Annotated in this window: 39 protein-coding genes; 22 read left to right on the top strand and 17 right to left on the bottom strand. The window is 40.3% G+C overall.

The features are described from left to right. Together K245_RS24180 and K245_RS24175 are read left to right on the top strand one after the other, a co-directional pair. On the top strand, positions 1–567 hold a 567-nt coding region (locus K245_RS24180), incomplete at its 5' end, for an IS5 family transposase (protein ID WP_156906783.1). Between the two features lie 313 nt (positions 568–880). Further along, positions 881–2,107, top strand: a complete 1,227-nt coding sequence (locus K245_RS24175; RefSeq protein ID WP_156906782.1) for a lipopolysaccharide biosynthesis protein — start codon at positions 881–883, stop codon at positions 2,105–2,107. A gap of 2 nt (positions 2,108–2,109) precedes the next feature. On the opposite strand, the gene K245_RS0111935 is transcribed toward K245_RS24175, so the two are convergent. The 17 genes from K245_RS0111935 to K245_RS0111840 all read right to left on the bottom strand — a co-directional run bounded on the left by K245_RS0111935 (position 2,110) and on the right by K245_RS0111840 (position 20,237). Next, complete coding sequence (locus K245_RS0111935) at positions 2,110–3,186, bottom strand: hypothetical protein (protein WP_027359465.1); 1,077 nt, start codon at positions 3,184–3,186, stop codon at positions 2,110–2,112. Positions 3,187–3,261: 75 nt separating this feature from the next. Further along, positions 3,262–4,047: a methyltransferase domain-containing protein gene (locus tag K245_RS0111930; protein WP_027359464.1), complete on the bottom strand. Its 786-nt coding sequence runs from the start codon at positions 4,045–4,047 to the stop codon at positions 3,262–3,264. A gap of 27 nt (positions 4,048–4,074) precedes the next feature. Further along, the gene (locus K245_RS0111925; protein WP_027359463.1) at positions 4,075–5,064 is read right to left on the bottom strand and encodes an NAD-dependent epimerase/dehydratase family protein; all 990 of its coding nucleotides are present in this window, start codon (positions 5,062–5,064) and stop codon (positions 4,075–4,077) included. A gap of 4 nt (positions 5,065–5,068) precedes the next feature. After that, on the bottom strand, positions 5,069–6,202 hold the full coding sequence (locus K245_RS0111920; protein WP_156906781.1) for a radical SAM protein: 1,134 nt from the start codon (positions 6,200–6,202) through the stop codon (positions 5,069–5,071). A 7-nt stretch (positions 6,203–6,209) separates the two neighbouring features. Next, positions 6,210–7,241, bottom strand: coding sequence for a glycosyltransferase family 4 protein (locus K245_RS0111915; RefSeq protein WP_198013884.1), 1,032 nt, complete (start codon positions 7,239–7,241; stop codon positions 6,210–6,212). Positions 7,242–7,420: 179 nt separating this feature from the next. Next, on the bottom strand, positions 7,421–7,894 hold the full coding sequence (locus K245_RS24170; protein ID WP_051284070.1) for a universal stress protein: 474 nt from the start codon (positions 7,892–7,894) through the stop codon (positions 7,421–7,423). 286 nt (positions 7,895–8,180) lie between these two features. Continuing rightward, entirely contained in the window at positions 8,181–9,089 is a 909-nt protein-coding gene (locus K245_RS0111900; protein WP_027359459.1) for a protein kinase family protein, read from the bottom strand. Next, entirely contained in the window at positions 9,082–9,660 is a 579-nt protein-coding gene (locus tag K245_RS0111895; RefSeq protein ID WP_027359458.1) for a GAF domain-containing protein, read from the bottom strand. The genes K245_RS0111900 and K245_RS0111895 overlap by 8 nt, the downstream gene beginning before the upstream one ends. 301 nt (positions 9,661–9,961) lie before the next feature. Then, complete coding sequence (locus K245_RS24165) at positions 9,962–10,630, bottom strand: LOG family protein (RefSeq protein ID WP_035277079.1); 669 nt, start codon at positions 10,628–10,630, stop codon at positions 9,962–9,964. An 83-nt stretch (positions 10,631–10,713) separates the two neighbouring features. Beyond that, a complete protein-coding gene (locus K245_RS0111880) occupies positions 10,714–11,472 on the bottom strand; it encodes a PilZ domain-containing protein (protein WP_027359456.1) in 759 nt (252 codons plus the stop codon). A gap of 331 nt (positions 11,473–11,803) precedes the next feature. Beyond that, positions 11,804–13,465, bottom strand: coding sequence for a methyl-accepting chemotaxis protein (locus K245_RS26605; protein ID WP_051284069.1), 1,662 nt, complete (start codon positions 13,463–13,465; stop codon positions 11,804–11,806). 123 nt (positions 13,466–13,588) lie between these two features. Then, complete coding sequence (locus tag K245_RS0111865) at positions 13,589–14,572, bottom strand: serine/threonine protein kinase (protein ID WP_027359454.1); 984 nt, start codon at positions 14,570–14,572, stop codon at positions 13,589–13,591. Next, entirely contained in the window at positions 14,532–15,140 is a 609-nt protein-coding gene (gene scpB / locus K245_RS24155) for an SMC-Scp complex subunit ScpB (RefSeq protein ID WP_198013883.1), read from the bottom strand. Before scpB ends, K245_RS0111865 begins: the two co-directional genes overlap by 41 nt. Positions 15,141–15,144: 4 nt before the next feature. Then, positions 15,145–15,873: a segregation and condensation protein A gene (locus K245_RS24150; protein ID WP_051284067.1), complete on the bottom strand. Its 729-nt coding sequence runs from the start codon at positions 15,871–15,873 to the stop codon at positions 15,145–15,147. An 8-nt stretch (positions 15,874–15,881) separates the two neighbouring features. Further along, entirely contained in the window at positions 15,882–16,898 is a 1,017-nt protein-coding gene (gene trpS, locus K245_RS24145; protein ID WP_035277075.1) for a tryptophan--tRNA ligase, read from the bottom strand. A gap of 91 nt (positions 16,899–16,989) precedes the next feature. Next, complete coding sequence (locus K245_RS24140; RefSeq protein WP_035277088.1) at positions 16,990–19,671, bottom strand: CBS domain-containing protein; 2,682 nt, start codon at positions 19,669–19,671, stop codon at positions 16,990–16,992. Positions 19,672–19,850: 179 nt separating this feature from the next. Next, on the bottom strand, positions 19,851–20,237 hold the full coding sequence (locus tag K245_RS0111840; RefSeq protein ID WP_027359453.1) for a hypothetical protein: 387 nt from the start codon (positions 20,235–20,237) through the stop codon (positions 19,851–19,853). Positions 20,238–20,595: 358 nt separating this feature from the next. Here K245_RS0111840 and K245_RS0111830 point away from each other — a divergent pair, with 358 nt between their 5' ends. From K245_RS0111830 to K245_RS0111735, 20 genes are all read left to right on the top strand, one after another. Next, on the top strand, positions 20,596–21,534 hold the full coding sequence (locus K245_RS0111830) for a radical SAM protein (protein WP_035277073.1): 939 nt from the start codon (positions 20,596–20,598) through the stop codon (positions 21,532–21,534). A 41-nt stretch (positions 21,535–21,575) separates the two neighbouring features. Further along, positions 21,576–22,781 (top strand): type II secretion system F family protein, encoded by a 1,206-nt coding sequence (locus tag K245_RS0111825; RefSeq protein WP_027359451.1) that lies wholly within the window; start codon positions 21,576–21,578, stop codon positions 22,779–22,781. 17 nt (positions 22,782–22,798) lie between these two features. Then, positions 22,799–24,085 (top strand): two-component system sensor histidine kinase NtrB, encoded by a 1,287-nt coding sequence (locus K245_RS0111820; RefSeq protein WP_027359450.1) that lies wholly within the window; start codon positions 22,799–22,801, stop codon positions 24,083–24,085. Positions 24,086–24,235: 150 nt separating this feature from the next. Beyond that, a complete protein-coding gene (gene lysS, locus K245_RS0111815; RefSeq protein WP_027359449.1) occupies positions 24,236–25,729 on the top strand; it encodes a lysine--tRNA ligase in 1,494 nt (497 codons plus the stop codon). 16 nt (positions 25,730–25,745) lie between these two features. Next, entirely contained in the window at positions 25,746–26,975 is a 1,230-nt protein-coding gene (locus K245_RS0111810) for a lipoprotein-releasing ABC transporter permease subunit (RefSeq protein WP_027359448.1), read from the top strand. Next, positions 26,968–27,660 carry an ABC transporter ATP-binding protein gene (locus K245_RS0111805; protein WP_027359447.1) on the top strand — a complete coding sequence of 231 codons (693 nt, stop codon included), beginning with the start codon at positions 26,968–26,970 and terminating at the stop codon, positions 27,658–27,660. The genes K245_RS0111810 and K245_RS0111805 overlap by 8 nt, the downstream gene beginning before the upstream one ends. Position 27,661: 1 nt before the next feature. Continuing rightward, a complete protein-coding gene (gene bamA, locus K245_RS0111800; protein WP_035277071.1) occupies positions 27,662–30,310 on the top strand; it encodes an outer membrane protein assembly factor BamA in 2,649 nt (882 codons plus the stop codon). 26 nt (positions 30,311–30,336) lie between these two features. Further along, entirely contained in the window at positions 30,337–30,870 is a 534-nt protein-coding gene (locus K245_RS0111795; protein WP_027359445.1) for an OmpH family outer membrane protein, read from the top strand. Between the two features lie 319 nt (positions 30,871–31,189). Further along, positions 31,190–32,215, top strand: a complete 1,026-nt coding sequence (gene lpxD, locus K245_RS0111790; protein WP_027359444.1) for a UDP-3-O-(3-hydroxymyristoyl)glucosamine N-acyltransferase — start codon at positions 31,190–31,192, stop codon at positions 32,213–32,215. Positions 32,216–32,241: 26 nt separating this feature from the next. Next, positions 32,242–32,688, top strand: a complete 447-nt coding sequence (fabZ, locus tag K245_RS0111785) for a 3-hydroxyacyl-ACP dehydratase FabZ (protein WP_027359443.1) — start codon at positions 32,242–32,244, stop codon at positions 32,686–32,688. Further along, entirely contained in the window at positions 32,688–33,458 is a 771-nt protein-coding gene (gene lpxA, locus K245_RS0111780) for an acyl-ACP--UDP-N-acetylglucosamine O-acyltransferase (RefSeq protein WP_027359442.1), read from the top strand. The genes fabZ and lpxA overlap by 1 nt, the downstream gene beginning before the upstream one ends. Before the next feature lie 6 nt (positions 33,459–33,464). Continuing rightward, on the top strand, positions 33,465–34,379 hold the full coding sequence (locus K245_RS24135; protein WP_051284066.1) for an LpxI family protein: 915 nt from the start codon (positions 33,465–33,467) through the stop codon (positions 34,377–34,379). Continuing rightward, positions 34,376–35,536: a lipid-A-disaccharide synthase gene (gene lpxB, locus K245_RS0111770; RefSeq protein ID WP_051284065.1), complete on the top strand. Its 1,161-nt coding sequence runs from the start codon at positions 34,376–34,378 to the stop codon at positions 35,534–35,536. The genes K245_RS24135 and lpxB overlap by 4 nt, the downstream gene beginning before the upstream one ends. Positions 35,537–35,551: 15 nt before the next feature. Further along, positions 35,552–37,354: an ABC transporter ATP-binding protein gene (locus K245_RS24130; protein WP_051284064.1), complete on the top strand. Its 1,803-nt coding sequence runs from the start codon at positions 35,552–35,554 to the stop codon at positions 37,352–37,354. A 1-nt stretch (position 37,355) separates the two neighbouring features. Next, positions 37,356–38,048 (top strand): phosphatase PAP2 family protein, encoded by a 693-nt coding sequence (locus K245_RS24125; protein ID WP_051284063.1) that lies wholly within the window; start codon positions 37,356–37,358, stop codon positions 38,046–38,048. Between the two features lie 46 nt (positions 38,049–38,094). Next, positions 38,095–38,694 (top strand): D-sedoheptulose-7-phosphate isomerase, encoded by a 600-nt coding sequence (locus tag K245_RS0111755; protein ID WP_027359440.1) that lies wholly within the window; start codon positions 38,095–38,097, stop codon positions 38,692–38,694. Positions 38,695–38,842: 148 nt separating this feature from the next. After that, positions 38,843–39,553 carry a dolichyl-phosphate beta-glucosyltransferase gene (locus K245_RS0111750; protein ID WP_027359439.1) on the top strand — a complete coding sequence of 237 codons (711 nt, stop codon included), beginning with the start codon at positions 38,843–38,845 and terminating at the stop codon, positions 39,551–39,553. A gap of 127 nt (positions 39,554–39,680) precedes the next feature. Then, entirely contained in the window at positions 39,681–39,926 is a 246-nt protein-coding gene (locus K245_RS0111745; RefSeq protein ID WP_027359438.1) for a hypothetical protein, read from the top strand. 25 nt (positions 39,927–39,951) lie between these two features. After that, entirely contained in the window at positions 39,952–42,249 is a 2,298-nt protein-coding gene (locus K245_RS0111740; protein WP_027359437.1) for a GspE/PulE family protein, read from the top strand. 285 nt (positions 42,250–42,534) lie between these two features. Beyond that, the coding region (locus tag K245_RS0111735) for a transposase (RefSeq protein WP_027358177.1) at positions 42,535–42,737 on the top strand (203 nt) is incomplete at its 3' end.

Below are 42,737 nucleotides of genomic sequence, written 5' to 3'. Positions count from 1 at the left end.
TATCAGATTTTAGACCGATTGTCCTTTATGCGTTTTCTTTCAATTGATGCAGGCGATAAAGTTCCCGATTCCAAGACGATCTGGCTTTTTAGAGAAAAGCTCAAAGATGCAGGCATAATAGAGGAACTGTTTTCAAGATTTGACAATTATCTGAATAAAAAAGGATTTACCGCCAGAAAAGGCCAGATAATTGACGCAAGTATAGTACCTGTTCCAAAACAGCGCAATAGCCGAGAAGAGAACAAAAGAATCAAGAACGATGAAAAGCCTGAAAACTGGAGCAAGGCTAAGGCCCGGCAAAAAGATACAGACGCCAGATGGGTAAAGAAGAACGGAGTCAGCTATTTTGGCTACAAAAATCATGTGAGCGTAGATGTACAGCACAAGCTGATTCGTACCTGGAATGTAACAGTTGCAAGCGTTCATGATAGCCAGGTATTTGAAGAGCTGATTGATGAAGATAACAGCAGGCGAGATGTCTATGCGGATTCGGCTTACAGATCGGGAGCGAGCCTTGAAATACTCAGCAAAAAAAGTCTGAGATCACAAATTCAGCGTAAAGGCTGAAAGAACAAAAAACTCACAAAATGGGAAAAAAAGGCAAAAAAACAAGATCAAAAGTCAGGTCGCGAATTGAACATTTATTTGGGATTCAGCTTATGATTGCAGGATCCAAACTTCTCAGAGTAATAGGATCTGCAAGAGTAGCGTTCAAGACGGGATTATTATCCTTAAAATTTGATCCTTATAATTGCCTAATGTTTATTTTTTTTCAGGATAAAAACTTACGCATATGCTGAATATAGAAAAGTTAGTAATAAAAATCTGAAAAAGGCGATTTTTAGAGGTACCCTATAGATTTAAAAGATTTTGGATGTTAATGAATCTAAAAACCAGTTTATTAAATTCTTTATTACGAGCTATCACTTTAGCAAGCAAGCTTTTTCTTTTGGTGTATTTAGCTAAAAGACTTTTACCAGAGGAAATTGGACTTTGGGGTATATTCTCTGCTTCGGTTAACTATGCATTATATTTTATTGGCTTGGATTTTTATACTTATGCAAATAGAGAGATAATTGGCCAATCAAAAGTTTGTTGGCCAGCTATTATACGTGATCAATCTTTATTTTATTTATTTTCATACATAATAGCTATTCCTATTCTCTCTTCTATATTTATATACAAAATCATTGATTGGCAGTATTTTAAATGGTTTTTTTTAATATTGACTCTTGAACATCTATCTCAAGAAACGACCAGACTATTAATAGCTCTTCAGTATCCTCTCCACGCCACTATGGTTCTATTTATGAGGTCTGGGGCATGGGTATATGCGGTAATAATAATCATGGTAACGATTCCTGAATCCAGAACTCTTATAACTGTGTTTGCTGGTTGGAGTATTGGGGTTGGAAGTGGATTGATTATTGCTATAATCATTCTAAGTAATCTTGACTGGAGACAAGCTTTTAGTAGCCCTCCTAATTGGAAATGGATTATTCGAGGTATAGAAACCTCAATCCCTTTCTTTATTGGTACACTAGCACTAAGAGGAACTTATACTTTAGATAAATTTTTTTTGAAGTTTAACTGGGGCGAGATGTATGTCGGTATTTATTCTTTTTATTTGAGCATAACAACTTCTCTTCAATATTTAATTGACGCTGCAGTTCTATTTATATATTTTCCTAAAGTGATTTCTTTTTATAAAAATGACCAATTAGACAGCTATCGGTCTTATCTGAGAAAGATGTCATATCAAATATGTATTCTTGTTTCTCTTTTCATATTTGCACTGGGCTTGTTAATCTGGCCAATGTTATCATATATAAACAAAGCATCGTATAATGAGCACATTGGAGTTTTTTGGCTGCTTTTACTATCTAATGGGCTTATTGCATTAGCTTCTTCCGCTCATCTATCATTATATTCTATAGGGCAGGATCGCATCATATTAACTGCAAATTTATTGTCTTTTTTTATAAGCTTAATAGCATTTTCGATATTTATACCTATATTCGGAGCAGAAGGGGCAGCTTTTTCAATATTAATTTCCTCATCATATTTGTTTTTTTATAAAAAATACAAATGCAATAAGCTGTTTTAATCTCAATGCACGAATGAGTTTATAGATTTGCATATTCGTCTTATTGAATCAAATCCAGAGTAAGCGATTAATAATTGGTTTTTTCTATTGTTTTTTTGACTGCGTAGGTTTTCAAAATCATCTGATTTGAAATTATTAAGTTCTTTAATAAAGTTGGAACTATTTTTGCAAACTGTGCAACCAGCATATGAAGGGATTCTGGCTTTTGATTTGTGCCAATCCAATATAAAAACAGGTTTATTAGCCCAAATCGCGTCGTGAATTACAGTGGAGCTTACGGAAGCTATCACGCTTGATTCATTGATAGATTGCTCAATATCCTTTTCTCTCCATGTGACATCTACTCCATCTTTTTTCAAAAAAGAAAAAAATGTGGGATCGCCCTGCGGGTGAATTCTTAATTCAACATTACCAAACTCACTACATGATTTTGCAATATGAGAATAAAAATCTATCTCATATTTTTTCTCGCATAAATTAAACCTATAGAAGCATTGATGCACTATAAGGATTTTTATGATAGACTTGTTGCAGTTTTTGTGCGTTCTCCTTATTGGGGATCCAACAATTTCTGTTTTGCTTTTGTTGCGGATGTATTTTTTGTAGATAAGTCCTCTTAATAAGTATAAGTCAGCGCCGGATTTCCCAAATGCGATATTTAAAAAAGTATTTGGTCTTTTTATATTTTGTTGGTCACTTTTAATTCCATCTTGCAATACTAATACTTTACAGCCAGTTTTCATAAGCATTTTAATCGTAAAAAACTCTATTGCGCCGCTGTCCTCAAGAAAAATAAAGTATTTGATTTTTTGAGACAAAAAAATAAAATTGGCTAATGCTATTGTTAAATGCATCAATTTTATAATTTTATTGCAGTCATGCCACGGTTTTTTTAAATAATTATGTAGGAGCAAAATTTTTTGTTTATTACAGAATTCTATGCCGAATTTGTAATAATTTTCTAAGGATATTATGAATAGTTTTTCAATAGAATGTAGATTTGCGATCGGTTTATATATTTCATCAGCGATTTTTTTTTGATAATATGTACCTATAACAATTCCGACTTTTTTTTTCATATTTAACTCTGTGACTTATTTTATAATATAAAGATCCTTGACAAATAGCTGAAATGGCTGTTATCTATTGTCACCCTATTTTTTGCCTATTACATAAAACAGATGACTCATCGGCAGCTTAAAAACACCCTTTCTGAATCTAATATCCCATCTTCCAAGAAGTTGCATCCAGCCAGGAAATGAATCCTTTTTTACATAATCAAGAAGAGTTACATGCCAGTTTGGATTTTTTAAGGTTTCGCCAGAATATCTCCTATGAAGTCTCACGTCTCTTGGCCCGCTTGGATCTGGCCACCCAGGAGTGTCTATTGCACCATATTCAACAACATTCAGTCCGCATTCCTTAAACAGTTTTCTTACCGTTGTTATATGATTATATTTTACTTCTCCATGATTCCATTTGAATCCGTACCATTTGTGAAGAAATCTGTGCCAGGGATATCCCGGCTGAAAATTATTACATGTCACAAACACGACATATTTGTTTGAAATTCTTTTCATCTCATGGATGTATCTTTTGGGGTCTTCAAGCCCCGTCCAGGTGACGAAATTCCAGGCAAGATCATATTCACCCGATGGAAGGCCTGTTTTATATACATTCTTACCATAAAGAGGGATTGCTTTCTCTCCAATGCCAAGATCCTCCCATTCATGCATCATTTCTTGTTCAGGATTTATAAGTGTAACATCGCAGCCAGCTTTGGCAAATCCTATTGAATAAAGGGACCCGGCAGCTTTGGCACCGTGGCTCGGCATTTCAAGCACTTTTTTTAAGCCAAGCTCCTTTGTCATGATTGCATGTAGTTTCATGAGAATATATCGGTCATATGTAACACCGAATACTTCGACTTCTTTTTTCATTTTAATCATCTGCCCTGATTTATCTAATTATATCCAGTTATTCTTTTTATACCATTGAACAGTTTCCCTGATTCCGTCAATGGGTTTTACAATTGGACTGAAACCAAGTTCAATGGATGCTTTTTCTATTGAGAAAACTCTGTCCGCAAGAGTTGATTCAATATTTTTTTTTGCTACCGGAGGGTTTTTACCAATCTTAGTGAATAATTTTTCTGATCCTTCTGCAATCAAAAGTGCAAGAGACTCTGGAACATAAAGTGGAAATCTTTTTACACCAAGACCATCAATAATCATCTGTCTTATATCGTCAAATTTTTCAGATGTTTTGTTTGTTATCAGATACGTCTCTCCAAATATGCCTTTTTCAGCAGCAAGAAGAAGTCCATTAACTGCATCTGATACATGAATTAGTGGTGTGAGTTTGGGTTTTGTTCCAATTTTAGGAAAAAGGCCCTTTTTTGCTAATTTTGTCAGCTTGAGCATATCACGCCAGTCGCCAGGACCATATACCATAGAAAATCTGATAATAGATGCTGGAAGGCCAGATGAAACTACCATATCCCTCACTTTTTCTTCGGCTTTCAGCTTACTTCTTCCATAAGGGTGATGAGGTTTGCAAAGGGTTTTTTCGTCAGAAGGTATTTCATCACATATACCCATTGCAGCCACTGAGCTACAGTGAACTATTCTTGGTACACCTGTCTTAAGAGCTTCATTCATGATATTTACAGTGCCATTGACATTAACTGATTCGAACATGTCTTCTTGGACTACAAAATTATTCATATGCCCTAGAGTAGCCATGTGGAGAAGTCTGTCGACGCCATCAGCAATACCAATAAGAGTTTTAGGATCGGTTATATCTCCTTCGATGATTTCTATATTCATGTACTCAATTAGTCTTTCTGCTTTCTTTCTGGATCTTACCAGGCATCTGCAATAATGACCTTCTTCAGTCAATCTTTTAACCAAGTGAGGCCCCATAAATCCTGTTGCGCCTGTTATGAGATATTTCATATTTTTACCTGCTCAGTATAATAATCTTAAGAACTTTAATCAGACTTCTTGGTTCCAGAAGAATATTTGAGTATGTCTGATTTGCTAGTGGACAATGGCATTCTTTATTGTAAATACTCATTCTTATCATTAATGCCTGCCGGCTGTTCCATAATTTTTTAAAATCATAGTCAAAATCTCTTAAATTGCCCATGGATTTATCATAGCCCAGAGTACAGCAAGGCCAGATGTCTCCGTAAGCGGTCATGTGGACGTTTGATATGCCTGCATAGCATGGGATAACCTGTTTTTTTTCTTCCATTATCTTGATTGCAAGATCATAATAAACCAGTCTGAATGCGTTTGTAATGCGCTGAAAGAGACTTTTATTTTTCATTTGGGATTTTATTTCCTTAACAAAAAAGTCTATTGCCTTTCTGTAAGCATTTGGTCCTGGGGTTATTGGTTCACCAGTATTAAACATTTCAGATCTTTTTTCAGCTATTTCGTTTCTGTAACTATCTGGATTAAGTGTTTTGACATATTTTGAAATTTTACCTATGTCTCTGACATTCCATGATGAAACCACAGTCCCAAGCTCTGCATGAAGAAAAGGATAGTCTGTTTTCAAAGATTTAAGCCATTTGAAAACTGAAATTACTTTTTCAAAATTACCGTTTATGCCTCTTATTTCATCATGCTTTTTACCGATATGGTCAAGGCTGGGTTTTATTGTCAGTTTTACGTTTGGGTAGTTGTTCTTTAGATAATCAAGAATAACAATAAGATTTTTTCTGATTTTTTTTTCGGCAATTGCATTTGTCGGTATATGAATAACTGATGGTTTAAGATAAGTACATGCAAGCTTGATGATTTCCGGGAAATCATCCCTTAGAAAAGGTTCCCCGCCGCTGACATTGAAAACATATATTCTCCCCATTGGTTCAAATATCTTTCTAATTTCCTGAATTGTAAGCTCTTCCTGCCTTTTTTCGGGATTATCTTTATATAGTTTCCATATTGAGCATGTCTTGCATCTTGACTGGCATATATTTGTTACAGAAAAAGTCAGGTTGATTGGAACGCACGGTTTTAAAAAACCTGTCCGGATTGCTAAAAAACGTAGGGATGATGTGATCAGTGTTATTGAATCTTTCATGAAAAGCCTAAAGAACATCATTAAAAATTTTTTGGTATAGTTCAGATGTTTTTTTGGCAATGGAGTCCCATGAATGAAGCTTTGCCATTTTTTCTGAATCAATTGTCATTTTATTAAGAATATTTTGGTCTTCGAGACATTCTGTCATTGCATTTGCCAAAGCATCTACATTATCTGGAGGCAAGGCCCATTTTTTATCTGCAACCCAGTCTGAAAGACCACCTGTATCAGATACTATCATAGGCTTTCCAAAGGCTCCGGCTACGCTTGCTACCCCGCTTTGAGCGTCAAAATGTTTGTAAGGCAGAATAACAAGATCTGCAGAAGCAAAAAAAATTTTTACCTGGTCTGCAGGGATGTAATCAGTGAAGCAAGTGACGTTTTTTTCAAGTTTTAGTTGCTTGACAAGCTTATCATATGGCTCCCATGGAACCCAAGCTTTTCCTGCAATGATAAGGTGACAGTTTATTCCTTTGGCGCATATTTTCTCAAGCGCGTAGAGAGCTGTGTCAATTCCTTTATATTTTCTTATGGCTCCAAAAATAAGAATTACTTTGCAGCTGTCTCTAAGTCCAAGTTTATTTTTTAATGCTTTTTTGCCTGCGGAAAAGCAAGTATCTGAATCAATATACGCTCCGATCGGGCCGTGAGGAATTACTGAAATATCTTTTTCATGTATCTTGAAATATGAGCTTAGCTGAATTTTATTGATTTTTGTATGTACTATAAAATGGTTTGCTTTTTTTAAAAGAAATGACACTAAAATCTTGTATATGATGCTGGTTTCATGGGGAATAACATTATGTACGGTTATAATAACAGGCTTTTTTCTGAGATTTGCTATGCATAAAATGACAAAATAAATTGGCCATAAAGGCAGACTCCACCACTGGGCATGAAGTATGTCACAGTTTGTCGAATAAGCTTCTGATACCCATGAAAATGGATTGTACCATGAAAGCCTTCTACTAACTTTTACATTGGATGGCGTATCTATATGCGTAGTTTCGTCTGTCTGATTTGCTCCGTCGGGATACAATAGAGAAGGATATATTTTATTAAAAGATATAAATATAAATTTATTTATATATAAAGCCAAGTAGTTGGTCAACTCTGCGCAATATGGACTGATACCCCTGATTGGAGGGTATGAGCCTAACATTGCGACGGTTGCACAGTTTTTTTTTTTGTTAGCCATTAAATAATAATTTTAAAGAATTAAAGTGGACACCTGTCATGCCAAACAGGATCTATCTTTACTACAACAACGGCAGTTGAATCAAGTGCCCTGACAAGTTTAACGCTTACATCCCCTAACACGAATTCCTCTGCTTTAGACATTTTTTTTCTGCCAATAAGAACCATATTAAAGTGATTCTTGTTGAAATACTCGATTATGCCTTCTGCTATGGTTGGAAAGGGTTCATTGATGACATCTATTTTGATGGATTCTTCAAAAAAACCTTTTTCCATGAGGCGCTCTTTGGCCTTTTCAAGGGTTTTAAGGAATCTTTCAGGTTGTTCTTCAATAAATTTTTTCCCCATCAGCTCTTCGCCTGAAGATGGCTTTCTAAGGACATTCAGGAGGGTTATTTCTACTTGTTCAGGGCACAGGGATAAACTTCCCAAAAATTCTATTACAGCCCATGAGCTTGGAGAATCACTTACGGCGGCTAATATTTTATTTTTCAAAACAACCTCCTTTGGAAAGAATATCAATGAAATCTCTCATCCAAGATTTTTTTAAAGAGAATTTTACAACTGGCTTAGCATGTCTTGCTTGTTCATTTTTATTAAGAGTGACAAGGTTGCAACAAGTTTGATTCCCGTCATTCCAGCAGTGCCTGCCCCGGTCAAAACCGGAAGCCGGAATCCGGAATCCAGAAGTATTTGAAAATACACAGATGCCAAATCAAGTCCGGCATGACGCTGAGGGTATTTTCTGGCTTTTTGCGAGATCATCGATCGTTGAGAAAAACTAAAAAGAGTCTTTTATTGCCTCTTTTAGCTCGTCAATTATTTCCTGAACTGACTCATAATAAACCTCTGATCCTTTTGAAAAATGGAGCAAGATATTGTTCAGACTGTCTGATATTATAGGGTGAATGTTTTTTAGATTCACATAGCGCCATTTATCGAGCAGTGAAAAATCCTCGGCGTAAAGATTCTCCACCAGTTCACCGTATTTTTCTCTGTCTCCGTCTATCATGTAAAGAGTGTGGAAACCCTTGCCGATCGTATATAATAAAATGTTTCCGACTCCAAAAATATCAAGTGCGAAAGGATTCTCCGTGGATTCATAGTCGTAGTCAAAGTCAATCCAGACATAATTTCCTGTACTGTTTTCAATTATTACATGGTCATTCCTGACGTCGCCATGCCTGAATCCGCTATTATTAAGAAATTGAAGGGCGGTAAAAGTATCTGTTAATTTTGTCAGAATTCCAGGAAGCAGCTCTCTATAATATCTGTTATAATCAAGATCCACGCCCTCAAGATATGTATATAAGTTTTGTCCTCTTACAACATCAAGAACTCTGATATTGAATCCTTTGGGGTCAATACATGATGTCCCGTGCATGAAAAGAGGATGATTGTTGACCAGTTCAAGAATGTCAGCTTCTTTTTTTGGATCCCGGAAGCACCTGATTTTCACTCCCGCCAACGTTGTTACAAATGATTCGAAATACTCCAGCTTGATTATTTTTTTTTCCTGGGTCTGGATATCTATTGCATTCTTGACCCAAAATTTAGGATCTTCGACACCAAATCTACGTTCTTTCGAATTCCCAATTATTGAAAATATTCTTCCGTTAGGCAGATGAAGCTCAGAGCCATAATCTATTGAGTAAAAATCTGATGTTTCTGTGAATATTTTTTTAGTCATATTCACCATTTAATCCGTCAAGCATTCTTAGTGGCAGACTCTCAAGAGCCATTTTTATTCTGTCCAGAAAATTTCTAAGGCCGTTGTTTTCGATCACTACGCCAACCTGCTTTGCAAGAACCCTGAAAGAATCAAGATCCTCATCATGAAGATTAAGCGCAGTGTCATTGTATATTTTAAGGAGTCCAACAACTATGCTTTTTGATTTTATAGGTACGGAAAGCATGGAATGAATACCTTCTTCTTTTGCTTCCTTGGCGTATTTAATTCTTGGATCATTCTGGGTGTCTTCTATGTATACTGGCTCCCCCATGGAGAATTCTATGGATGCTTCATCGATCTGCATAGGCCCTTTAGTCAGATAATGCTCACTCAGCCCATATGTGCTTACCCTGAAAAGCTGTTTTTCTCTGTCGTCCACCAGGAAAATGCTGCATCCTTTAACTCTGAATGCTCTGCATATACCTTCAACAAGATGCCTGCCCAATAGGTTTATATCTTCATATGAAGATATAGCGCTGCTTATTGCCTTGAACTCTCTTAAGGTTATACGCTGAGCTCTTTCAGTCATTTTGATTCTCCTGAATTGTCATTAAAACGCAGAAAAATGATCCGTGGAATCTGAATAATTTGAAATGTTTCTGGGAAGATTATTATTTAATTTATAGAACAAATTTTTTGAAAACACAATTTATTGGATTTGAATGAATGATTTTTTTATTCATAATTAAGTGTTGATGGGCTCGCAAAAAGTCAAAAAATGGCTTTAGCGTCATGCCGGACTTGATCAGGCATCCTGTAATTTCAGCCACTTCTGGATTCCGGCCTGCGCCGGAATGACGGTAATTTGACTTTTTGTTATACATTGATTATCAGTCCTGTTCGATTGGCCTTGCGTGTGCAGCCTTGTTAACTGCCTCAAGGATCTTTATAGGATCATCCATGACCTGAAGTATATTGATGTCCTTGGGAGAGACCATTTTTTCTGTTATGAGTCTGTCTTTTATCCAGTCAATCAGGCCTCCCCAGTAGTCTGAGCCGACAAGGATCACCGGAAGGGGCATTATTCTTTTGGTTTGGATTAGAGTTATTGCTTCGAACATTTCGTCCAGGGTTCCAAAGCCCCCGGGCATTATTATGTAGGCTTTGGCATATTTTACAAACATAACTTTTCGTATGAAGAAATATTTGAATTCGATTTTAATATCAGCGTATGGGTTTGGCTCCTGTTCAAATGGCAATGAAATATTGAGTCCGGCCGATATCCCGCCTGCCAGTTTAGCCCCTTTATTTGCTGCTTCCATGACGCCGCCACCACCACCGGTTATTATTGCATAACCGTTTTTTGCAAGCAGAGTTGCAACTTCCATGGATTTTTTATAGTAAGGATTATCAGGAGTGATTCTTGCCGAACCGAATATGCTTACCGCTGGCCCTATGTTATGGAGAGCTTCGACACCATCCACAAACTCGCCAATAATTTTAAAAAGTCTCCATGACTCTTCTAACTTTAGATCATCAATAGCAAAGTGTTTTTCCATATTCAAAATGAACCGCCTTGGTATAGTGTTTTTATCGTGGGTAATAAATATCAGGATGGGAACTGGCTGTCAATCGGGGTGAATTATCCATGCATTTTATGTATTTCAAATAATTGAGCTTCATGTATGAATTTGCTTATCATGTCCTCATGGTCAGCGCTGATTCTGTGGAATCTGATTCCGCACAAAGCAGATTTTTCAGTGTAATTGAGTACCATCCTAGCCACTTCAAAATGTGTGGGGACTGATAATGGCGGGCTTGAATCGTTATCAGGTTTTTTCAGAATAAAACCTATTTTGCCTTTATAGCCTGGTTCCATCATAAGGAGCGGGTTCTTTTCACTATTTACCCTTTTGTAAATAATGATTCCCGCGCCGCTGGTTGAAATATCATATATTTTTAAATGTTTACCTGAAAAAAACTCAGAGCCATCATAAACGATTTTGCATGCAGCATCATAGAAGCTGCTTAATGTCAGTCTGTAGCCACTTCTTATGTTCGTTTGAATAATATTTCCAGAATATGCAAGAATTACCGCAGGAGTTGTTTCTCCACTTATTAGCTTATATCCTGGCTGGATTTCTTTTATGGCACAGCTTATGCCAAATCTTGCCTTTTCTCCATTTTCTTTTTTTGCCAGGGTTGTAGCATGCAGCTGATCAAATTTAATATCTTTATGAAGCCTTATGTTTGACGGCTGGGCAATGGTTATGGTTTTAGAAGTATGATTGACATCAAAAATTATAGATGGGAATGACCGAGGAAGAAGCGAGTCTATATTGAATACAAGTTCAATATTAGCCCCAGGATAAAATATTCTTTCAATTAGAGTGAGTGACATATCAAGAGCCGTTTAGTTTTTTTCGATAATTCTTTTTATAGATGACAACGTCGCAAAAAGTTCGATTACCGTCATTCCGGCGGGGCCTGTCCCGGTGAAAACCGGGAGCCGGAAAGGAAGTATCTGAAAATACAATGATGCCGGAACAAGTCCGGCATTACGCTGATGCCTTTTTCTGGCTTTTTGCGAGACCATCATAGAAGTAAATACAATATATGCATGTTTTCATGCTCAACCCTGCCTTCTCCCCCAAATTTTAGTAGAAAGGCATGTTTTTGATCAAGTCCGGCATAACGCCACCGACTTTTATGACTTTTTGTGAGGCCACCTGTTAAATCCTGAACTGTCCGACAAGCTCTTTAAGTTTCATGGCCAGTGCGGACAACTTTTCAGCGCTTCCCTTCATTTGCGCCGTGTTTCCTGACATTTCAGATGCCGATGAGCTGACGCCTGATATGTCTGTGGCAATTTCGGATGAAACATGTGAAGAAATAGTCACTCTTTCAGATGCATTGTTAATTTCTTTTGAGACCTGGATGATATTGCCAGCAATCTCCTTGGTTGTGGCTGACTGTTCTTCCACAGCAGTCGCTATGGTGGCCACAATGTCATTAACATCATGAATTACCTTGGAAATCGACTCTATGCTTGAGACGGTTTCTTTGGTTGTATTCTGTATTCCGGTAATTTTTTTCTTTATGTCCTGGGTCGCATCTGCCGTCTGTCTTGCGAGTTCCTTGATTTCATTGGCAACAACAGCAAAACCTTTGCCGGCTTCTCCAGCTCTTGCCGCTTCTATGGTGGCGTTAAGCGCAAGAAGGTTTGTCTGTTCTGATATTTCGGTAATCGTTTCTGTTACTTTGCCTATTTCTCTTGCTGCTACCCCAAGTTCGCTTACCTGTGTGGATGCTTCCTGGGCCTTTTCAACGGCCTTGGACGTTATTACTGCCGCTTTTTCAGAATTGTTCGCTATCTCATTGATTGTCGCGGTCATCTGCTCTGCTGATGACGCAGCCATGCTTGTATTTGCCGTGGCTTTTTCCATTGCATTTGCCGCTGTATCCATATTGGCATGCATTGAAGATGTGGATTTTGCTACATTGTTTGATTTGGATGACATCTGGTTTGATCTGTCCGACATGGTTGTGGCCAGACCGGATAGATCCGCTGAAGACGCGGTTAGTATTTCTGAATTATCCGCAATATTTCTGATCATTCCCTGGAGGTTGGTGATGAAGGCATTAAACCACTTGGCTAGTTCGCCTACTTCATCAGCACTTGACACTTCGAGTCTTTTTGTAAGATCTCCTTCTCCTTCTGCAATATCCTGGATCATGTTTACAGTTTTTGAAAGAGGGCCTGTAATGGAGTTTGATATTATTATGCTGACGAGGAATCCTGTGCCAATAACCACGCAAAGAAATATGACAAGATTGATATAATTTTGTCTTTTTGTTTTGGAACTGATTGTTGTCAGCTCGTCTTTGAGGCCCTTTTCAAAAGTCTCTGTATATCCTATCAGGGAATCCTTTATTACCTGGGTCTTATCGGCAAGTTCTTTCGCTTTTTCACCCATGCCTTCAGATGCTGAAGTGCTCATATCTGTGTATAGCTTTTGTGCTATGGTCGTGAAATCTTCCTGATTCTTTTTAGTCTTTTCTATTTGATTCAGAAGATCTGCAGGAATGTCAGGGAGTTTTATTATGAAATCAAGGGCAGCTATGCATTCAGTCGATTTTTCTCCTGCCTGTTTGACTATCGCGGCATCACCAAGCATTACAGCGTCATTATATAGCTTTATCTGCTCGTTGAAAGCATTAAGCGAGTTCTGGCTTTTTATGGTTGCAGGATAAAAAGATTCCTTGATAACGATCAGCTGGTTCTGTATTTTCCCGCCGCTGATAAATCCATAGACAGTTGAGACCATGTATCCGAAAATAAGAATGCTGATACTGAGCCATATCTTTTTACCAATAGATAGTGATTTCCACATATAGTTCTGTCCTCCGGATTTATTTGGGGAATGCTTTAAAGAATTAAGAAAAAGGTGTACGGAATATATTATTATTCTTTGTATACCAAAAAATAAACCGCTAGCATAGCAAAAATCTGCATTCTAATAAGCTTCGAATTTTTTAAGAGCCGTTGCGATTTGTTGTGTTAAGTCTCTTATTTCCGAACGCCAGAATTCCGGCTTGCCCCATTCAGGAAAAGTCTTTCTGAACTGATTATCGTGTTTCTGCCTGCAGCACCATGCCAGGAAATAAATCATCCTCATGGCTCTCAGGCTTTCTACAATTCTCAAGCTGGCATAATCAAAATCAGTGAATAATTCATATCCGTCAAGGATAAGGCCCAATTCATAAGAACATTCCTCTGTCGTTCCTGGAAGAAAAAGCCAGAGATCCTGAACTTGCGGGCCTGTCATCATATCGTCAAAATCAATCAGCATCATTCCCTCTCCAGGCCTGGAAAGAATATTCTTATTGTGGCAGTCTCCATGGATTCTTGACATGGGGATTTTATCAAAAAAAGGGGATGCTACATCAATGAAATTGAACGCAACGGATTTTATGGTTTCTAACAGGTGGCCAGGAATGTCTCCATTTTCAATTAGATATTTAATATCCGAGGCCGTCGATTTAGATGGGTGAAGTGTTATCCTTTTCTCTGCCTTGCTTTTACCTGCGGCCTGGTGCATTCGTCCGATGAGCATGCCAGCCCTTTTCCAGTCGTCTTCTGTGTTGAATTCCATTTCTCTTCCCCCTTTTTTAGGAAAAAGGCAGAAATGCATCCCTTCAGTTTCCGCAAGCGTTGAGTTGTCTGTCAATAGTAGAGGTGGTATGACTGGAATCTCATCGTTATAGCAATCGGATATGAATCTGTGTTCTTCAAGTATTGCTTCCTTTTCCCATCTTCCAGGTCTGTAAAACTTGGCTATCAGTCTTGTCCCTGAAAAAGTCTGAACCTCATAAACCCTGTTTATATAGCTTGGAAGCGGCGCAAGAAGACCGGTAAGTCTTTCGCCTGTGTATTTTTCAATTAGATTTAGAATTCTGTCAGGAGTCAGATTTTGAAATGACGGAGTCAAAGAGTTCATTTATGCTTTCCTTTCTGCCGTGTGATTCTGGCAGTGTTTCTTCTTGCGGTGATGTTGAGCCCAATTCATGGGTAAGGGGAAGATCTTTTAAACTCTTGAGTCCGAAGAGCTCCAGGAAATAACCGCTTGTTCCATACATCATCGGCTTGCCTGGAATATCCTTGCGACCCGTTATTCTGGCCAGTTTTCTTTCTATTAGAAATCTTACTATTCCTCCGCTGTCTACACCCCTGATATGATCAATTTCGGATTTGGTAATCGGTTGCTTATAGGCAATAATTGCAAGTGTTTCCATGGCTGCCCTGGTTAATCTGCTTTTTGGCGGTTTAAGAAGCTTTCTTATCCATTCGGAGTAGATCGGCTTTGTCCTGAGTTGAAACCCGCCAGCCACTTCGTAAAGCCCGAAGGCTCCATTTCTTTTTTCATATTCTTCAGAAAGCTCTTTTAAAGAATTTTTTATGTCCTTGGTGTCATAATCAGGAAGGATATCAGCAAACTGATCCATTCCAAGGGGTTTTTCGGAAACAAAAAGAAGGCTCTCTATGATAAACTTTAGACTTGTTTCCATTTTTCTATACTTCTGCTTTTCTGATATGGATGAACCCATCCTGGAGATGCTGAAAAATACTTGCAAAACTTCGTTTGACCATTTCAAGGACTGCAAGGAAAGTAATGATTATTTCCACTTTAGTAGATAGTCCTGAAAAAAGATCGTGAAAGAAGAGTTCATTTTTTTCTGCAAGCAAATCCATGATTTCTTCCACTTTTTCGTTTATGGACAATGATTCATCAGACATGTCGACCACATGGGCAGAGACGGAATTTTCAAGTATTTTTGAAAAAGCGTCATAAAGCTCAAGGAGACCTATCTCGACAAATTCTTCTGAGCAGTCTGATTTTTTTGGTATTTCATCAGGAGATGGTTTTCTTGAAAAAGTATCTTCGCCAAGGATGTCTCTTTCAGAAAGCATGGACGCCGATGCCTTAAGCGCTATGTATTCCATTAGCGGCCTGATGATTTCCATTCTCGGATCTTCTGCGTCTTCTCCTTCCCTATGAGGTAGCGGCAGCATCATTCTTGATTTCACAAGAGCAAGGGTTGCCGCCATTACGAGAAATTCTCCGGCAATATCTATATTGAGATATTTCATCATTTCAAGATAGGCAATGAACTGGTCAGTGATTGAAGCGATGGGGATATCCTTGATCTCGACCTCGTTTTTCTGGATAAGATAGACAAGAAGATCCATGGGGCCTTCAAAAATGTTTTCAATGCTTATTTTGTATGGTTTTTCTGTCATGCCAACAATTATCTATGTGTTCCAAGTTTGCAATATCCGGTTTTTGTTCTTATGGAGTCCATGAAAGGGATACATTTTTCCCTGGTCTTTTCAGCACCTTTTTTCAAAATATGTTCTACATGATCAGGCGAGTCCATAAGTCTTAAATATTCTTCTCTTGGCTTTTTGAGGACTTCGTTAAGATATTCGAAAAGAGTCTGTTTGGCTTCACCCCATGAAATACCGGACTTGTATTTTTCTTTCATTGTTTCTATTTCGTTTTTATTTGCAAATGCGCTGTAAATTTCAAAAAGTGTGCAGTCTGTATAATCCTTTGGTTCTCCGGGCTCCAGCGAATTTGTTTTTATTTTCATTATGAGTTTGCGCAGGTTTTTTTCAGGAACAAAAAGAGGGATTATGTTGCCATAACTTTTGCTCATTTTTCTGCCGTCAAGACCCCTTAGCACTGCGGTGTCCTCATCAACAACTGCTTCCGGGAGGCAGAAGCTCTCTCCAAAAAAATGGTTGAATCTTGCTGCGATATCCCTGGCCATTTCAATGTGCTGTATCTGATCCTTTCCGACAGGTACATGGGTTGATCCAAAAAGAAGAATATCGGCAGCCATGAGGATCGGATAGCTGAAAAGACCCATTGTGACTCCCTTGTCAGGGTCTTTGGCCTTTTGTTCTACGTTTTCATCAACTGCTGCTTTATAGGCATGGGCTCTGTTCATAAGACCTTTTGCCGTAACACAGGTCAGTATCCAGGTAAGCTCCGTGATTTCAGGTATATCCGATTGTCTGTAAAAATAGACAAGGTCAGGATCAAGCCCCATTGCAAGCCATGTTGAGGCAACTTCCATACTTGAGATATTGATTGTTTTGGGGTCATGGCATTTGATAAGCGCATGGAAATCCGCAAGAAAAAAATAATATGAGGCATCTCTGGCTTCAGAAGATTTTATGGCTGGTCTTATTGCGCCAACATAGTTTCCGAGATGAGGAGTCCCTGTTGTTGTTATTCCTGTTAATACTGTTTTATGCATTTTAAAACCTTAGTTCTGTTTGAGTTGTTAATTTAGAAAGATGAAATTAATTTGCAAATTCAAAATATGCAAGGAAGATATGAGGAATTTATTACTGACTGATTTTGTTGATAAGCTCAAGTGCTGCTTCAGCTTCTTCTTCTTTGGATTTTATTTCTCCGTCAAGTCTTCTGTTGAGAATATCCAGAAGTATTTTCCCTATTGTTGGGCCTGGTTCAAGTCCCATTTCCACAAGGTTTTTTCCAGACAGTATGCATGCTTCATTTTTCAGCGTGGTATAAAATCTTGATATAGTTTTTTGAGCTGCCTCATCGTTTGTTGCCGCCATCATGAATAGTATGGATTCTGTCTTCAGGGTCGTGAGTTTATGAAAAATTTCATGGTTTTTTGCCGCCTGATTCATCTCAATCCAGTGAAGGTATGAAAGAGCTTTCATTCTTTCATGGCAGAAGAGTTTTATGTATTTTGGCGGCAGTTCGAGTCTCCTGCATATTGCTTCGGATATTTCAACGTTTGTGTATCTTATAAGAACCATGAAATAGACCGTCCATCTCTTTACAGGCTCCTCAAGATAAAGAAGCTCATACCAGTCAAAAACTTTTTTGACAGCGGAAAATCTTTCCGCAATATATTTGTCCCTGATCAGGGCAGGGTGGATGACGTTCATCAGGCCAAGGTCATATATCCTCTGAATAGCCTGGGCAGGATTGTCTTCCTCTAAAATCAGTTTCAGCTCGCTGAATATTCTTATGCCGCTTAATTTATGAAGGAAATCGAATTTAAGGGCATTTTGAATCAGGCTTGCCGAAAGCTTGCCAATTGTAAATCCGAACCTTTGTTCAAATCTTATTGCACGGAATATCCTTGTTGGATCCTCGACAAAGCTGAGATTGTGGATAACCCTTATAACCTTGTCTTTGATGTCTTTCTGGGCAGCAAAAAAATCTATGAGTACGCCGAATTTTTCCGGGTTAAGCTGAATTGCAAGTGTATTCATTGTGAAGTCGCGTCTGTACATGTCCAGTTTGATAGAACTTCTTTCAACAGTCGGAAGAGCACCCGGATGCTGATAGTATTCGAGTCTGGCTGACGCCACATCAATCTTGAATCCGTCGGGCATTGTTATTACCGCGGTGCCGAATTTTGTGTAAGTATGGACATTGGCATTGTGAAGTTCACCGAATTTCTGGGCAAAAGATATTCCGTCACCCTCTATCACAATATCTATATCAAAGTTTTTTTCATAAAGAAGCAGATCCCTTACAAAGCCGCCAACCACATATGCATTGTAGCCTATATCAGACGCAATTTCCCCAACTTTTGCAAGCAGTTCAAGTATTGGCTCCGGCAGACGTTCTTTCATGAAGCTGGACATGTGTTTTGTTTTTGGAGTAGTTCTGCCTTCATGATCAGACGATGAAAAAGAGTTTGAGTCATTTAATTCATCAATTGTCTTGATCAGGTCTGTTCTTGTAACAACTCCAATGACCACGCTGTTTTCAACAACCGGAAGAATTCTCTGGTTGCTTGCGATTATTTTTGAGTGAATTTCGCTAAGATCGGCTTCAGGGTCCACAGAAACTATTTCAGGGTTCATGTATTCCCTGACAGGAAGGTGGCCAAGCCCATGGGAAATTGCTTTGTCAATAACCTGACGCGTTATGAATCCGATGAGCTTTTCTTTACTGTCGTCAGAACTATCTGTGACTTGATCAATGATCAATAATGCGTTGACATTGTATCTTGTAAGAATCTTGGCCGCATTTTCACATGTAACTTCCTGGGTCGTTTTTATTGCAGGAGAGGACATCAGGGCTTTTGCCGTTTTGGAGGATCTGACATTTTTAAGAAGTATGTCTATCAGACTTAATTCCATATCAGTCTGGGTTGTATTTTTCACCGTAGCCGAAGCTGCGTAAGGATGCCCTCCTCCCCCGAAAAAAGACAGGATGAATGCCACATTTACCTCAGGAATTCTGCTTCTCGCGACAATCTGGATTTTACTGTCTATCTGGGCGAGCGTAAATATGACATCTATGGCCTCCATCTTGACCATCTTGTGGGTGAGATATGCCAGATCATTTATATATTTTTCGCTGGATACTTTTGTTATTACTATTTCAATGCCATTTATACGGCGTCTTTCAGCCGCCTGGATCATGTCATTAAGGACAGAAAGCTGGAAAGGATTTATTTCCCTTGCGATTATGTCCGAGATTGTGTTTAGGCTTGCTCCCTTTGATAGAAGGAAGGCCGCAGCCAGAAAGTCTCTTTCTGTTGTAGACGGGAAAGAAAATGAACCTGTGTCCTCATATATGCCAAGGCAGAGTATCGTGGCTTCTTCGGGGCTAAGTGGTATGCCTTTTTGTTTTATTATTTCTGTTAAGAGGGTTACTGTTGCCCCTGTTCTGTCTCTTATTTCAAAACTGGATTCTAAGTCACCTTCCACTTTGGGGTGATGGTCAAAAATATGAAGCTCTACATCATCTTTAACGCATATTTCAGCAAAAGTGCCGATCCTTGATGAGTTTGCCGTATCGACAAGAACTATTCTTGCAACAGTATCCATATCAATAGCGTTTATATCTGCCATTTTGAACAGATAGGCCATTGAGCTTATGAAAAAATCCCTGAGTTTTTTTTCCTGGGAGCCGGGGAATACAACAATAGAATCAGGATAAAGCTTCTGGGCAGCGAGAAGAGATGCAACTGCATCAAAGTCTGCGTTTATGTGCGTGGTTATTATTGTAATATTTTTTAGAGAATATTCCATGGCCCTATTGTTGACAAGGTCGCAAAAAGTCTGACTTCCGTCATTCCGGCGATGGCCGGAATCCAGAAATAACTTAAAATACAAAGATACCTGATCAAGTCCGGCATTAAGCCAGTTCCTTTTTGACTTTTTGCCAGTCCATCATCAGTTAATTTTGTAATCGAAAAAAGGCGCTTAATTTATATTGCAGGTTTGACAGGTAATGCCTCAATATTTAGAGTGATTTTACCGGAATCAATACTGCATTTATAATTTTTTATGCCTTTTAAAAAATCAGGGTATCTGCTTTGTTTTTCTTTTATCATAAATTTTATAAAAGACTTGAAGAGAACGGCTTTGGTCTCATCCAGTTTTTTGGGGAGAATGCCTTCAATTTCTGTGTCATAATCATTGCCTGCTGGTTTGAAAATAGATATATTCCATGCGTTTACAGCAATCTCAATCAAAGCTTGGACAATTTCGGTGTCTCCACCAGAGGCTGTTATCATTGGCGTTGCAAGTTCAATGATTGCTTCTGCAATTTCTTCGTTTTTTATCGCTTTGTATTTTATAGTGTTGTTTTTCATGTCTTAATTATTAAACTGATTTACGTGTTGTTGTGGCGCAATTCCCTATTATGAATATCTTTAAAATATTATGGTCTCGCAAAAAGTCAAAAAAAGGCATCTGTGTCATGCCTGGCTTGGTCAGACATCCAGTTATTTCAGATATTTCTGGATTCAGGCCTGCGCGGAATGACTAAAATCAGACTTTTTACGACCTTGGCAAGATATATTCCGGACATTGATAAACTCCAGAATTTTGGGTTATTAGCATATTTATTCTATTAAGACAGCGCTTATTTTTGAGTGTGAAAATAATAGATTTATTTTGAATATGAGGGTAATGTGTTTTCATAAAAACTGCCGGAGCTTGTCAAATAAAATGGAAGGTGATTTTAAATATTTATTCGGGCCTGTTCTTTCACGGAGACTTGGCGTTTCTCTCGGAGTGGATCTGCTGCCATATAAAACATGCACCCTTGATTGTGTATATTGCGAATGTGGTTCAACCATTGATCTTGTCACGTCTGTAGCTGAATATGTGCCAACAGAAGAAGTTAAATCTGAACTGAATCTTTATTTATCGTCTTATCCAGAGATAGATGCAATTACTTTTTCCGGGGCAGGCGAGCCGACTCTTCATTCAGGCCTGGGCGAGATTGTCAGGTATATCAAAGAGAATTTTTTTCGGTACCCTGTTGCGGTCATTACCAACGGGACATTGCTGAATATACCTTCTGTCAGGGATGGACTTCAGGAGGCTGATATTGTAATGACATCTTTTGACGCCATGGATGAGAAAATCTTTTTTTCGGTAAACAGGCCTCATAAAGATATAAGAATTCAGGATATGAAAAATGGGCTAATTGAATTTAAAAAAAGCTTTAAAGGGAAATTATGGCTTGAAATTTTTGTTATTCCAGATATTAATGATAAAAAAGATCATCTTGATAAATTACGCGATTTTATAAATCTGGTAAAACCTGACAGGATCCAACTGAATTCCCTTGACCGCCCTGGTGCGGAAAGCTGGGTTAAACCAGTGGATGCCGATAGCCTTGCTGCCATATCTTCATATCTGGAAAAATCGGAAATTATAAATCCTTATGAAAATAGAAACAATGCGGTTGCCGTTTTTTCAGAAAATAGCCATGAAAAAGTCATGAATGTTATTTCAAGGCGGCCATGCACCCTTGAGGAAATTTTTATAATTACAGGTCAAAGCAGATCTGTGGTGGAAGATATACTCTCTGAACTCATTTCTGAAGGTCTTGTTAAAGCAGATTCTATGGCAAGGGGAGTTTTTTATTCAGCTGTTTAAAATAGTCTAACACATCTATTCATTTCATATGGAGTCTGATTATGCCTATATATCTTTGGGAAGGAAAGAACAGAAAGGGAGAAACAAAAAAGGGTGAGATGGAAGCGGCAACAGAAGATGTTGTGCGCGCGAGTCTTGTAAGGCAGAAAATTACACCTGATAAAATCAAGAAGAAGCCCAAAGATCTTTTTGAGGACGTGGCCCTTTTTCAACCCAAGGTCACAGAAATGGACATCATCATATTCAGCAGGCAGTTTTCCACCATGATAGATGCCGGGCTTCCCCTTGTTCAATGTCTTGAAATTTTGCATAACCAGCAGGAAAACTCAACTTTTAAAAAGGTGATCAAGAATATTAAGGACTCCGTAGAAAGCGGAGAAACCCTTGCTGAAGCAATGAAAAAACACCCCAAGGCCTTTGACTCTTTGTATGTTAACATGGTCGCTGCTGGTGAGGCTGGCGGTATACTTGATGTTATCCTGAGGCGACTTGCCGCATATATGGAAAAAACAGCCAAGCTGAAGAGGCAGGTCAAGGGAGCAATGATCTATCCGTCTGTAACGCTTGCTATTGCAGTAATCGTTGTTGTCGTAATTCTGGTTTTTGTTATTCCTGTATTTGAGGAAATGTTTTCCCAAATGGAGAAGGCTCTTCCAACTCCAACTCTCATAGTCGTAAATATGAGCAGGTTCACAAAAAATAATTTTCCATATATGATAGGCGCCATTATTATTTTTGTTTTTGCATATAAGCGCTTTTATGCAACTGAAAAAGGGCGATCAGTGATGGATCGTTTTTTTTTAAGATTGCCTGTGATCGGGATTCTTATAAGAAAAGTGGCTGTTTCCAAATTTACCAGAACAATGAGTACTCTGCTTGCAAGTGGTGTCTCGATTCTTGAAGGGCTCGACATAGTTGCAAGAACGGCTGGTAATAAGGTGATTGAAGAATCTATATATGATGTAAGATCAGGTATTTCAGAAGGCCGAACAATGGCAGAACCTCTTTTTGAGAGCGGTGTCTTCCCGCCCATGGTATGCTCAATGATAGCAGTTGGAGAATCCACCGGAGCGCTTGATACCATGCTTGAGAAAATTGCAGATTTTTATGAAGAAGAGGTTGACCAGGCAGTAGAAAATCTTACCGCACTTATTGAGCCTTTTATGCTGGTTTTCCTGGGTACAACCATAGGCGGTCTTGTTATTTCGATGTATTTGCCAATATTCCAGATGGCTGGCGGGGTATAGCCCGCGAAAGCTCTGAAATGACGCTGGATACATTAAAATGGAAAAAAACGGATTTTTATAAAGGACTCAAATGGCTCATAACACTCAGGGCTATTTTTGGCATAGTTCTTTTATCCTCAGGCTTTATATCAAGAATAACCCAGGCGCCTTCAATCAGCATGATGGCGTTTGGGTTGGTTTTTTTTATAAGTCTGCTTATTCTGCTTTTTTCATTGGTCTACGCTCTGGTGCTTCCAAGAATAAAAAAGGGGAATGTCTTTGCATATTTTCAAATAGTCATTGATTCTTTACTCATTACCCTCATTATTTTCGCCACCGGAGGGCCTGACAGCTTTTTCCATTTTCTTTATCTTCTTGTAATAATGTATTCAAGTCTGCTTTTAGGGCGAAAGGCTGCTGTCTTTGTGGCTGGCTTGAGTTCTTTGGAATACTCGGTTCTGACTGTGGTCGAAGCATTCGGAATAATCGGTTTTCTTGGCCCTGAGTTTAATTATTATAAAAGTTTTGCAGGCGTTTTGTATAAAATACTGAGTACTGTATCGGCCTGTTTTTTGATGTCCTTTCTTGGAAGTCTACTTGCCGATCAGGCTAAAAAAGCCAAAAAAGAGCTTGAGGCCATGGGACTTCATCTGAAAAGGGTTGAAAAATTAGCTTTTGCAGGTGAAATGGCGGCAGGTCTAGCTCATGAAATAAAAAACCCTCTTGCTGCTCTTTCAGGATCTGTCCAGATTCTTAAAGATGAAATAAGTGAATGTTCAGATAATTACAGGCTGATTCAGATTATTTTAAGGGAAACTGACAGGCTCAATAATCTTGTTACAAATTTTTTATCCCTGTCCTCCCAGAAATCCGGTGATGTAAAGCTTGTTAATGTTGGGGACATTATTGAGGACGTCATAGGTTGCTTCAGGAAAGACGATAAAACCAGGGATATTGAATTCAAGATAAACAGTTTTCCTGAATGCCGCATTATGATTGATCCTAACCAGTTAAGCCAGGTTATATGGAATCTTGTACAGAATGCGGCAGACGCAATTGTCACAGAAGACTCTGACGGTAGAATCGAGGTTTCATGCTCCCAAACCGCAGATAAAAGAGTGATGCTAATGGTTAAAGATAATGGCTCAGGTATGAGTTCCGAGGACTTGACTTCAGTATTTACACCTTTCTACACAACAAAACCGGCAGGGAATGGTCTTGGCTTATGCATTGTTCACAGAATACTTGAAAACTATGACGCAAGAATAGATATCACCAGCAGAGAAGACTCTGGGACAGAATTCAGGATTTTTTTTAAGAAGTAAGACAACGCAAAAAGAATGATGTCGTAGAATGATATATTCGAGAGGAACGCATAATAATGCTGCACTTGACATTCTGCCCTTAAAGGGATAGCTAAGTCGGCTGATGTTTCGTTTATCAGAATAATTGAAGAAGATATTTTCAGGAGCCATATGGAAGCGGAAGCTGTTAAACAGGATCTTGTTGAACTGAGAAAAAATAAAAATGCGTCTTTAAAAGAGAGCGGCGTGAATCTTTACCCAAATGATTTCAGGGTTGAGCATACAGTCTCTGAAATCAGGAATGCTTGTGAGACTTCGCCTGAATCGCTGGGTGAGGAGGGGCAGGTATTTAAAGCCGCCGGACGTATGATGGCCATGAATTTTTTTGGTAAATCCGCGTTTATAAGATTTAAAGACAGAACCGGCACAATGCAGGTTTATATTCAGAAAAACAAGGTTGGAGATGAATGCTACAGCCTTTTCAAGCAGCTTGATATAGGCGATTTCGCAGGTTTTGCGGGTCCTGTGTTTCAGACCAAGACTGGCGAATGGACACTTCTTGCCACCGAATTCAAACTTGTTTCTAAATCAGTAAGGGCTTTGCCTGAAAAATTCCATGGACTCAAAGACCCTGAAAAAAGATACCGCCAGAGGTATCTTGATCTTATAATGAATCAGGACGCCAGGCAGATTTTCCTTAGAAGAAGCCAGACTGTTCAGGCTATCAGAAATTTTCTTATAGAAAGGGATTTCCTGGAAGTTGAGACTCCCATGATGCAGCCCATTCCTGGCGGAGCAGAAGCGACTCCGTTTGTTACCCATCATAATGCGCTTGGTATGGATCTCTACCTCAGGATAGCCCCCGAGCTTTACTTAAAAAGGCTTGTTGTAGGCGGATTTGAAAGAGTCTTTGAGATTAACAGGAATTTCAGAAACGAGGGCATATCAACCCGTCATAACCCTGAGTTCACAATGCTTGAATTTTATCAGGCATATGCAACCTACGAAGATCTCATGAACATAACAGAGCAGATGTTTCAGGATGTCGCCCAAAAAGTTACCGGAGACGTCAAGGTTGAGTACCAGGGAAATACAATAGATTTTTCAAGTCCTTGGCGCAGAATTCCACTTCTTGATTCTTTGGTTGAAATAGCAGGGGTTGATAGAAATATTCTTACAGATAAAGAAGCTCTGCTAAAATTTGCTGCTGAAAAAGAAGTTAAGATTACAAAGGCTGACAGATTGGGCAAAGTCATTACCAAACTTTTTGAAACCCTTGTTGAACCGTTGCTGATCCATCCTACATTTATTACTGGTTATCCAGTGGAAGTATCGCCTCTTTCAAGAAGAAGTGATGAAAAACCAGAGCTTACCGAAAGATTTGAACTCTTCATTGCAGGGCGGGAAATTGCAAATGGTTTTTCAGAGTTGAATGATCCTGATGACCAGAGAGACAGATTTCTTCAGCAGGTTGCGGATAAGGCGGCTGGTGACAGCGAGGCCCATCCAATGGATGAGGATTACATCGAGGCGCTTGAATACGGGATGCCGCCGACTGCAGGCGAAGGAATCGGTATAGACAGACTCGCAATGCTCCTGACAGATTCACCTTCGATACGTGAAGTCATTCTTTTTCCTCATATGAGACGGGTTGCTGATAAATAGCCCATTTTGGTGATTAATGTCTTATGAATTATTTATAGCGGGCCGTTATTTTCGCTCCAAAAGGCGTCAGTCATTTGTCTCGTTAATATCCTTTCTTTCAATAGCCGGTGTGGCTGTGGGGGTTATGGCACTTGTCGTTGTTATTGCCGTGATGTCAGGCGCTGAATCAGAATTCAGGCGCCGGATACTCGGAATAGAGCCACATGTTTGGGTGGCGAGGCATGGCGGCCCTTTCAGCGGTTATATGGAGTCTGTGAATCAGATAAAGTCAGAACAAGGAGTTGTATCTGCATCTCCTTTTGTTATTGCCCAGGCAATGGTGAGCGCTGATTCAGGAAGTTCGGGCGCTTATGTTCGCGGAGTCGACCCACATAATCCAGGCCCCCTGTTTAAGGAAATGACGGCCAAAGAGCTTGAGAGTAAGCTCCCTGATCCTTCTTCCAGGAAATCCAAGGATGACAAACCGGGGATAGTCCTTGGCAAGGAACTGGCAAATGTCATAGGGGCCAAAGAAGGAGACACTGTTCTTGTAATGTCTCTTAAAGGTATAATGTCACCCATGGGGATTCTTCCCAGATTCAAACCGTTCAGGGTCGCAGGTACTTTTTCTTCAGGAATGTACGAATATGACGGCTCTCTGGGTTACATACATATTGAAGACGCCCAGAAGCTGATGAGGCTTGACGGTTCTGTGAGCAGAATAGGTGTCTGGGTTGATGATATATATTCTGCAGGGAAAATAGCCGGTGCGATAGAAAAAAAACTCGGCTTTCCATTCTGGACTAAAGACTGGATGACAATGAACAATAATCTTTTTTCTGCTTTAAAGCTTGAAAAGACAGCCATGTTCGTCATTTTGACTCTTATTATTCTTGTCGCCGCATTCAATATTGCAAGTTCTTTAATAATGATGGTGAATGAAAAGACAAAGGATATTGCAGTGCTCAAAGCCATGGGCGCCACTGATTCAAGTATCAGAAAGATTTTCGTTGTGAGCGGTTTGCTTACAGGTTCCATTGGCACTCTAATCGGAATATTGGGCGGTGTAGGCCTCTGCCTTTTCCTGGAAAGGTTCAAGTTTGAGCTTCCGCCGGCTTATCCCTTTTCAAGTCTGCCAATTCAGCTTGAATATCTTGATGTAGTGGTAATAGCGATCAGTGCTCTTGTAATATGCTTTGTGGCAACAATATACCCGGCAAGACAGGCGTCCAGGCTTGTTCCTGTGGAGGGAATAAGATATGGATAGCAAAATACTGCTTGCGGCACGAAAAATTTCAAAGGGATTTCAGACCGAGGGCGGACAGGTATCCGTACTTAATAATGTAGATATACATATAAAATCCGGAGACAGTATTGCAATAATCGGCGCTTCCGGTATCGGAAAATCAACTCTTCTGCATTTGCTTGGAACTTTGGACAGGCCTGATTCAGGAGATCTTGTGCTCGACGGGATTGATGTGTTTTCCATGAAAGACGAGCAAATTGCAAGATTCAGAAACAAGTCGATAGGATTCGTGTTTCAGTTCCATTATTTGCTGCAGGGGTTTTCTGCATTAGAGAATGTCATGATGCCGGCTCTTATAGGCGGATATAACAAAAAACAGGCCATGAGCTATGCAGAACAGCTTCTTAAAAGAGTCGGGCTTGAAAAGAGAATGAAGAACAGGGTCTCTGGCCTATCCGGCGGAGAGCAGCAGAGAACTGCACTGGCAAGGGCTCTGGTAATGAAGCCCAAATTACTGCTTGCGGATGAACCAACTGGCAATCTTGATGAGAAAACCGGAGAATCCATACATGATCTGCTTGTTGAGCTGAATCATGATTACGGGATGACAACGGTCGTAGTCACCCACAATATGAAACTGGCAAGGCGTATGAAAAGACGGCTTACCCTTCATGAAGGTCAAGTTTTTGAAACGGAGGCGTTCTGATTTGCTGAAAAAAACTTTTTTTGCAGCATTAATTGTTTTCGTGATGGCAGCAGGCTTGGTTAGGGCCGAAGAAAAAACTGCGGCCAGATTCGTGATACTCCCATTTGAAATCATATCAAAGGATGATCTTGGTTATTTAGGACAGAAAATACCTGATACAATCTCAAAAAATCTCGAAGCTGACGGAGCTTCCGTTGTTGTTCCAGATAAAGCAAAAACCGGAGCTGCTATATATTCAGAAGCTGATGGAGAACGCATAAGAAAGATCATTGCGGAAAACAGGGCAAAATATGCAGTCATTGGCTCTCTTTCTTTTAAAGACGACAAACTGGATATTTCATCCTGGGTCGTTCCAGGTGATGGTGGCAAACCTTTTAACGTGAAATCCGAAGGAAAGGGCATTGAATCGATATTTTCAGCTGTTAACTCTCTTTCATCCCAGATTTCCGAAAAAACCCTTCCATTTGAAAAAGTTGATGAAATCAGAATAGAAGGGACAAAGCGAATCGAGAAAGAAGCTATTCTTACTGCCATGGAAACCAAGGTAGGGTCAAGATTCAGGGAAATAGCGCTGTCAGACGATCTGAAAAGAGTTTACAGACTTGGATATTTCGATGACATAAGAATTGAGACCGAGAAAGGCAAATCAGGAAGGGTAGTTATTATTTCAGTGCGCGAGCGCCCGACTGTTCAGAAAGTAACAATCAATATAAGCAGCGTATATAAACCCGAAGAAATACAGGAAGAGATCAAGCTCAAGTCAGGCGGTATTTTGAACATAGACAAGGTTCAGGACAGTATCCGCAGGATCAGGGAAATGATGATCAAAAAGAATTACCACAGCGCCAAGGTTGAATATAAGGTTAATCCTCTTAAGGAAAATCTTGTGGAGCTTGTGTTTGACATCGATCCAGGGGAAAAAATATATGTTCAGGAAATAAAGTTCGAAGGAAATGAGAATTTTTCTAAAAAAGAGCTCCTTGCTGAGATGGATTCCTCGGAAAAATGGTTCATGACCTGGCTGACGAGTGCCGGCGAGTACAACAAGGATATAATCAATCAGGATTCAGGAAAGCTTACAGCTTTTTATCATAATAAGGGCTATGCAAAAGCACGAATTGGCGAGCCTGTGATTGATATGGACGGAGAGACCATCATCGTTACCTATAAGATTGATGAGGGACCACAATATAAAGTTGGCAAGGTCGGAATTGAAGGTGATCTAATCCAGCCTCCTGATAAGCTGATGGCTGATTTCAAAATAACAAAGGAAGAGATATATAATAGAGAATCCATCCAGCAGGATATCATGAAACTTACTGATATCTATGGTGACGAGGGCTATGCCGAAGCAGACATTTATCCAAGAATTGATTATGATGAAGAAGCAAAGACCACAAATATTACTTTTGAGATATCAAAAGGCCAGCCTTTATATATTGGCAATATCCACATATCCGGAAATACAAAGACCCGTGACAAGGTTATAAGGCGTCAGCTTCAGATTTATGAGCAGTCCCTCTATAAAACAAGCAAACTCAAGAGAAGCATACGAAACCTTCATTATCTGGATTATTTTGAAGAAAAGGATCTTAAGGTTGACACTGTAAAGGGTGAAAAACCAGGAACCCTTGATTTAGTAATAAATGTTAAGGAAAAACCAACCGGAACATTCAGTTTTGGTGGTGGTTACAGCAGTGTTGACAATCTTTTTGTCATGGCAGCCATTAACCAGCGCAACCTTTTTGGTAAAGGGCAGATTCTCAACCTCCAGGCCGAAGTAGGCGGAACATCGACAAGGTATAATCTTGGATTTACCGAGCCCTGGCTTTTTGATATCCCGCTTTCAGCCGGTTTTGATCTATATAACTGGGAGCGTGATTATGATGATTATGACAAACAGAGTGTTGGCGGAGCCTTGAGGGCCAGTTATCCTGTATGGGATTTTACCCGTGTTCAGGCGTCTTATGGATATGAGGTTACAGAGCTTACGGATATAGTTGCTGATGCTTCGGATGACATCAAGGATCTTGCGGGAAAGAATTCCACGAGCAGGGTGTCTGGTAATCTTAAGTATGATTCAAGGGACAGGGTTTTTAATCCGACACATGGTGCCCAGTATTCTTTAGGCGTTGAATACGCCGGAGGATTTCTTGGCGGTGACATAGCTTACATAAAAAATAGTGCAGAGACAGGTCTTTACTTTCCAATATTCTGGAAATTTACAGGCTTTATCCATGGCGAGGTTGGCAACATAGTCGAGCAGAGCAGCGGAGTTCTGCCTGATTATGAGAGATTCTATCTTGGAGGAATAAACTCTGTCAGAGGGTATAAGTGGCGTGATATTTCCACCCTTGATGACAAAGGCAAGGAAATCGGCGGTAACAAATATCTTCAGGGAAACGTTGAACTTCTTTTCCCTATCGTGGAAAGCGCTGGTGTCGTGGGCTTGTTTTTTTTCGATACCGGGGATGTGTATGCTAAGGATGAAGATGTGGAATTTTCTAATATCCACTATACGACCGGATATGGTCTTCGATGGTATTCGCCTATGGGACCGATACGCATTGAATATGGGTATGTGCTTGATGATAATGGTGGGAAGCAGGGTGACGGAAGATGGGAATTCACAATGGGAGCGGTTTTTTAAATTGAAAATATAGGGGGCACTTTTAGATGAGAAAATTTGCAAATTATTTAGTTATTATTCTCGCAGCTGTTTTTGTTAGTTCAGGTACTGTATTTGCTGCTGACGGATTGAAGATAGGCATTGTTGACGTTCAGAAAATATTGATGGAGTCAGATGCCGGTAAGGAAGCTCAGGCCAAAATTTCAGGTCAGGGAAAGGACATGGAAGGAAAACTGAAGACCCAGGGTGAGTCTATTGAAGCACTCCAGAAAAATCTCGAAAAAGAGAAGCTTGTGATGAGCCCTGAGCAGTTTGAAACCAAACAGCGCGAGGTAAGAACCAAGGTAATCAATTTTAAGGATCAGCAGAGAAATTTTATGGAAGATCTTAAAAAGATGGAGGCCAAGGCTCTTTCAGAAATCAGGGATGATATACTTTCGGTTATTGATGAGATTGGCAAGTCCGAGGGCTACAATATGGTACTTGAGCGCCGCGATGTCCTTTATTTCCAGGCTGACAAAGATATAACCCCGCAAGTGATCACTGCGTATAACAAGAAATATGCCTCAAAAAAGAAATAATTATTAAATAATTGATCATGGGGTGGCATATGCCGCCCCATCTGCTTTTTTATTAAGGCTATGTTCCAGTTAAATCTTGAAATATGAAGAACAAATTGTTTTCAGTTTATTTTCTTGGGGAACTTTTGCAAAAAGTTACTTAAGACTTCTCAAAAACATAATGTTTTTTTTATGATAACAGCCCATTACTGGGCAAAGTCGCAAAAAGTCAAAAAAGGGATTCGGCGTCATGCCGCAGGGCCTTTCCCTGTGTAAGACGGGGCCTGGATCCAGAATAAAAGCAGAACTATTAACTACAAATAAAACGGATTAGATGCAAATGGGTTTTAAACTCTCGGAAATAGCAGAAGCCATAGGCGGAAGACTTGAAGGCGATCCTGACAAATACATCGAGTTTATTTCGCCATTTGAAACAGCCGGTGAAAATCATATTACCTATGCCGGCAAACAGTCTTTTGTAGATCAGATTCCTGACTCCAGCGCAGGAGCAATTATTGTTTCTGAAAAAGTAAGCATTCAGGGCAGAAATCTTATTAAGGCTCCCATACCTTATGTCGCTTTTGCAAAAGTTCTTCAGCTTTTTTTTCCCCAGCCGGCAATAGCAGGCTCCATATCGCCTGATGCAAGTATAGGTTCGGATTTTTCCTTTGGTGATAATATTGAAATATCTGCAAGGGCTTTTGTTGGTGACAGGGTCACATTTGGAGACAGGGTAAGGGTATACCCAGGTGTTTTTATCGGAAATGACGTCAGAATCGGGTCAGATGTCATTATTTATCCGAATGTGTCTGTTATGGATAAAACGATTATAGGGAGCAGGGTGATAATCAATGTCGGCACAGTCATAGGTTCGGATGGTTTTGGATTTGCTCCTGACGGTCAGAAATACCACAAGATACCACACGTTGGTTTTGTTCAGATAGATGATGATGTCGAAATAGGAGCCAATAATTGCATAGACAGGGGCACTTTCGGAAAAACCTGGATCAAGGAAGGCGTTAAAACCGATAATCTGGTGCAGATTGCGCACAATGTTACAGTTGGAGAGCACTCTGTTCTTGTTGCCCAGGTAGGCATAGCAGGAAGTTCTACAATAGGGACCCACGCTGTCGTCGCCGGTCAGGCCGGTATTGCAGGTCATCTCAAGATAGGCGACAGGGTAACTATAGGCCCCCAGGCTGGCATAGCCCAGAATATCGAATCCGGCCAGATTGTCTCTGGTTCTCCGGAAATGCCGCACAGGCTCTGGCTGAAAGTGAACAGGATTTTGCCTCGGCTGCCTGAAATGAGAAAAAAAATGAAAGATCTTGAGGACAGACTTCTCAAGCTTGAATCGAAATATTAACCTCATTTTTTAATGAACAAACGCTGATGAATGAGACTGGGTTAGATATAAAAAAAATACTGGAACGGCTGCCACACAGATACCCATTTTTATTGGTTGACAGGGTCACAAGGATAGAAAAAGGCAGATCCATTTCAGCGATAAAAAATGTTACCATGAATGAACACTATTTTATGGGGCATTTCCCTGATAATCCTGTAATGCCAGGTGTCCTGATACTTGAGGCTCTGGCGCAGGCTGGCTGCATTCTGGCTTTTGAAACCTGGGGCAGTGAAGACGCTCCGGCCAGACTCTATATGTCAGGCCTTGACGGAGTCCGTTTCAGAAAAAGAGTAACACCTGGTGATCGGGTAGAGCTTGAAGTTGAAATAATAAGATTGAGAAAAAGAGCCGTTAAAATGTACGGGAAAGCTTTGGTTGACGGAGAGGTTGCTGCCGAAGCACATTTCATTGCAATGGCAGGAGAAGACTGATGATACACGAAACAGCAATCATAGGATCTGATGTAGAAATAGGCGCTGACGTGGAAATAGGGCCGTATTCAATAATCAGGTCAAATGTAAGGATTGGCGACAGAACAAAAATAGGGCCATACGTTGTGATAGACTCTTATACTGAAATTGGCCCTGACTGCGAAATATACCAGTATGCGTCAATTGGAGCTCCTCCCCAGGATCTTAAATTTATGGGCGAGGAAACATATGTGAAGATAGGCAGGGGAACAACAGTAAGGGAATTTGTTACCATAAACAGAGGAACTGCTGGCGGAGGCGGAGTAACGGAAGTTGGCGAAGACAATTTCCTCATGGCATATGCGCATATAGCCCATGACTGCAAGACAGGCAAGAGAGTTATCATGGCAAACGGAGCGACCCTCGCCGGTCACATCACGCTTGGCAATTATGTTACGATCGGCGGACTCGTTGCAGTTCATCAGTTTGTACATATAGGTGATTACGCATATATTGGCGGTAAATCAGCAGTTGTAAAAGATGTTCCGCCTTATGTAATAGCTGCTGGAGACAGAGCCGTACTTCACGGTTTAAATAAGGTTGGTCTTGGAAGACAGGGGTTCACGGAAGAAACCCTTGGCGAGCTCAAGAAAACATACAGAATTCTTTTCAGAATAGGCCTCACAATGAATGAGGCGGTAGAAAGGGTAAAGGCAGAAGTCAATATGCTTCCTGAAGTTAAGTCCTTCCTTGATTTCATTCAGTCGTCCCAGCGCGGCATAACCAGATAGAATCTGATGAAGTTAAATATATCCAATTATGATTCATCTGAAAAAAAGTCCTTTCCTTTAGGTCTTATAGCAGGAAATGGCCGCTTCCCGATTATATTTGCGGAAAATGCGATTAAAAAGGGATTCAGGCTTTTTGTGGCTGCTTATCAAAATGAAGCTGACGAGGCCATAAACGATTATGCTGAAAAAATTGTCTGGCTCAATCCAGGGCAGGTGAGCAAGCTCCTGAATTTTTTCAGGTCAGGTGAAGTCTCATCCGTTGTAATGCTTGGGGGCATCAAGAAGACCAGGATGTTCACGGACATAAGGCCTGATCTTGGTGCGATCAAGCTTCTTTCTGCGCTCAAAAACACCCACGATGATGGAATATTAAGGGCCTTTGCCACGCTTCTGGAAAAAGAAGGGTTCAAGGTCGAATCCTCAACTTTTCTGGTTCCTGAAATTCTTGCTGAAGAAGGTTGCTGGACAAAGAAGAAGCCCGGTAAATCAGAAAAAATGGATATGAACTTTGGCTGGAAGATCTGCAAGGAAATAGGCAGGCTTGACATCGGTCAGAGTGTTGTTGTGGCAGGTGGAACTGTTCTTGCCGTCGAAGCTGCCGACGGAACCGACGCCACAATCCTGAGGGGCGGACTTCTTGCAAAGGGAAACGCTGTGGTTGTGAAACTTCCCAAACCTGATCAGGATATGCGTTTTGACGTCCCGGCAGTTGGGCCCCAGACCATAGAAACCATGAATAAAGCAGGAATAAGTCATCTTGTGATAGAGGCAGGAAGGACGGTATGCATAGATCTTCAAGAAATGACAAGACTTGCCAATCACTATGGGATTTCCATATCAGCTCTTTCCGGATCAGTTCTTTCGGAAGGCTTTGAATCAGAATCTGATAAAAGATCAGGTAAGGAGCCGGCCGAGAAATGATCAGCTTTTTTAAATCTGCTAAAAAACCGGAACTAAATAAAAACATCATTTTCATTAGCGCCGGTGAACCATCAGGTGATTTCCACGCAGCCAATCTTGTTCGGGAGATTTTAAAGAAAAAACCTGGTCTCAAAATACATGGGATGGCAGGGCCATTGATGAGACAGCAGGGCGTTGAAGCTGTTTGTAATTCGGAAAAACTTGCTGTGATGGGTGTGACTGATGTTCTAAGCCACAGCCATATAATATTTGACGCATATGCCACTGTCTCTTCTTTTATTCAGGAATCAATGCCCGGCATTGTAATTGTTGTCGATTATCCCGGCTTAAATCTGCGTATAGCCAAAAAAGCCCATGACCTTGGGATCCCGGTTTTTTATTATATAAGTCCCAAGGTATGGGCATGGGGATCTGGCAGAATCGAAAAAATACGTCGGTATATAGATCATATGGGCCTGATCCTTCCCTTTGAAGAATCCTTTTACAGAAAGAATGGAATCCCTGCCACTTTTGTCGGCAATCCTCTGATTGATTCCATCCCCGAACCTTCGAAGGACAATCGCCGTAAATCTTTAGATGGCAGAACGGTAATCGGTCTTCTTCCTGGATCAAGGAAGGGTGAAATTTCAAGGCATCTTCCTGTGATGCTTGAAGCTGCGGCCATAATAAAAAAGAGCATTCCCTGCGCCGGTTTTCTGCTTTCCATGAAAGATGAAGCATACGCTAAAAAACAGATAGCTTTATGTGGTCTCAGTGAAATAATTGAAGTTGAAACCGGAGACGTAGGGGCAGTTTTTGAGAGATGTGATGTTCTTGTGGCCTCATCTGGTACAGTAACGCTTGAAGCCGCCATCGCAGGTATTCCGACTATTCTTATATATATCATGTCAGACCTGAGCTTCAGTATTGCAAAGGCACTCGTAAAAGTTGAGTTTGCCGGACTTGCCAACCTTATTGCCGGACGTGAGGTTTCTCCTGAACTTCTTCAGGGCGAGGCTAATCCTGAAAGAATTTCCAAAGAAATTATAAGTTTGTTGAATGATAGACAGAAGCTTGACAAAATGAAGTCTGATTTTCTGCTTGTAAGAAAAAAACTCGGAAGGCCGGGCGCAGCAGGAAGGGCAGCTGATATTATTCTATCGATTTTAAAGAAGTGAGAAAAAAGATAAAGAATGAAAAACTGGTTTAGAAAAATATTCGAGTTACAACCACGACACAGATATCTGCTTAATCTGATTTTGAGACATAAATACAGACTTCTTTTTGCCATGGTTTTCATGATGCTTTCGGCAGCTGCTACCGCTGCGACAGCATATTTAATCCAGCCTGCGCTTGATGATATTTTCATAAGCAAGAACATGAACAAGCTGATTCTTATTCCTGTAGTTGTAGTAATTGTCTTTGTAGTCAAAGGCGGCAGTATGTATGGTCAGGCGATCCTGATGAATTATGTGGGTGAGAGCATAATCAGATATTTCAGGGACAGCCTGTACTCAAAAATGCAGGAACTGCCTCTTTCGTTCTACCAGGGCAAAAAGACCGGCGAGTTGATGTCTCGAATCACAAATGATGTTAACGTAATAAGGGGAATGGTTACCTCTGCTGTGACAAGATCCCTCATGGACTTTTTCACTGTTTTTTTCCTGATTGGTGTTACTTTTTACCAGATATGGCAACTGGCTTTTTTCAGCTTCGCAATATTGCCTGTGGCAGTATTCCCGATTGTTCATTATGGCAGAAAGGTAAGAAAAGTAACTACAGGCTGTCAGGAGTCAATGGCTGATCTTACTGCAATGCTCCAGGAAACTTTTACAGGCGCCAAGGTTGTAAAAGCATTCGGCATGGAAGAGTATGAAAAAAACAAATTCAGCGCACTGACCCAGAGGCTTTTTAATCTTGAGATTAAAAATACCAGAGCAAAGAATATGTCTTCTCCTATTATGGAGGTTTTTGCAGGCATTGCCATAGCATTCGTAATCTGGTTCGGCGGCGCGTCTGTTATTAAAGGGACTTATTCCACAGGGCAGTTCATGTCTTTTCTTGCTTCTGTAATGATGCTTTATGATCCGATAAAAAAAATGTCCAATATGAATAATGCTATACAGGAAGGAATGGCTGCAGCTGACAGGGTTTTTGACATACTTGAGGCAGTTCCTGAAATTGAGGATTGTGCACAGCCTGTCTCAATAAAACATTCGGCCCATAGTGTGACCTTTGAAGATGTATATTTCAGATATGACAGGGATGATGTTTTAAGGGGGATAAATCTGCATGTCAATCCAGGCGAGGTTCTTGCTCTTGTTGGTATGAGCGGAGGCGGGAAATCCTCGATTGTAAATCTGGTTCCAAGATTTTATGAGGCGCGTTCGGGACGAATTCTCATCGATAATATTTCCGTAAAAGACGCATCAATAGCATCTTTAAGATCCCAGATTGCGATTGTCACCCAGGAGCCTATATTATTCAATGATACCATAAGGAATAATATAGCCTATGGTAGACCAGATGCCAGCACTGAACAAATTGAAAGCGCAGCAAGGGCGGCGTTTGCACATGATTTTATAGAACGCTTTCCAAAGGGCTATGAAACAAATATTGGTGATCTTGGAGCCCGCCTTTCAGGTGGAGAAAGGCAGAGGATCTGCATAGCAAGAGCGCTTCTTAAAGATGCCCCAATTCTGATACTTGACGAAGCAACATCATCGCTTGATTCAGAGGCTGAAATACTTGTCCAGAAAGCCCTTGAGAATCTCATGAAAGGCAGAACGACATTTGTTATAGCCCACAGGCTTTCCACAATTGTGAACGCTGACAGGATAGCTGTAGTTGTTGCCGGAAAAGTGGCTGAAGAGGGCAGACACGACGAGCTTTTAGCCGCACAGGGTGAATACAGTAAGCTTTATCAGATGCAGTATGGCAGAAATATGGAAACGGGAATGCTCCAATCAGATGAATTTGTGACTGGAACTGACTAAGGTGAAGCTTAGCAAACTGAATCAAAAAAAAATATCCGGACTTGCGATATTTGGCCTTATCACGTCATGTTTTGTCACCTTGTTTGTATTTTTCCCCAAGGCGGATATTCTTGTTTCCGATTTATTTTATGATGCTAAAAACGGGTTTTTTCTTCGAAAAAATCCTTTCATAGTGTTCATATATGAGTCCATAGAGTTTTTTATACCTGCTCTGATCATATTTTGTCTGATTTCTTTGGTTCTAATCAGAATCAAAAATAGAAAAATATGCGGTCTTGGATATTCAGGCATTATATATCTGCTTGTGGCGCTTGCAGTTGGCCCAGGCCTTTTGATAAATGGAATCCTCAAGGAATTCTGGGGCAGAGCAAGGCCCGCAACAATCCAGGAATTTGGTGGAAAGCTGGAATTTACCCCCCCCTTAATTCCTTCTGATCAGTGCCAAAGCAATTGCTCATTTGCCAGCGGACATGCGTCGGCGGGTTTTTTCCCAGTGGCGATGTCCTTTGTCTGTTTAAATCACAGGAGGAAGTTTTTTTTTGCCGGTATTTTTTACGGCTTGCTCACAGGGTTTGCACGAATAGTCCAGGGGGGGCATTTCCTTAGTGATGTGATATTTGCAGGGCTTATGGTTTACGGATTGTCATGGCTAATATGGCTTTTTTTTGATAAAGATTCTGAAAATCCATACTGAACTAAAAATAATATATTGATTTGAAATAATTAAATACAAGTGACTTATGCAAATTACTGATAAATCGAATTTTTCCAGAGATTATATAAGTAGATTAACGACCGTTCTTGCGGAATTTGACCATTCATCATTCAGCCTGATTGTGCAAATGCTTCTTGGGGCATATCATGAAGGCAGGCAGATTTTTGTAGCAGGCAATGGCGGTAGTGCTTCGACTGCATCCCATTTTGCGTGTGATCTGAATAAAGGCGTAAGTTATGGTCTTGAAAAAAGATTCAGGATGATTTCACTTTCTGACTGTGTGCCTTCGGTTCTTGCTTACGCAAATGATGTATCATATGATTCCGTATTCGTTGAACAGCTCAAAAATTTCTATATGCCAGGAGACCTTGTCATAGGTATTTCGGGAAGTGGAAATTCAGAGAATGTTCTTCGGTGCATAAAATATGCTAACGAGAATGATGGCCATTCCATAGGTCTTTGCGGATTTGGTGGCGGAAAACTGTCGGGCATGGTCGAGGTTGCTCTCGTCGCAAGAGTAAACGACATGCAGAAAGTGGAAGATATCCACATGATAATTGTTCACATGCTTATGCAGGTTTTATATGTGGAGCTTCACGGAGAGCATCCGGGTAAGGCTTGCTGATTCGTAGGCCTGATTAGAGCGTCATTTGCTCGTAATCCGGCATTGTTCTGACCATTTCAGGTTTTCTGATGTTTAGACTATGTATTCTCAAGCGCAACGGAGAATTGAGCATAGCCACAAAAAGCATAATTAATATTCAGGGGAAAAAATGCTATCAATAGTAATACCAGCTTACAATGAGTCGGATAGAATAATACCAACAATCGAAAAGACACTGTCATATCTGTCCGAAAAAAAAATAGAGGCAGAGATAATCGTTGTCAGCGATGGAAGCAAAGACGCCACTGTCAAAACTGTCAGAAGCTTTTCAGCCCCGGAAAACGTAAAAATAAGAGCCATTGAGTATTTTCCGAACAGAGGCAAAGGATACGCAGTAAAAACAGGGATGCTTGCAGCTATAGGCGATACTGTAATGTTTATGGACGCTGATTATTCCGTTCCGATAGAATATCTTGAGACAGCTTTTGAACTTATAAAAGACGGTTATGATATCGCAATTGCTTCAAGGGCTGTAGAAGGGTCCGTAGTTGTAAGGCATCAGAATTTTTTAAGGGAGCTTTCAGGTAAAATATACACGCTGATCCAGAACACTCATCTTGGCCTGAATTTTAATGACACCCAGTGCGGATTCAAGGTCTTTACGGGCAAGACCGTTAAAAAGCTTTTTTCAGGTCAAAAGCTGTCAAGTGTAATATTTGATCCGGAAATCCTCTGGCTTGCGTGCCAATACGGATTTAGGACTGCGGAATTTCCTGTTAAATGGACTCATATGGAGAATTCACGAATTCAGTATGACAGCATCGATAAATTCCTTTTCGTATTCAAGGAACTTTTCAGAATTAAGAAACTGCATAGATAGATTTTGCCAAAGTCAATTTGCCGTCAATTTGCAAAAACAAAACGTTCCCAAATCAATATATACGCATTGCATGGAACGGATAATTGACTTTGACAGTATCTGATTTTTTGGTTTAAATAGGTTAAATATGAGTGATAAAAAAAACGGTTTGCAGAGAATATGGGGATTTGCTCTTATATTGATGGGGATTGCCGTTGTTTTCAGAATTCCTGAAATACTTGAAAGAGTCAAAGATAATCCTTTGTTCACCTCTGGCAAAATGTATATTCAGTTTTGTTTCTATTTTATTTCCATGATTCTCATAGTTGGGGGCATTAAAAAGATAATGATTTCCTCAAAATCCGGCAATAATGAAAATAATCCTGAAAGCTGATTCTTTCAGCTTATAGCGGGGGTACATGACGGACACCACAGACACTGCAGATGTTAATAATCTGAAGACAGAAGTTGACTACCGCACACGCCTTCAGGAAATCTCCAATAAAATTTATGCCGCTGCAAAACTAGATGAGATTTTCATAGACCTCAGGGAAGAAATCACCACTCTTTTTGAGGCTGAAAGAATGACCATCTATTATGTGGATGGTGTCAAAAGGGAACTTGTTTCAAGATATAAATCCGGTGAAGATAAAATTTCCGAAATTCGTGTGCCAATTTCTCCGGACAGCATATCAGGGTATTCAGTATATAATCAGATTCTGGTGAACGTAGCCAATGTCTATGACCAGAAAGAGCTTGAAGCCATAGACTCATCTCTTAAGTTCGACAGCACCTGGGATAAGAAAACAGGTTTTAAAACCCACCAGGTAATCGTCGCCCCCATTATCTATAAGACTCTCCTTCTCGGCGCAGTACAGCTCATCAACAGAATTGACGGAAAAAAGTTTACCCCCCAGGATGAAGAATGCGTCAAAGAACTTGCAGAGGTTCTTGGTATAGCACTTCATAATCAGAAGCGCATTGCCAAGAACAAGACAGCTGGCAAATTTGACTATCTGCTCGAGAATCACATAATAACCATTAAGGAGCTGAACGCTGCAATCACAAAATCCAGACTTGAGAGAATCCCCATGGAAAAAATCCTGAAGGAGGATTATCAGGTTGGAAAGACTGATCTTGGTAAATCACTTGCCAAGTTCTATAATATGCCCTTTGTTGAGTATGACGCAAAAATTCCAATACCAGGAGAGCTTCTCGCAGGGTTGAGAATACCGTTTCTAAAGGCCAATTTCTGGGTTCCGATCAGAAGAGAAGGCGGGTTTCCTCTTGTTGCGATAGATGACCCGCTTGACTTGCAAAGAACAAATGAGATCAAGGCTCTTTTCCAGGGTCAGCCAATAAAGCTCGCATTTGCCTTTAAGGAAGATATCCAGGAATTCTTAAGGCATTTTACCCATGATGAAAAAGAAATGGCCAGCATCGATGACATCCTGTCCCAGCTCAAGCAGGAAGATCAGGGCATAGAAGAGGCCGAGGCAGCCGTAAGTGAAGAAAGCAGCGCAGTCGTCCAGCTTGTTAATAAAATCATACTCGATGCCTATGCAAGGAACGCTTCAGATATTCATATAGAGCCATATATGGGCAATCAGAATACAGAAGTTAGGATCAGGATAGACGGAGCATGCAGCCTTTACCAGACTATTCCTTTCAGCTACAGGAACGCTGTCGTATCCAGAATCAAGATTATGGCAGATCTTGATATTGCAGAAAGAAGAAAACCCCAGGACGGAAAGATCAAATTCAAGAAATACGGCGGCAAGGATATAGAGCTCCGTGTCGCGACTGTTCCAACCCAGGGAGGAGTTGAAGATGTCGTAATGCGTATTCTCGCGGCAGGCAAACCCCTTCCTCTGGATAAAATGGGTTTTTCTGACCGTAATTTTGAGAATTTTGTATCAGCGATAACTAAACCATATGGCATCATATTTGTCTGCGGCCCAACCGGATCTGGTAAAACCACGACTCTTCACTCTGCCCTTGGATATATCAACAAGCCTGAAACTAAAATATGGACGGCCGAAGACCCAGTCGAAATCACCCAGAGGGGGTTGAGGCAGGTACAGGTTCAGTCCAAGATAGGTTTCAATTTTGCCGCGGCCATGAGGGCATTTCTCCGTGCCGACCCCGACGTCATCATGGTGGGTGAAATGCGTGACCATGAAACTACCCAGATTGGTATCGAGGCTTCGCTCACCGGTCACCTTGTTTTTTCAACACTGCATACAAACAGCGCCCCTGAGAGTATTACGCGACTACTTGACATGGGCATGGACCCATTCAATTTTGCAGACGCAATCCTTGCTATCATGGCCCAGCGTCTTCTTAGAACTCTCTGCAAATCATGCAAGGAAGAATATCATCCATCCGAAGCCGAGTATAATGAGCTGGTGAGGGAATATGATGAAGATCTTTTTAAAAAGAATGTGAATATTCCTTTTACAAATGATCTGACCCTCCACAGGGCCGTTGGTTGCGAAAAATGCTCAGGCACAGGCTATTCAGGACGAATGGGCATACATGAGCTGCTTATGGGTACTGATAAGATCAAGCGGCTCATACAGGAAAAGTCAAGGATGGAGATAATAAGGGATGTCGCCATAGAGGAAGGAATGTCAACCCTGAAGCAGGACGGGATCGCAAAGATTTTTGCAGGCCATACTGATCTTCTTCAGGTCAGAAAGGTCTGCATTAAATAGGCCGCATTTTGTTATATATATCAATGTGTTGTGTGATCATTTGCCTTGATTGGTAGGGGCTCAATTAGGCTGCGCACCAGATGCTGCGTTTCAGGAGGGGCGTTTTATGGCTTTTTGCGAGACCATCAAACTTTAAGGCTATGTACCCTTTATGTTTGGTTAATGCCTCCGGCGGGTCGCTTTTTTGAAAAAAGCTCCGCAAAAACTTTTTTGATTACCATTTTTACTCCGCCATGCTTATCTTAAGGCATGTGAAAGATTATCCAGATATGATGGAGGTGTAGCATGGCAAAAAATATGATCCAATTTCAAAAAGGAAAGAGTATTCACGAATTCCTGTCCGAATATGGGACCGAAGATAAGTGCCAAGACTCATTATTCAGACTTAGATGGCCGCATGGTTTTAGTTGTCCGAATTGCGGCGGTTCGAAATTTTGCGAGCTCAAATCAAGAGATCTGTACCAATGCCACAAGTGTCACCATCAGGC

The sequence above is a fragment of the Desulforegula conservatrix Mb1Pa genome, from assembly GCF_000426225.1.
Classification (GTDB): Bacteria; Desulfobacterota; Desulfobacteria; order Desulfobacterales; family Desulforegulaceae; genus Desulforegula; species Desulforegula conservatrix.
Note: the sequence above shows the minus strand (reverse complement) of the source record. Positions and strands in the feature narration are given on the sequence as shown.

Bases quoted from the DNA above. Each gene is read 5' to 3' on its own strand.
- K245_RS24175 (WP_156906782.1), top strand. From the start codon at position 881: ATGAATCTAAAAACCAGTTTATTAAATTCTTTATTACGAGCTATCACT.
- K245_RS0111935 (WP_027359465.1), bottom strand. From the start codon at position 3,186: ATGAAAAAAAAAGTCGGAATTGTTATAGGTACATATTATCAAAAAAAA.
- K245_RS0111930 (WP_027359464.1), bottom strand. From the start codon at position 4,047: ATGAAAAAAGAAGTCGAAGTATTCGGTGTTACATATGACCGATATATT.
- K245_RS0111925 (WP_027359463.1), bottom strand. From the start codon at position 5,064: ATGAAATATCTCATAACAGGCGCAACAGGATTTATGGGGCCTCACTTG.
- K245_RS0111920 (WP_156906781.1), bottom strand. From the start codon at position 6,202: ATGAAAGATTCAATAACACTGATCACATCATCCCTACGTTTTTTAGCA.
- K245_RS0111900 (WP_027359459.1), bottom strand. From the start codon at position 9,089: ATGACTAAAAAAATATTCACAGAAACATCAGATTTTTACTCAATAGAT.
- K245_RS0111895 (WP_027359458.1), bottom strand. From the start codon at position 9,660: ATGACTGAAAGAGCTCAGCGTATAACCTTAAGAGAGTTCAAGGCAATA.
- K245_RS24165 (WP_035277079.1), bottom strand. From the start codon at position 10,630: ATGGAAAAACACTTTGCTATTGATGATCTAAAGTTAGAAGAGTCATGG.
- K245_RS0111880 (WP_027359456.1), bottom strand. From the start codon at position 11,472: ATGTCACTCACTCTAATTGAAAGAATATTTTATCCTGGGGCTAATATT.
- K245_RS26605 (WP_051284069.1), bottom strand. From the start codon at position 13,465: ATGTGGAAATCACTATCTATTGGTAAAAAGATATGGCTCAGTATCAGC.
- K245_RS0111865 (WP_027359454.1), bottom strand. From the start codon at position 14,572: ATGAACTCTTTGACTCCGTCATTTCAAAATCTGACTCCTGACAGAATT.
- scpB (WP_198013883.1), bottom strand. From the start codon at position 15,140: ATGGAAACAAGTCTAAAGTTTATCATAGAGAGCCTTCTTTTTGTTTCC.
- K245_RS24150 (WP_051284067.1), bottom strand. From the start codon at position 15,873: ATGACAGAAAAACCATACAAAATAAGCATTGAAAACATTTTTGAAGGC.
- trpS (WP_035277075.1), bottom strand. From the start codon at position 16,898: ATGCATAAAACAGTATTAACAGGAATAACAACAACAGGGACTCCTCAT.
- K245_RS24140 (WP_035277088.1), bottom strand. From the start codon at position 19,671: ATGGAATATTCTCTAAAAAATATTACAATAATAACCACGCACATAAAC.
- K245_RS0111840 (WP_027359453.1), bottom strand. From the start codon at position 20,237: ATGAAAAACAACACTATAAAATACAAAGCGATAAAAAACGAAGAAATT.
- K245_RS0111830 (WP_035277073.1), top strand. From the start codon at position 20,596: ATGGAAGGTGATTTTAAATATTTATTCGGGCCTGTTCTTTCACGGAGA.
- K245_RS0111825 (WP_027359451.1), top strand. From the start codon at position 21,576: ATGCCTATATATCTTTGGGAAGGAAAGAACAGAAAGGGAGAAACAAAA.
- K245_RS0111820 (WP_027359450.1), top strand. From the start codon at position 22,799: ATGACGCTGGATACATTAAAATGGAAAAAAACGGATTTTTATAAAGGA.
- lysS (WP_027359449.1), top strand. From the start codon at position 24,236: ATGGAAGCGGAAGCTGTTAAACAGGATCTTGTTGAACTGAGAAAAAAT.
- K245_RS0111810 (WP_027359448.1), top strand. From the start codon at position 25,746: ATGTCTTATGAATTATTTATAGCGGGCCGTTATTTTCGCTCCAAAAGG.
- K245_RS0111805 (WP_027359447.1), top strand. From the start codon at position 26,968: ATGGATAGCAAAATACTGCTTGCGGCACGAAAAATTTCAAAGGGATTT.
- K245_RS0111795 (WP_027359445.1), top strand. From the start codon at position 30,337: ATGAGAAAATTTGCAAATTATTTAGTTATTATTCTCGCAGCTGTTTTT.
- lpxD (WP_027359444.1), top strand. From the start codon at position 31,190: ATGGGTTTTAAACTCTCGGAAATAGCAGAAGCCATAGGCGGAAGACTT.
- fabZ (WP_027359443.1), top strand. From the start codon at position 32,242: ATGAATGAGACTGGGTTAGATATAAAAAAAATACTGGAACGGCTGCCA.
- lpxA (WP_027359442.1), top strand. From the start codon at position 32,688: ATGATACACGAAACAGCAATCATAGGATCTGATGTAGAAATAGGCGCT.
- K245_RS24135 (WP_051284066.1), top strand. From the start codon at position 33,465: ATGAAGTTAAATATATCCAATTATGATTCATCTGAAAAAAAGTCCTTT.
- lpxB (WP_051284065.1), top strand. From the start codon at position 34,376: ATGATCAGCTTTTTTAAATCTGCTAAAAAACCGGAACTAAATAAAAAC.
- K245_RS24130 (WP_051284064.1), top strand. From the start codon at position 35,552: ATGAAAAACTGGTTTAGAAAAATATTCGAGTTACAACCACGACACAGA.
- K245_RS0111755 (WP_027359440.1), top strand. From the start codon at position 38,095: ATGCAAATTACTGATAAATCGAATTTTTCCAGAGATTATATAAGTAGA.
- K245_RS0111750 (WP_027359439.1), top strand. From the start codon at position 38,843: ATGCTATCAATAGTAATACCAGCTTACAATGAGTCGGATAGAATAATA.
- K245_RS0111745 (WP_027359438.1), top strand. From the start codon at position 39,681: ATGAGTGATAAAAAAAACGGTTTGCAGAGAATATGGGGATTTGCTCTT.
- K245_RS0111740 (WP_027359437.1), top strand. From the start codon at position 39,952: ATGACGGACACCACAGACACTGCAGATGTTAATAATCTGAAGACAGAA.